The 57,671-nt window shown below is 55.8% G+C and carries 51 protein-coding genes and 1 other RNA gene (2 of these 52 running past the window's edge); 43 read left to right on the top strand and 9 right to left on the bottom strand.

Annotated elements, in window-relative coordinates; translation table 11 throughout:
* The 4 genes from FC18_RS03345 to FC18_RS03330 all read left to right on the top strand — a co-directional run.
* Window positions 1–117, top strand: partial view of an N-acetylmuramoyl-L-alanine amidase family protein gene (locus FC18_RS03345; RefSeq protein WP_054676311.1) — the end only. 1,200 nt of this gene lie to the left of the window's left edge; the window shows 117 of its 1,317 coding nt (coding positions 1,201–1,317); its start codon lies beyond the left edge, outside the window; the stop codon is at window positions 115–117.
* Between the two features lie 296 nt (window positions 118–413).
* Window positions 414–1,691, top strand: a complete 1,278-nt coding sequence (gene hisS, locus FC18_RS03340) for a histidine--tRNA ligase (protein ID WP_054676306.1) — start codon at window positions 414–416, stop codon at window positions 1,689–1,691.
* A 63-nt stretch (window positions 1,692–1,754) separates the two neighbouring features.
* A complete protein-coding gene (gene aspS / locus FC18_RS03335; protein ID WP_056975452.1) occupies window positions 1,755–3,560 on the top strand; it encodes an aspartate--tRNA ligase in 1,806 nt (601 codons plus the stop codon).
* A gap of 254 nt (window positions 3,561–3,814) precedes the next feature.
* The gene (locus tag FC18_RS03330; protein WP_054676303.1) at window positions 3,815–4,732 is read left to right on the top strand and encodes a YitT family protein; all 918 of its coding nucleotides are present in this window, start codon (window positions 3,815–3,817) and stop codon (window positions 4,730–4,732) included.
* Between the two features lie 56 nt (window positions 4,733–4,788).
* Here the strand turns inward: FC18_RS03330 and FC18_RS03325 are convergent, their stop codons facing one another.
* Window positions 4,789–5,604: a pyruvate, water dikinase regulatory protein gene (locus FC18_RS03325; RefSeq protein ID WP_056975451.1), complete on the bottom strand. Its 816-nt coding sequence runs from the start codon at window positions 5,602–5,604 to the stop codon at window positions 4,789–4,791.
* Window positions 5,605–5,857: 253 nt separating this feature from the next.
* Here FC18_RS03325 and rpsU point away from each other — a divergent pair, with 253 nt between their 5' ends.
* The 14 genes from rpsU to FC18_RS03255 all read left to right on the top strand — a co-directional run bounded on the left by rpsU (window position 5,858) and on the right by FC18_RS03255 (window position 18,916).
* A complete protein-coding gene (gene rpsU, locus FC18_RS03320) occupies window positions 5,858–6,034 on the top strand; it encodes a 30S ribosomal protein S21 (protein WP_054676300.1) in 177 nt (58 codons plus the stop codon).
* 18 nt (window positions 6,035–6,052) lie between these two features.
* Complete coding sequence (locus FC18_RS03315) at window positions 6,053–6,499, top strand: GatB/YqeY domain-containing protein (RefSeq protein ID WP_054676298.1); 447 nt, start codon at window positions 6,053–6,055, stop codon at window positions 6,497–6,499.
* 139 nt (window positions 6,500–6,638) lie between these two features.
* Window positions 6,639–7,661 (top strand): PhoH family protein, encoded by a 1,023-nt coding sequence (locus FC18_RS03310; RefSeq protein ID WP_054676294.1) that lies wholly within the window; start codon window positions 6,639–6,641, stop codon window positions 7,659–7,661.
* 2 nt (window positions 7,662–7,663) lie between these two features.
* Window positions 7,664–8,131 (top strand): rRNA maturation RNase YbeY, encoded by a 468-nt coding sequence (ybeY, locus tag FC18_RS03305; RefSeq protein WP_056975450.1) that lies wholly within the window; start codon window positions 7,664–7,666, stop codon window positions 8,129–8,131.
* Between the two features lie 13 nt (window positions 8,132–8,144).
* Entirely contained in the window at window positions 8,145–8,546 is a 402-nt protein-coding gene (locus tag FC18_RS03300; RefSeq protein WP_056975449.1) for a cytidine deaminase, read from the top strand.
* Entirely contained in the window at window positions 8,539–9,441 is a 903-nt protein-coding gene (gene era, locus FC18_RS03295; RefSeq protein ID WP_056975448.1) for a GTPase Era, read from the top strand. Before FC18_RS03300 ends, era begins: the two co-directional genes overlap by 8 nt.
* Window positions 9,441–10,232, top strand: a complete 792-nt coding sequence (gene recO, locus FC18_RS03290) for a DNA repair protein RecO (protein WP_054676291.1) — start codon at window positions 9,441–9,443, stop codon at window positions 10,230–10,232. The genes era and recO overlap by 1 nt, the downstream gene beginning before the upstream one ends.
* 314 nt (window positions 10,233–10,546) lie before the next feature.
* Window positions 10,547–11,449 carry a glycine--tRNA ligase subunit alpha gene (glyQ, locus tag FC18_RS03285; protein ID WP_056975447.1) on the top strand — a complete coding sequence of 301 codons (903 nt, stop codon included), beginning with the start codon at window positions 10,547–10,549 and terminating at the stop codon, window positions 11,447–11,449.
* A 1-nt stretch (window position 11,450) separates the two neighbouring features.
* Window positions 11,451–13,505 (top strand): glycine--tRNA ligase subunit beta, encoded by a 2,055-nt coding sequence (glyS, locus tag FC18_RS03280; RefSeq protein WP_056975446.1) that lies wholly within the window; start codon window positions 11,451–11,453, stop codon window positions 13,503–13,505.
* A 161-nt stretch (window positions 13,506–13,666) separates the two neighbouring features.
* A complete protein-coding gene (gene dnaG, locus FC18_RS03275) occupies window positions 13,667–15,574 on the top strand; it encodes a DNA primase (protein WP_056975445.1) in 1,908 nt (635 codons plus the stop codon).
* A 31-nt stretch (window positions 15,575–15,605) separates the two neighbouring features.
* Entirely contained in the window at window positions 15,606–16,712 is a 1,107-nt protein-coding gene (gene rpoD, locus FC18_RS03270) for an RNA polymerase sigma factor RpoD (protein ID WP_056975444.1), read from the top strand.
* A 164-nt stretch (window positions 16,713–16,876) separates the two neighbouring features.
* On the top strand, window positions 16,877–17,413 hold the full coding sequence (locus FC18_RS03265; protein WP_054676271.1) for a GNAT family N-acetyltransferase: 537 nt from the start codon (window positions 16,877–16,879) through the stop codon (window positions 17,411–17,413).
* A gap of 14 nt (window positions 17,414–17,427) precedes the next feature.
* Entirely contained in the window at window positions 17,428–18,129 is a 702-nt protein-coding gene (locus tag FC18_RS03260; RefSeq protein WP_056975443.1) for a tRNA (adenine(22)-N(1))-methyltransferase, read from the top strand.
* The gene (locus FC18_RS03255; RefSeq protein WP_054676270.1) at window positions 18,122–18,916 is read left to right on the top strand and encodes a Nif3-like dinuclear metal center hexameric protein; all 795 of its coding nucleotides are present in this window, start codon (window positions 18,122–18,124) and stop codon (window positions 18,914–18,916) included. The genes FC18_RS03260 and FC18_RS03255 overlap by 8 nt, the downstream gene beginning before the upstream one ends.
* A gap of 41 nt (window positions 18,917–18,957) precedes the next feature.
* On the opposite strand, the gene FC18_RS03250 is transcribed toward FC18_RS03255, so the two are convergent.
* The gene (locus FC18_RS03250) at window positions 18,958–19,686 is read right to left on the bottom strand and encodes a DUF554 domain-containing protein (RefSeq protein WP_054676267.1); all 729 of its coding nucleotides are present in this window, start codon (window positions 19,684–19,686) and stop codon (window positions 18,958–18,960) included.
* A gap of 166 nt (window positions 19,687–19,852) precedes the next feature.
* Between FC18_RS03250 and FC18_RS03245 the strand changes: the two genes are divergently transcribed.
* The 4 genes from FC18_RS03245 (at window position 19,853) to lpdD (ending at window position 23,417) form a co-directional block, all read left to right on the top strand.
* Window positions 19,853–20,731: a LysR family transcriptional regulator gene (locus FC18_RS03245; protein ID WP_054676265.1), complete on the top strand. Its 879-nt coding sequence runs from the start codon at window positions 19,853–19,855 to the stop codon at window positions 20,729–20,731.
* 126 nt (window positions 20,732–20,857) lie between these two features.
* Window positions 20,858–22,333, top strand: a complete 1,476-nt coding sequence (locus FC18_RS03240; RefSeq protein WP_054676262.1) for a UbiD family decarboxylase — start codon at window positions 20,858–20,860, stop codon at window positions 22,331–22,333.
* Window positions 22,334–22,408: 75 nt separating this feature from the next.
* Window positions 22,409–23,005 (top strand): UbiX family flavin prenyltransferase, encoded by a 597-nt coding sequence (locus tag FC18_RS03235; RefSeq protein WP_054676257.1) that lies wholly within the window; start codon window positions 22,409–22,411, stop codon window positions 23,003–23,005.
* Window positions 22,998–23,417 (top strand): prenylated flavin chaperone LpdD, encoded by a 420-nt coding sequence (lpdD, locus tag FC18_RS03230; protein ID WP_054676246.1) that lies wholly within the window; start codon window positions 22,998–23,000, stop codon window positions 23,415–23,417. Before FC18_RS03235 ends, lpdD begins: the two co-directional genes overlap by 8 nt.
* 54 nt (window positions 23,418–23,471) lie before the next feature.
* Here lpdD and FC18_RS03225 read toward each other — a convergent pair whose 3' ends face one another.
* Window positions 23,472–24,902, bottom strand: coding sequence for a C69 family dipeptidase (locus tag FC18_RS03225; protein WP_054676243.1), 1,431 nt, complete (start codon window positions 24,900–24,902; stop codon window positions 23,472–23,474).
* A gap of 273 nt (window positions 24,903–25,175) precedes the next feature.
* Here FC18_RS03225 and FC18_RS03220 point away from each other — a divergent pair, with 273 nt between their 5' ends.
* The 4 genes from FC18_RS03220 to FC18_RS03205 all read left to right on the top strand — a co-directional run bounded on the left by FC18_RS03220 (window position 25,176) and on the right by FC18_RS03205 (window position 28,612).
* Window positions 25,176–25,364: a 2-hydroxymuconate tautomerase gene (locus tag FC18_RS03220; protein WP_054676239.1), complete on the top strand. Its 189-nt coding sequence runs from the start codon at window positions 25,176–25,178 to the stop codon at window positions 25,362–25,364.
* Between the two features lie 150 nt (window positions 25,365–25,514).
* Entirely contained in the window at window positions 25,515–26,258 is a 744-nt protein-coding gene (locus FC18_RS03215; protein WP_054676236.1) for a hypothetical protein, read from the top strand.
* A 36-nt stretch (window positions 26,259–26,294) separates the two neighbouring features.
* On the top strand, window positions 26,295–27,251 hold the full coding sequence (locus FC18_RS03210) for an ABC transporter permease (RefSeq protein WP_056975442.1): 957 nt from the start codon (window positions 26,295–26,297) through the stop codon (window positions 27,249–27,251).
* Window positions 27,251–28,612 carry an RsmB/NOP family class I SAM-dependent RNA methyltransferase gene (locus FC18_RS03205; RefSeq protein ID WP_056975441.1) on the top strand — a complete coding sequence of 454 codons (1,362 nt, stop codon included), beginning with the start codon at window positions 27,251–27,253 and terminating at the stop codon, window positions 28,610–28,612. Before FC18_RS03210 ends, FC18_RS03205 begins: the two co-directional genes overlap by 1 nt.
* Before the next feature lie 42 nt (window positions 28,613–28,654).
* Here FC18_RS03205 and fni read toward each other — a convergent pair whose 3' ends face one another.
* From fni to mvk, 3 genes are read right to left on the bottom strand one after another with little or no spacing between them, the layout of a single operon-like run.
* Entirely contained in the window at window positions 28,655–29,686 is a 1,032-nt protein-coding gene (gene fni, locus FC18_RS03200) for a type 2 isopentenyl-diphosphate Delta-isomerase (RefSeq protein WP_054676228.1), read from the bottom strand.
* The gene (mvaD, locus tag FC18_RS03195) at window positions 29,679–30,668 is read right to left on the bottom strand and encodes a diphosphomevalonate decarboxylase (protein ID WP_056975440.1); all 990 of its coding nucleotides are present in this window, start codon (window positions 30,666–30,668) and stop codon (window positions 29,679–29,681) included. The genes fni and mvaD overlap by 8 nt, the downstream gene beginning before the upstream one ends.
* Before the next feature lie 33 nt (window positions 30,669–30,701).
* The gene (gene mvk, locus FC18_RS03190; protein WP_056975439.1) at window positions 30,702–31,646 is read right to left on the bottom strand and encodes a mevalonate kinase; all 945 of its coding nucleotides are present in this window, start codon (window positions 31,644–31,646) and stop codon (window positions 30,702–30,704) included.
* Between the two features lie 131 nt (window positions 31,647–31,777).
* On the opposite strand from mvk, the gene FC18_RS03185 reads away from it, so the two are divergent.
* The 7 genes from FC18_RS03185 (at window position 31,778) to FC18_RS03155 (ending at window position 45,846) form a co-directional block, all read left to right on the top strand.
* Entirely contained in the window at window positions 31,778–35,431 is a 3,654-nt protein-coding gene (locus FC18_RS03185; protein ID WP_056975438.1) for a PD-(D/E)XK nuclease family protein, read from the top strand.
* A gap of 14 nt (window positions 35,432–35,445) precedes the next feature.
* Complete coding sequence (gene addA / locus FC18_RS03180) at window positions 35,446–39,150, top strand: helicase-exonuclease AddAB subunit AddA (RefSeq protein ID WP_056975437.1); 3,705 nt, start codon at window positions 35,446–35,448, stop codon at window positions 39,148–39,150.
* 89 nt (window positions 39,151–39,239) lie between these two features.
* A complete protein-coding gene (locus FC18_RS03175; RefSeq protein WP_056975436.1) occupies window positions 39,240–42,071 on the top strand; it encodes a helicase C-terminal domain-containing protein in 2,832 nt (943 codons plus the stop codon).
* Window positions 42,064–42,549, top strand: coding sequence for a cell wall elongation regulator TseB-like domain-containing protein (locus FC18_RS03170; protein WP_054676208.1), 486 nt, complete (start codon window positions 42,064–42,066; stop codon window positions 42,547–42,549). Before FC18_RS03175 ends, FC18_RS03170 begins: the two co-directional genes overlap by 8 nt.
* A gap of 31 nt (window positions 42,550–42,580) precedes the next feature.
* The gene (locus tag FC18_RS03165) at window positions 42,581–43,762 is read left to right on the top strand and encodes a pyridoxal phosphate-dependent aminotransferase (RefSeq protein WP_056975435.1); all 1,182 of its coding nucleotides are present in this window, start codon (window positions 42,581–42,583) and stop codon (window positions 43,760–43,762) included.
* 146 nt (window positions 43,763–43,908) lie between these two features.
* On the top strand, window positions 43,909–45,207 hold the full coding sequence (gene asnS / locus FC18_RS03160; protein ID WP_056975434.1) for an asparagine--tRNA ligase: 1,299 nt from the start codon (window positions 43,909–43,911) through the stop codon (window positions 45,205–45,207).
* 18 nt (window positions 45,208–45,225) lie between these two features.
* Complete coding sequence (locus FC18_RS03155; protein WP_054676205.1) at window positions 45,226–45,846, top strand: DnaD domain-containing protein; 621 nt, start codon at window positions 45,226–45,228, stop codon at window positions 45,844–45,846.
* Window positions 45,847–45,939: 93 nt separating this feature from the next.
* Here the strand turns inward: FC18_RS03155 and FC18_RS03150 are convergent, their stop codons facing one another.
* Both FC18_RS03150 and recU read right to left on the bottom strand, forming a co-directional pair.
* A complete protein-coding gene (locus tag FC18_RS03150; protein ID WP_056975465.1) occupies window positions 45,940–48,204 on the bottom strand; it encodes a transglycosylase domain-containing protein in 2,265 nt (754 codons plus the stop codon).
* 7 nt (window positions 48,205–48,211) lie between these two features.
* Window positions 48,212–48,853 carry a Holliday junction resolvase RecU gene (recU, locus tag FC18_RS03145; RefSeq protein WP_054676350.1) on the bottom strand — a complete coding sequence of 214 codons (642 nt, stop codon included), beginning with the start codon at window positions 48,851–48,853 and terminating at the stop codon, window positions 48,212–48,214.
* Window positions 48,854–48,958: 105 nt separating this feature from the next.
* Between recU and FC18_RS03140 the strand changes: the two genes are divergently transcribed.
* The 8 genes from FC18_RS03140 (at window position 48,959) to FC18_RS03110 (ending at window position 56,187) form a co-directional block, all read left to right on the top strand.
* On the top strand, window positions 48,959–49,537 hold the full coding sequence (locus FC18_RS03140; RefSeq protein ID WP_054676202.1) for an SLOG family protein: 579 nt from the start codon (window positions 48,959–48,961) through the stop codon (window positions 49,535–49,537).
* A 54-nt stretch (window positions 49,538–49,591) separates the two neighbouring features.
* Complete coding sequence (gene gpsB, locus FC18_RS03135) at window positions 49,592–49,978, top strand: cell division regulator GpsB (protein WP_054676199.1); 387 nt, start codon at window positions 49,592–49,594, stop codon at window positions 49,976–49,978.
* Between the two features lie 18 nt (window positions 49,979–49,996).
* Window positions 49,997–50,362: RNase P RNA component class B (rnpB, locus tag FC18_RS11905), an RNA gene on the top strand.
* 123 nt (window positions 50,363–50,485) lie between these two features.
* Complete coding sequence (locus FC18_RS03130) at window positions 50,486–51,616, top strand: THUMP domain-containing class I SAM-dependent RNA methyltransferase (protein ID WP_054676196.1); 1,131 nt, start codon at window positions 50,486–50,488, stop codon at window positions 51,614–51,616.
* A 104-nt stretch (window positions 51,617–51,720) separates the two neighbouring features.
* A complete protein-coding gene (locus FC18_RS03125) occupies window positions 51,721–51,948 on the top strand; it encodes a hypothetical protein (protein ID WP_054676193.1) in 228 nt (75 codons plus the stop codon).
* A 182-nt stretch (window positions 51,949–52,130) separates the two neighbouring features.
* Window positions 52,131–54,035 (top strand): M13 family metallopeptidase, encoded by a 1,905-nt coding sequence (locus tag FC18_RS03120; RefSeq protein ID WP_054676190.1) that lies wholly within the window; start codon window positions 52,131–52,133, stop codon window positions 54,033–54,035.
* Between the two features lie 277 nt (window positions 54,036–54,312).
* Entirely contained in the window at window positions 54,313–55,818 is a 1,506-nt protein-coding gene (locus FC18_RS03115) for a helix-turn-helix domain-containing protein (RefSeq protein ID WP_056975433.1), read from the top strand.
* A gap of 51 nt (window positions 55,819–55,869) precedes the next feature.
* Window positions 55,870–56,187: a hypothetical protein gene (locus FC18_RS03110; protein WP_054676180.1), complete on the top strand. Its 318-nt coding sequence runs from the start codon at window positions 55,870–55,872 to the stop codon at window positions 56,185–56,187.
* Between the two features lie 48 nt (window positions 56,188–56,235).
* Here the strand turns inward: FC18_RS03110 and FC18_RS03105 are convergent, their stop codons facing one another.
* A complete protein-coding gene (locus tag FC18_RS03105; RefSeq protein WP_054676177.1) occupies window positions 56,236–56,631 on the bottom strand; it encodes a ribonuclease HI family protein in 396 nt (131 codons plus the stop codon).
* 30 nt (window positions 56,632–56,661) lie between these two features.
* On the opposite strand from FC18_RS03105, the gene FC18_RS03100 reads away from it, so the two are divergent.
* Window positions 56,662–57,042 (top strand): EbsA family protein, encoded by a 381-nt coding sequence (locus tag FC18_RS03100; protein ID WP_054676174.1) that lies wholly within the window; start codon window positions 56,662–56,664, stop codon window positions 57,040–57,042.
* Window positions 57,043–57,051: 9 nt separating this feature from the next.
* On the top strand, window positions 57,052–57,671 hold the start of the coding sequence (locus FC18_RS03095; RefSeq protein ID WP_054676169.1) for a formate--tetrahydrofolate ligase. 1,054 nt of this gene lie beyond the right edge of the window; 620 of the gene's 1,674 nt are visible here — the first part of the coding sequence; the start codon lies at window positions 57,052–57,054; the stop codon falls past the right edge of the window.

The following is a 57,671-nucleotide window of genomic DNA, read 5'->3' as shown; positions in this document are numbered from 1 at the left end:
TACATCAACGATGACGATGACTTCCAGAAGCTTTCCTCGTCGACGTACCAGCACCAAGCCGCCATCGACATCGTCAACGGGCTCACCAAGTACTTCGCGGCGGGGAACCACCGTTAGGATTTTCAGTAAATATCCCGCTAATACTTGACCTACACGAAAATTGCAAGTAGTATTGGGTTAAATAATTCCAGTGCCAATGATGAAGCAGAAGAGATCAACTTAAGCGACCCGGGACGGTGTAAGCCGGGAACGATTGACAAGACACTTCAGAGGCAGACGTGCTCCGGTAACCACCGTTATGGTTTGAGTTAAACAGTAAGGTGGTACCGTGTGCTTGCACCCTTCGCAATTGTCGCGAGGGGTGTTTTTTTATGCCCCGCGTCTAGTTACGTCTGGAAGAAAGGATGATCAAAATGAGTAGTTACCAACGTCCAAAGGGGACCGCAGATATTCTGCCCGGCACCACTGAAATCTGGCAGTACGTTGAAGATACCGCCCGCTCCGTGTTCAAGCGGTACCAGTACCACGAAATTCGCACGCCAATCTTTGAAAGCGCCGATGTGTTCGCCCGCACTAGCGGTGAAACCTCCGATGTCGTGTCCAAGGAAATGTACGCATTCGAGGACAAGGGGGGCCGCATGATGGCCCTGCGTCCAGAAGGAACTGCCGGCGTTGTCCGCGCCTACATCGAAAACAAGCTGTACGGACCAGAATTCAGCAAGCCCTACAAGGTTTACTACGCTGGACCAATGTTCCGTTACGAGCGGCCACAATCCGGCCGGCAGCGGCAGTTCACCCAACTCGGGGTTGAAGCATTCGGCAGTGATTCACCGGCACTTGATGCTGAAACCATCGCGCTGGCCCGCGAACTCATCGCCTCCTTTGGGGCTAAGGGTCTGAAGATTGTCATCAACACACTTGGTGATCCAGAAACCCGGAAGGCATACCACGAAGCGCTGGTTAACTACCTCAAGTCCTTCGAATCCGAACTCTCAAATGATTCCAAGATTCGTCTAGAGAAGAACCCGCTCCGTGTGCTCGATAGTAAGGATAAGCACGACCAAGAAATCGTAGCGAACGCACCATCAATCCTCGACTACCTGACGCCCGCTGCTCAAGATCACTTCAATCAAGTGCAGGGCTTCCTGACCGCCCTTGGCATTGACTTCGAAATCGACGCCACCATGGTGCGTGGACTTGATTACTACAACCACACCATTTTCGAAGTCATGACGAACGACCCCGCATTTGGCGGCGGCTACACAACCGTCATTGGTGGGGGCCGCTACAACGGCCTCGCCGAAGAACTTGGCGGACCCGAAACACCTGGGGTTGGCTTCGGTCTCGGTCTCGAACGGCTGATGATGCTTGTCGCTGATAAGAAGTTCGACACGCCACTGCCACTGTACATCGTAGCGATTGACGCGGCCGCACAGAAGACCGCTTTGTCCCTGGCAACCGCTATTCGCCACCAGGGCACCGCGGTGAACCTCGACTTCATGAACCGCAAAGCTAAGGCCCAGTTCAAGACGGCCAACAAGGAAGATGCGCAGTTCGTGGCAACCATCGGCGACAACGAACTCGCTGACGGCACCGTCCAGGTCAAGAAGATGGCCACCGGCGAGCAAAAGACGTTCAAGCAGGCGGACCTGCTGAACGACTTTGACGCCGTGAAGGCCAACTTCGACTAATTCTAAGGTCACAATACATCTGGGTTAGCGGCAACACGCTACCCGGTAAAGGAGATTTGCAACATGAAAAAACGTACCATGTACGCTGGCGACGTCACTGCCGCCAATGTTAACCAGACCGTCACGTTGATGGGCTGGGTCAAGAAGCGTCGCAGCCTCGGGAACCTGATTTTCGTTGACCTGCGCGACCGGGCCGGCATCGTTCAGCTCGTGTTCTCCGCTGACTTCGACCAGGCCGCACTCGACCAGGCGAACAGTCTGCGCAGCGAATACGTCATTGAAGCAACCGGGGTGGTTAAGGCTCGTAAGCCTGAAGCCATCAACAAGAACATGAAGACTGGTGAAATCGAAGTTGAAGTCACCGAACTGAACGTCTTGAACAAGGCGAAGACCCCAGTCTTTGACATCGACGACAACATCACCGCTTCTGAAGACACCAAGTTGAAGTACCGCTTCCTCGACCTGCGCCGGCCAGAGATGCAAAAGGCACTGATGCTCCGGTCTAAGATTACGATGGCCGCCAACCGCTACTTTGATGAACAGGGCTTCATCTACATCGAAACCCCAGATTTGACCAAGAGCACGCCTGAAGGGGCCCGCGACTACCTGGTACCTTCCCGTGTTTACCCCGGCTCATTTTACGCACTGCCTCAGTCCCCACAGTTGTTCAAGCAGCTGCTGATGGGCGCTGGCTACGACCGCTACTTCCAGATTGCCAAGTGTTTCCGTGACGAAGACCTGCGTGGTGACCGGCAGCCAGAATTCACCCAGATTGACATGGAAACCAGTTTCCTGTCTGCGGAAGAGATTCAGGACCTCACTGAAGGCCTCATCGTCCGCGTAATGAAAGATGTTTTGAACATTGACGTTCCGCGCCCATTCAAGCGGATTGAATGGCAGGACGCCATGGACCGCTTCGGCTCCGACAAGCCTGACCTGCGCTTCGGGATGGAACTGCAGGACGCAGCGCCATTCGTTAAGGACGCCGGCTTCAAGGTGTTCGACAACGCGCTGGCAAACGGCGGCCAGGTCAAGGCCATCGTGCTGCCAGGTGCGGCGCAGAAGTACTCCCGCAAGATGATCGATAAGCAAGCCGAATACATCAAGCGGTTCGGTGCGCACGGTTTGGCATGGCTCAAGGTTGAGGACGACAAGGTTGCCGGCCCAATTGCGAAGTTCTTCGCCGACAGCAAGGAATTGACTGACGGCCTTGGCGCCAAGTCCGGTGACATGATTATGTTCATCGCTGACCGGGCCAAGGTAGTGGCGGACACGCTCGGCTACCTGCGCACTTACTACGGGAAAGACCTGGACCTCATCGACCAGTCCCAGTACAAGTTCGCTTGGGTCGTTAACTGGCCTCTGTTTGAATACGATGAAGGGGACGAACGCTGGGTACCAGCGCACCACCCATTCACGATGCCAAACGAAGAAGACGTCCACTTGCTGGACACCGACCCACACAAGGCACACGCGCAGTCTTACGACATCATCCTGAACGGTTACGAACTCGGTGGGGGCTCCATCCGTATCCACACCCGCGAGATTCAGGAGAAGATGCTGAAGGCCCTGGACTTCACGCCAGAGCGGGCCGAAGAACAGTTCGGCTTCCTGCTGAACGCGCTGGAATTCGGCTTCCCACCTCATGGCGGCCTGGCAATCGGTCTTGACCGGTTCGCTATGCTGCTGGCAGGCAAGGACAACATCCGCGACGTGATTGCGTTCCCGAAGAACTCCAATGCCACCGAGCCAATGACGCACGCGCCACAGCCGGTTGAAGCAAGCCAGCTGCTCCCACTGGGCATCGAAGTCACCCCTGAAGCCGAGGCTGAACAAGAAGCTGAAGCAGACGCGCAGACTGAAGAATAACAACTGTTCCAAACGCAAAAACGGTAATTCCTGGTCGGGAATTACCGTTTTTTGCGTACACATCACCAATGCAGTGCGGATGATAAATATATTTCTTACCGGACATCGAGCTGACACAGGGGCATGAGGAACCGATTAGTTGGCAGTCAAGGCCGCAAACGTGAAGTGAGTTCATTATTAGATTAATAGTTTTTCCGGTCCGCCCAATCATTGCACCGTGTTATACTGTTTGTACCATAGTGGGAGGGAATATTTTGCAGGAACTTGATAAACTCATCCGGCGGCACCAGAATATGAGCCGGTTATCGGCCGCGTTCCTTTACGGGATTTGCGTGACCCTCGCGTTGAACCTGTTTTGGGAACCAGGTGGAATCTACGCGTCCGGGATCACGGGGGCGGCGCAACTGGTTTCGACCATTGTCGGCCGCTGGTTTAACGTGGTCGTGAACACGCCATTTGGCAAAGTCTCCACGGCTAACATCCTATCGACTGGGACCATGCTGTTCGTGCTGAACGTACCCCTGTTCGTATTGGCCTGGCGCCGCATCGGGCACCGCTTCACGATTTTCACGTTCCTTGCCGTTGCATTCTCCACGATTATGCTGCGCTTGCTGTCATTTCCACCTCTGACCAAGGACCCCATCATCTGCGGGATTTTCGGGGCGGTCATCAACGGATTCGGGACCGGGTTTGCCCTGCGCAACAACATTTCGACTGGGGGGCTGGACATCCTTGGCATCGTCATCCGCAAAAAGACGGGGAAGTCGATTGGCCAGATTAACATTTTCTTCAACGCCTTCATCATTTTGCTCGCCGGCTTCATCTACAGCTGGCCACACGCGCTGATTTCCGCTTTGTCCATCTTCATCAACGGGAAAATGATTGATTCGATGTACACCCGGCAGCAGCGGATGCAGGTCATGATTGTGACCGCGCACCCGAAGGAAGTCACGGCCGCAATTCAAAATGGATTACGCCGCGGGATTACCATTGTCCACGACGTTGAAGGGGCATTCCGACACGAGGAAATGACCATTTTGTTCACGGTCATCAGCCGCGCCGAGATGTACGACCTCGAAGTTGCCATGAAGAACTCAGATCCGTACGCGTTCGTTTCGATTACCGACTCGGTTAAAATCCTGGGCCGCTTCTATGAACCGAAGATTGGCTGACAATTAGCCACCAAAAAAGCTCGGCCAAAGTTGGCCGAGCTTTTGCTTACTGCTATTTAGTCCGAAACATCCAGTCCCATGTGTTCCAAAATGAGGGCGGCGGTTTCTTCGATGGAGCGGTGCGCGGTGTTGATCACCATGCAGCCGAGCTGCGCGTACAGTTTGTTGGCGTATTCCAACTCGTCCATGACCTGAGCACGGGCGGAGTAGTTGTTGTCCGGATTGAGGCCGTACGCAATCATGCGCTGGCGCCGGAACTCCATTAGTACTTGCGGGTCAGTAGTCAAGCCGATAATCTTCTTCGGGTCCACCTTGAAGATTTCAGCAGGCACTTTGGCGGCGGGTACGAGCGGCAGGTTGGCCACTTTGAGGTTGCGGTTGGCCAAGAAGAGGGATAGCGGGGTCTTGCTGGTGCGGGAAACCCCGAGAAGCACGATGTCCGCCTCGAGGAAGCCCTTAGGATCTTTGCCGTCGTCGTAGGTCACGGCGAACTCAATGGCCCCGATGCGGTCGAAGTACTTCTCGTTCAAGTCGTGGACGGAGCCGGCAATACCAGTTGGTTCTTCGTCATACTGCTTGCTAATGGCCCGCACGACGGGGGTGAAGACATCGACACACGGCACGCCAATTTGCTTCGAATACTCGTCGGCGATGTCGGCTAAGTCAGCGATGGCAAGCGTGTTAATCACGATACCGTTATCCTTCTTAGCGGCATCCAGCGCTTCGATTAATTTTTCCTTCGTTTGAATGAAGGGGTACCGGCGGTAACGCGCGACCAGCCGCGGGAACTGGGCCGCAACCGCACGTGCCAGCTGCAGGGCCGTGTCGCCAACGGCATCAGACACGATGAATAGATTAAGTTCATTCGCCATAACTTTTTCCTCACTTAATTACGTATTGTTAGCGTTCTCACAATTTATAATAACACGAAAGCGCAGTTGAGGCGAGACCCGTTAACGGAATTGCAGCCGGATAAATTTGCGGCAAACGTTGAAAAGTTTCACAAAATCTGTGGTTTTTTGCCGCTGGTGCATTGACGATTAGTTTCAGCTTAGATATAATGTTAAAGAATTGCTGGCAGGATACTGTTCAGCGGTTACATCGTTTCGGAGGGAGGGATAACACATGGCAAAGACACTTGTTAAGAAAAACGAATCTCTCGACGATGCACTCCGCCGTTTCAAGCGGACCGTATCCAAGGCAGGCACACTGGCTGAATACCGTAAGCGTGAGTTCTACGAAAAGCCTAGCGTAAAGCGCAAGCTCAAGTCTGAGGCAGCTCGTAAGCGTAAGAAGTACTAATCAAAGGACTGATTTTTAATGGCATTAGCCACAGAACTGAATCAGGATTTGAAGAGTGCAATGAAGGAACACGACAAAGTTGCACTGAACACGATCCGCGCAATCAAGACGGCGATAACCAACGCTCAGATTGCTTCTGGTAAGGACCTCAGTGAGGACGAAGAGCGTTCCGTTCTTGCCACACAGCTTAAGCAGCGGAAGGATTCGCTCGAACAGTTCAAGGCGGGGAATCGGGAAGACTTGGCGGAAGAAACCAAGGCCGAGATTGCCATCGTTGAGAAATATCTGCCATCCCAACTGGATGAAGCAGAAATCGGCAAGCTGGTCGATGAAGCAATTGCTACTAGCGGTGCCACTAACGTTAAGCAGTTTGGCCTCGTAATGAAGTCACTCATGCCTAAGGTTAAGGGTCGCGCTGACGGCGCAGTTGTTAGTCAGATCGTTAAATCAAAATTAAATGCTTAACCGAATGGAGCCCGTGTTCATGCACGGGCTCTTTTTTTGCCAAAAATTCATTCATAAACCCGCGTTTAACCGCCCGAAATAACGGTTTTTGCCGCAACCTGTGCTAAAATAAAGTGCAGAATACTCGGGAGGGCTTTTTTTGACTGAAGAAACAGTAACTAAGCGTTTGCTCATCAGCGACGTGGATGAAATGCTCAATCTAATCGGCGTGGAGAACGCCAATCTCGACATTGTCGGGGAGGCGCTGAACGTCACTGTCACCGCGGTGGGGCAGGAAATTCGGATTACCGGTGCCCGCGAGGCTGGCAGCTTGGCGTACGCCATTTTGCAAAAACTCGACATATTACTCAAGCAAGGCATCAAAATTGCCGGTGCCGACGTGGTTTCTGCGGTCAAGATGGCGCAGAAGGGCACGCTGGATTATTTCACCGACATGTATAACGAAACGCTGATTAAGGACATGAAGGGGCAGCCCATTCGGGTCAAGAACTTCGGCCAGCGGCAGTACGTGAACTCAATCAAGCACAACACCATCACGTTCGGTGTCGGGCCAGCCGGGACGGGGAAGACGTTCCTCGCGGTGGTCATGGCCGTCGCTGCCCTCAAGGCTGGGGAAGTGGAGCGGATCATCGTGACCCGGCCGGCCGTGGAAGCCGGGGAGAACCTCGGCTTTCTGCCCGGGGACCTCAAGGACAAGGTCGACCCGTACCTGCGCCCAATTTACGACGCCCTGCACGCGGTCATCGGGACCGAGCACACGAACCGGTTGCTGGAACGCGGCGTGATTGAAATCGCGCCGCTGGCCTACATGCGCGGGCGGACGCTCGATGGGGCCTTCGCCATCCTGGATGAAGCACAAAACACGACACAGGCTCAGATGAAGATGTTCCTGACCCGTCTCGGATTTAACTCCCGGATGATTGTGAACGGTGACATCTCCCAAATCGACCTACCAAGTAAGGGCAAAAGCGGGCTGGTCCAAGCCGAACGGATTCTGCAGAAGGTGCCCCACATCAACTTTGTGTACTTCGATTCCGGCGACGTAGTGCGTAACCCCGTTGTTGCCGCCATTATCGACGCCTACGAACACGGCACGAATTCGCCCCAGCTGCACAACCAGTCAGTAACTGCTAAGCCAAACGAAATCAAGAAAGAGGACTAATCATGGACCTAACTCTGTACGACGACGACAACCTGCTCAGTCAGGAGCACCAAGAGCTCGCAACCAAGCTTGTGGACTTTGCGGCGAACGAGCTTAAATCCGCACCAGACACCGAGATGTCCATCACGATTGTTGACGACGCTGAAATTCAGCGGATTAACCGGGAATACCGGAACACGGACCGCGTCACGGACGTCATTAGTTTTGCCATCGAGGACGGCGAGTCGGACGACGATGAATTCGCCGTCTTTGAGGGCATTCCCGAAAACATCGGCGATTTGTTCATCGACCCATTCAAGGTGGCGGACCAAGCGAAGGACTATGGGCACAGCTTCGAACGCGAGCTGGGTTACACCGTCGTGCACGGATTCTTGCACCTGAACGGTTACGATCACATCAAGCCTGAAGACGAAGCCGTCATGATTCCGCTCCAGGAGAAGATTCTGTCCGCATTTGGTTTGGAACGCTAATAAGGGGATTACAATGAACAAAGAAGATTTGATGGCAGAAGCTATTTCTGCGCGCGAAAATGCCTACGTACCATACTCCCACTTCAAGGTGGGCGCGGCCGCAATCGCTGCAAGTGGCGAACACTTCCACGGGGCCAACATTGAGAACGCCTCGTTTGGAATCACCATGTGTGCCGAACGCAACGCCATTTTTGCGGCGGCCTGCGCGGGCGAACGCAAGATTACGGCGCTGGCCGTGGTCGCCGACACTGACGGCGGGGTTTCACCATGTGGGGCCTGCCGCCAAGCGATGACCGAATTCATGAGCGCGAACACACCCGTATTCTTGGGCAACCTGCACGGCGTGATTGAAGAAACAACTGTCGGCGCATTGTTGCCCGGCGCATTTAACAAGGAGGACATGCACAATGCCTAACCACCGTTCCGGATTCGTTGCCATTATCGGCCGGCCCAATGTCGGTAAGTCTACCTTCATGAACCGGATTCTGGGGGAAAAGGTGGCCATCATGTCGCCCAAGGCTCAGACCACGCGGAACAAGATTAACGGGATTTACACCACCGACGACGCCCAGATTGTCTTCGTTGACACACCTGGGATTCACAAGCCCCAAAACGAGCTGGATGAATACATGGACCAGGCCGCACTGTCCACGCTGAACCAGGTCGACGCCGTGATGTTCATGGTTGCCGCCGACGAACAGCCTGGCCGCGGCGATAAGTGGATTTTGCAGGAACTGGAGAAGGTTACCAAGCCCGTCTTCCTGCTCGTCAACAAGATTGACCTGGTCCACCCCGACGACTTGCTGCCGCTCATCGATCAGTACAGCCGGATGCGTAATTTCGACCAGATTTTCCCCATTTCTGCAACGGAAGGGAACAACGTCGAAGAACTGCTCCACTCGCTGACTGAAACCCTGCCAGAGGGACCCCAGTACTACCCTGACGACGAACTGACTGACCACCCCGAATACTTCGTGGTGGGTGAGTTGATTCGCGAGAAGATTCTGGAACTTAGTCATGACGAGGTTCCGCACGCGGTCGCCGTCGTGGTTGAGCGCATGAAGGACTACCAGGGCGGCAAGTTGCAGATTGAGGCCAACATCTTCGTCGAACGGGACGGACAGAAGGCCATCATTATCGGCAAGGGCGGCTCGATGCTCAAGCAGATTGGGATTCGCGCCCGTCGCGACATCGAAAACTTGCTGGGCGAGAAGGTCAACTTGAAGCTCTGGGTTAAGGTGCAGAAGAACTGGCGTGACAACAACGCCTACCTGCGCACCCTGGGCTACAACAAGAAGGACTTGCGCTAATGGCCGGCGCGCAAGTCGAGTTCTCCGGGCTGGTACTTGTGCGCAAAAACTACCGTGAAGCGGACATGATTGTCAAAATCCTGACCGATAAATTCGGCAAACGATCCTTCCTGTTCCACCGGGCCCGCAAACCGGGATTCCAGTTTTCAGGGGGGATTTTGCCGTTTACGCAGTCCAAATACACGGGGACGCTGCGTGATCCCGGCTTTTCGTACATCACCACCGTCCGGGGCACCACCAACTACCAGCACATTGCCGAAGACCTAATGAAGAACGCCTACGCAACGTATATTCTCGGCCTCATTGATTTAGCCTTCCCCGACAACGAGCCGATTCCCGACTGGTTTCAGTTTGCCGCCGAAGCGTTGACCAAAATCGATGCGGGCGTGGATGCGCAAATCGTCGGTCACATTGCGGAAATCCAGCTGCTCGGCGCGTATGGGGTAGCCCCGCACTGGGCCAATTGCGTCGTTTGTGGCCGCGACGATTTACCGCTCGATTTTTCCGAAGAGTACGGCGGCCTGCTTTGCAGCAACCACTGGGACCTAGACGTGCACCGGTACCATGCGTCCCGGCGCAGCATTTACTACTTGCGGCTATTTTCCACCGTGAACCTCAGCCAGCTCGGAACCGTTAAGGTGGCGCCCGCGACCAAAATCGAATTACGCACCATCATTGACCGGCTGTACGAAGACATGGTCGGCGTCACGCCGCGAGCCAAGCGGTTCCTTGACCAAATGCTGGGGGGCACGCGCAAATTGAAGCCGTTGAAGCCCCGCACGCGCGATTAGGCCCCGTTTGCCGCGGCTGTGTTTGCACAATTGCGCTTAACAAATACGACTAGCTGTGTTAGAATTCAAAACAGTTGAACAGGCGATGAGAAAAAGAGTTGTTAGGTAAGCCCTCAGCGAGTTCGGGACCGTGGAAGCCGAATGGGTGCACTGACAACTGGCGTTTTTGAGCCATTACTGAAAGAGCGTGGGGTCACACCCGCGAAGTAGGGTGGAACCGCGCGCGAGCGTCCCTATGCCATGATTTGGCATAGAGGCGCTTTTTTCGTTCGTCTAGTTGATTCAATATCAAGATATCTAAAGGAGAGTACATCGTGGTCAAGAAAATGAATGTTCAAACCATGATCCAAACGCTGCAGAACTTCTGGGCAAGCAAGGGCTGCATGCTCATGCAAGCTTACGACACCGAAAAGGGTGCGGGGACGATGAGCCCATACACCTTCCTGCGTGCAATCGGACCAGAACCGTGGAACGCTGCCTACGTAGAACCATCACGGCGGCCAGCTGACGGCCGTTATGGGGACAACCCTAACCGGCTGTACCAGCACCACCAGTTCCAGGTTGTGATGAAGCCATCACCAAAGAACATCCAGGAATACTACCTGGATTCTCTGCGTGCACTCGGCATTGACCCCCTCGAACACGATATTCGGTTCGTTGAAGACAACTGGGAGAACCCATCCATGGGTTGCGCCGGTGTTGGTTGGGAAGTCTGGCTCGACGGCATGGAAGTTAGTCAATTCACGTACTTCCAGGTGGTCGGTGGTCTAGAAGTTTCCCCAGTCACCAGTGAAATCACGTACGGGGTTGAACGGCTGGCTAGCTACATTCAGGATGTGAACTCGGTTTACGACCTCGAATGGGGCGATGGCGTCTACTACGGCGATATTTTCAAGGAACCAGAATACGAACACTCCAAGTACTCCTTTGAAGAAAGCGACCAGGACATGCTGCTGCGGTTCTTCAACGACTACGAGAAGGAAGCATGGCGCCTGATGGATCTCGGTTTGGTCCACCCAGCCTACGACTACATTCTGAAGTGCAGCCACACCTTCAACCTGCTGGATGCCCGCGGTGCCGTGTCCGTGACCGAACGTGCCGGCTACCTCAGCCGCATCCGCAAGATGGCGCACAAGGTCGCGCGCTCCTTCGTTGAGGAACGCAAGAAGCTTGGTTTCCCACTGTTGCACGACGACCAAGTAACGGAGGACAAATAACATGCAGTATTTACTCGAAATTGGCCTAGAAGACATGCCTGCCCACGTGGTAACGCCTAGCTTGAACCAGCTGGCGGACAAGACCGCTAAGTACCTCAAGGATGCTAAGCTTGGTTTTGGCACCATCAGCAAGTACGCAACGCCCCGGCGTCTGGCGCTCATCATTGATGATGTGGCCGCTAAGCAAGATGATATTTCTGAAGACGTTAAGGGTCCCGCTAAGAAAATCGCCCTCGATAAGGAAGGCAATTGGTCCAAGGCCGCAATGGGGTTCACCCGCGGCCAGGGCATGACCGTCGATGACATCACCTTTAAGGACATTAAGGGCACCGAATACGTCTACCTGCACAAGGAAATCGCCGGCAAGCCTGCCGCCGAAATCCTGAGCGGTCTGATTGACGTCGTTAAGAGTTTGACCTTCCCAACCTGGATGCACTGGGGCAAGTACGACTTCGAATTCATTCGGCCCGTGCACTGGATTGTGAGCCTGCTTGATGACCAAGTTGTCCCAATGCAGCTGCTGGACGTAAAGGCCGGCAACAAGACGGCGGGACACCGCTTCTTGGGTCAGGACACAACCATTAGCACCCCCGCAGACTACGTTGAAGCTCTGCGCGCCCAGAAAGTCATCGTTGACCCCGCTGAACGCAAGGACCTGATTCGCAACCAGATTGCGGCCATTGCTGACGCCAACAACTGGCAGGTTGATCCTGATGCCGACTTGCTGGAAGAAGTGAACAACCTGGTTGAATGGCCAACTGCCTTCACCGGTAAGTTTGACGCTAAGTACCTGCAGATTCCGGAAGAAGTCCTGATTACCTCCATGAAGGATAACCAGCGTTACTTCTATGCCCGCGACAACGCCGGCAAGCTGGTGAACGTCTTTATCGGGGTGCGCAATGGTAACTCCGAGCACATGGACAACGTTATTCGCGGGAACGAAAAGGTACTTACCGCTCGTCTCGAAGACGCCGCATTCTTCTACGCTGAAGACCAGAAGAAGAGCATCGAAGAATACGTGGCTAAGCTCCAGAACGTTTCCTTCCACGAAAAGCTCGGCTCATTGGCGGCCAAGATGTCCCGCGTCCAGACCATCAGTGCCATCCTCGCGCCTAGTTTTGACCTCACCGAAGCCGAGAAGAAGGATCTGCAGCGCGCTGCTTCCATCTACAAGTTCGACCTGGTAACCGGCATGGTCGGCGAATTCGCCGAATTGCAGGGGACCATGGCTGCACACTACGCAACCATCAAGGGTGAAGATGCCACCGTCGCTCAGGCGCTCGGCGAACAGTACATGCCAATCTCCGCAGAAGGTGACCTGCCAGCAAGCAAGGTGGGGACCGTCCTCGCCATGGCCGACAAGCTGGACACTTTGCTGTCATTCTTTGCCGTCGACATGATTCCTAGTGGGAGCAACGACCCATACGCACTGCGGCGCCAGGCTTACGGGATTGTGCGCATGCTCGACCACGCGCACGTTTCCTTGCCACTGGACCTCCTCCAGATGCTCATTGCCACCCAGCTCAAGGCCGCTCAGCAAGACGCTGGCCTCGATTACACGAAGAACGCAGCGCAAGTGACCGCCTTCATTCAGGACCGGGTCCGGCAGCTCCTGCAGCTGCGCCACGTGCGGCACGACATTATTGACGCGGTCACCACAATGGGTGCCGCTGACGTGACGGCTGAAGTTGCCGCAGCCGCAACGCTCACCGCAAATGCGGACAAGGCAGACTTCAAGGACCACATGGAAGCCCTCACGCGGGTTGTGCGGATTGCCGCCAAGAACCCAGTTGACGCAACCGTTAACCCCGACCTGTTCGACAACGACAGCGAAGGCGCCTTGCACGCAGCAATCGACGCGGTAGACGCGCAGGCCGACCTGGACAGTCTCTTCGGTCAGCTCAGCAACTTGACCGGCACCATCAACGCCTACTTTGACGCCACGATGGTCATGGCTGATGACGAAGCTGTGCGCACGAACCGTTTGGCTGAGTTGAACCGGCTGGCCAACATTACCCGCCGCTTCGGTGATCTGACCGTGGTTATTGCTAAGTAAACTGCGCATATAAAAAGTTTTGTCAATATGTGCGTGAAAATTTGAAAAGAACCAGCTGTGGCGCTATAATATAAGTTGCGCTTTTACGCAGTTTGGTGTGCAAAAGTGTATCCAGAAATGGGTACACTTTTTGCTTACCGTCCGGATTGGAGGTGTGTTTCGTGGCGAGAGTATCAGAGGAGAAAATTGACGAGATTCGTAATGCCGTCAACATTGCCGATTACATCGGGCAATACGTGGCGCTGGAAAAACGTGGTCAAAACTTATTCGGTCTGTGTCCATTTGTCCCCGAAAACACGCCGTCGTTCACCGTGACGGAATCAAAACAGCTGTTCAAGTGCTTTTCTTGTTCCCGCGGTGGGGACGTGTTCGGGTTCGTCATGGAGTATGATCACCTCGACTTCATCCACGCGGTGAAAAAAGTCGCTGATTACGCCGGCATTCCGGTTGCAATCGATGACAATAACGCACCACGGGAGAATCCGGCAGCGCGCAAGCAGAAGCAAATCTTGGCGCAGGTGACCGAATTTTGCCACCACTTGCTGGTAAACACCGATAGTGGCCAAGAAGCACTGGCCTACCTGCACAAGCGGGGGCTGACGGATGACACGATTAACGCCTACAATCTCGGCTTTGCCCCAGATGACGGTGCTGTGCTCGTGAACTTCCTGACTGGCCAAGATGTTTCGCGGGAAGACCAGCGGCTAACTGGCCTCTTCACGGATCACAGCCGGGGGCAGCTGTACGCGCGCTTCACCAACCGCGTGATGTTTCCGTTAACCAATGAACGCGGGGAGACGATTGGCTTTTCGGGCCGCACAATGAGTGCCGACAAAACGACGGCAAAATACCTAAACAGTCCCGAAACCATCATTTTCAACAAGAGCAACGTCCTGTTCAACCTGGACAAGGCGCTGACTGCACCAGAGGTTAACGATAAGTCCCTGATTCTCTTTGAAGGCTACATGGACGTTATCGCAGCCTACCAAGCTGGCGTCCATAACGGGATTGCCTCGATGGGTACGTCGCTGACGGCCAAGCAGGTTGCTAGTATCGCGCGTCATGCCGACAAGGTCACCATCTGTTACGATGGGGATGCGCCTGGGCAAAAGGCGATTGAGCGGGCACTCGGCATGTTTGCCGGCACCAAGCTCGACGTCGGCGTGACGTTCTTACCCGACAATCTGGACCCGGACGAGTTTATCCAGGCCCGGGGCGCCGACGCTTTCAGCAAGCAGCTCAAAGTAGTGCTCACGCCAACGGCTTTCCGCCTGCACCATCTGGCTTCCGGGGTGGACATGAACAATGACCACGCGAAGTTGCAGTACGTCAGTGATGCACTGCAGGTGGTCAACGGGGAACAAGACGCGGTCGCCCGGACGGTGTACTTACAGCAAATCGCGGAGCAAACCGCAATTCCGCTAGACGCGTTGAACCAGCAGCTGGCTAACCTCCCGGCACCGGCGCATGACCGGATTGATTACACCGCAGATTACGGCGGCGCACCAGTTAATCCGGCAGACGCCAATTGGCCAGGGGACGCGGATATTCCGCCCGCCAGTGCCGAAGAGCCGCCAGTCGGTGATAATGGCCTCTGGAACGCGCCAGAAACCGCCGCGCCGGCCCGACTGTCCCGTTATGACCGTGCTGAACGGGCGCTGCTCCATTACGCGTTCACGGACGCGGAAACCGCGCTGCAGTTGCAGGATGCCTCAGTCACGTTCCTGAGCACTGGGTGCCAGCAACTTGCTGATGCTTGGCGCACATACCTGCAGGCAAACCCCGTAACCGTGGGGATGATGCCCGACTACCAAGGGTTTGTCAGTGGCCTAACCGCCGACATGGCAGATTTGGCCACCACCATCATCGCGCTGGCGTTGCCGCCGCTGAACGACTTCACGGTTAATGAGTTAATCCAGGTGATTAACCTCGGCGACGTGTCCGTGCGGCTGGAAGCAGTAAAGGCCCAGATGAACCAAGCTAAACGGCTCGGAGATAAAGCGAAACAAACCGCACTGGCAACACAGTACATTGTGCTGATGCGCCAGAAGCAGGATGAAAACAATTAATTCAGTCCCACTAGAAATCGGAGGAATTAAAATGGCAGCAAAAGATCAAGAAAAAGAATTTACGTCTGCACTCAAGGCATTGATTAAGGAATACAAGCCCGCAAAGCAGATTTCCACCGATGACCTGGCGAACAAAATGGTTAAGCCATTTGAACTAAAGAGTGAAGCGGTCGATTCTCTGATGCAGCACCTTGAAGACCAGGGCATCAGTATTGTCGACGAGAAGGGTGAACCAGCCGAAGCCGCAATCGCCAAGACGAAGAAGGTTTCCAAGAAGGAACTCAGCGACATGTCCGCCCCAAGCGGCGTGAAGATTAACGACCCCGTGCGCATGTACCTGAAGGAAATCGGACGGGTTTCCCTGCTGACCGCGGACGAAGAAGTTGCCCTCGCCCTCAAGATTGAGCAGGGTGACCAAGAAGCCAAGCAGCGCCTCGCCGAAGCCAACCTCCGTCTGGTTGTGTCCATCGCCAAGCGTTACGTTGGTCGCGGGATGCAGTTCCTGGACCTGATTCAGGAAGGGAACATGGGGCTGATGAAGGCCGTCGAGAAGTTCGACTACCGGAAAGGGTTCAAGTTCTCCACGTACGCAACCTGGTGGATTCGTCAGGCGATTACGCGTGCCATCGCGGACCAGGCTCGGACAATCCGGATTCCCGTCCACATGGTTGAAACCATCAACAAGTTGATTCGCATTCAGCGGCAGCTCCTCCAAGATCTCGGGCGTGAACCTACACCTGAAGAAATTGGGGCCGAAATGGACATCCCAACCGAAAAGGTCCGGGAAATCCTGAAGATTGCTCAAGAACCAGTTTCCCTGGAAACGCCTATCGGGGAAGAGGATGACTCGCACCTCGGTGACTTCATTGAAGACGCCGACGCTACGAGCCCCGAAGACCACGCCAGCTACCAGTTGCTCAAGGAACAGCTCGAATCTGTGCTCGATACGCTGACCGAACGTGAAGAAAACGTTCTGCGGCTGCGCTTCGGCCTGGATGACGGCCGGACCCGGACCCTGGAAGAAGTGGGGAAGGTCTTCGGTGTGACCCGTGAACGGATTCGCCAGATTGAAGCCAAGGCGCTGCGGAAGTTGCGCCACCCAAGTCGCTCCAAGCAGCTTAAGGACTTCTTGGAATAACTAAGTCCAGATAGCAACACAAAATCCGCGCAGCGAGCATGCTGCGCGGATTTTTTTGCGGCAAAAAAGTGAAATCATCGCGAGTGTGTGACACTTGATTCAAGCAGAAAATTGCATTTCCATGTATAATTGGCCCTAGGTGCAACATTTCAAGGAGGACAAACATGGAAATCACTTTAAAGCCGCTCACACACGACGAGCTACCCGAATTTTGGCAGCTCGCTTTCAGTAACCCCAAGGCTGAGTGGGCCCAATGGAATGGTCCGTACTTCCACGACCAAATGCCCACCAGACGTGAATTTCTAACGGAACTCGGCGTGGATAAGTACCAAGATAACCCCAATCGGCAGGTCATCTGGGTAGACGACCACATGGTGGGAATGGTTTCCGCCTACTTCGACGACGGGGCGCTGCTGCGGTGGCTCGACGTCGGTATCACCGTGTACGACGAAAACTACTGGGGCCAGGGTATCGGCCGTGCCGCACTCAAGCTCTGGATTACCCACCTCTTCAACCACATTAACCTGCCCCACATCGGGCTCACAACCTGGTCCGGCAACAAGCGCATGATTGGTCTGGCGGAACACCTCGGCTTGCAGCAAGAAGCCCGGGTGCGCCAGGTGCGCTACTGGCAGGGCAAGTACTGGGATTCAGTGAAGTACGGTGTTTTGCGCGACGAATGGTTCGCGCAGAACAACTAGAAACGGAGATCATCATGGCATCTATTCATTTAAGCAAACGGCTGCAAGCAATCGCGGACTACGTTGATGCGGGCGAACGCGTTGCGGACATCGGGACCGACCACGCCTTTTTGCCCATGGCTTTAGCCCAAGCAGGCAAAATCGACTTCGCGCTGGCCGCGGACGTCGGCGTTGGCCCCCTGAACATCGCCAAGCAGAACATTGCGGAAAATGGCCTGAGTGACAAAATTACAACGCGCCTGGCAGATGGACTCGAAGGCATCAAGCCGGAAGACAGCATCAGCACGGTCGTGATTGCCGGCATGGGTGGTGAGCTCATCGCCAAGATTCTGGAACGGGGGAGTGACCATCTGGATGGCACCGAAACGCTAGTCTTAAGCCCCCACCGCGACGTGCCCATGGTGCGTCAGTGGCTGAGCACCAACGACTACGGGATTGTGGCGGAAACCATGCTTGAAGATGAAGGGCATGTATATACCGTCATGGTTGCGGGCCGCACCAAACCCGATGTGCCGTACACCAAGGCTGACATCGAATTTGGTCCCATCTTGCGTAAGCAGCGGTCAGCGATTTTCATCAGTGAACTGCACCGCCAGCAGCAAGCCCTCACGCGGACATTAGCTGGCTTGCAATCAGCCCAGAGTAACCAGGACAGCAAAATGGCGGCGGTTAAGGCTGAACTCAAATTAGTGGAAGAAGAACTGGCCCATGACTAACGCATTAACGATTGTGTCTGCCGTGACCGATTACGCGCCGGCCGCACTGGCAGTGCCCGGCGATCCAATCGGCTGGCAGCTGGGCAACCCGGACAACCCGGTTCACCGCGTTCTGGTCACCCTCGACGTGCGCCCAGCCGTGGTCGAGGAAGCAATTGCGGGCAACTACGATCTGATTGTTGCCCACCATCCACTGGTCTTTCGCCCGGCGAAGAACCTCGACGAACGCAACCCGCAAAACGCCATGTACGCCCAACTGCTGCGGCACAACATTGGCGTTTTTGGCGCGCACACGAACCTGGACAACGCCAATCCGGGCATGAACGATTGGCTCGCCGCAGATTTGCACCTGCAAAACGTCGTCCCCTTTATTGATGCCGGCGAACTGCAGGGGATGGGCCGCATCGGCAATTTGCCGGCGCCAATGACCATTCGCGAATTGGCCGCAGCGTGCAAGGCCACCTGGAATCTCCACGGAGTGCGGGCGATTACCAAGGACCCCGATCAAAGCGTCAGCACCATCGCAATTCTGGGGGGCTCTGGCGCCGACGCGTATGTCGATGCGCAAAAGGCGGGCGCGGATGTCTACATCACCGGCGATGTTAGCTACCACACCGGCCACGACATCCTGGAGAGTAACGTGGCTGTCCTTGATGTGGGCCACCACGTCGAACACGTGATGAAGACTCACCTCGCCGCCATCCTGGAGGCCCGCAACCGTACTGATAACTGGCAGGTTGAAATCGATGTTTCCCAATTAGACACCGATCCATTCACTTATTTATAAACCAAACAGGGCCAGACGCGTAAACGTCTGACCCTGTTTAGTTACTTTAGTAGTGGGGCAATCCAGTTCGTCCACGCCCACGAAAGCGGCATGACGAGCACCATCGCCGGAATCATGTCGGCAGTGGGGAACATCTTAACCTTAATCATCCGGAACCCGGTGGCGAGCATCAGGAATCCGCCAGCAGCCTTGAAATCGAAAATCATTGTTGGTGTGGTGAGGGGGAAGATGACCCCGGCCAGCAAGAACAAGATGTACAAAATAATGAACTGCGGCACGGCAATCAGTGCCACCACGTACCCCAAGTTGATGGCAAAGATGGCTGCGGTGAAGAAATCAAGAATGGACTTAGAAATCAAAATCGTCGCATCCCCGGTCATCCCGTTGGTCAGCGCGCCGTAAATCCCGGTGCCGCTAGCACAAAATAGCACGATGATGGTGACCAGCGTTGCCGTGAATTCCTTTTCCGGCATGTCCGGCTTCGTCTTGATGATGTGGCCAATTCCTTTTTGCATCAGGCGCGCACCGTCGTCAATCCGGTCGCCGAGGTGAATCAGCAGGCCGAATGCCGTCCCGATGATGACGGCGAAGATGACCACCGGCATGTTCTTCATCGGGGCGATAGCGTAAATCCCCATCCCCATAGAACAGGCACCGAAGATCATGTTGATTTTGTCCTTAAAATCCTCTGAAAAAAGGTGACCCCCGAGCGCGCCGAAGATTCCTCCGAGCAGGGTGGCAAGTGCGTTAACAATCACACCAGTTGGCATTATAATTTCCTCCGTCTTCAGTCACACGCTTGTACGTGTTCAACATGTTGGTAGTTTACGGGAAACAAACCCGGGTCGCAATTCACATGCCTCATTTTGATATTCCAAATAGGCATAAATGGTATATAATAACAGCAATCATTCCCGCAAATACTGGAGGCACCCAATGGATACTAGTAAAATCACCACGTTCGTCGACCTGGCCGCAACGCTCAGTTTCACGACCACCGCGGAAAATCTGTACCTGACCCAGGCAACCGTCTCAAAGCACATCCAGTCCCTGGAAAAAGAACTCGGGGTCAAGTTGTTCGCCCGCACCCAGCACAGCGTGGAGCTGACCGCGGCGGGGCAGGCAATGCTGAATCCGGCGCGCAACCTGGTGGCCGACGACCGGGGCATTCGCAACGCAATTGAGGTTGCCCAGAACCAAGATGAGCGTAAATTGCGGGTCAGCACGATTCCAACAATTGCCAACTACCACGCACTGGCGGCCCTGACCAGTTTCCACCAGCTGCACCCGGAATTGCAGCTGCAGATTCAGGACGAGGAGAGCAACAATCTGCGCGGCAAACTTGACCGCGGCGCCACCGACATCATCTTCACGCGCACGTTTAGTGGGGAAGATAGCGACCTCGAACAGATTCCCACCGAAACCGACGCCTTCGTGGCAATTATGCCGCGCGACCACCCGCTGGCCAAAGCAAAGGCCATCGATTTCGGCCAACTTGCCAGCGACAACCTCCTGGTACTCGGCGAAACTTCCAATATGTACCGCCCGTTTTTAGCCCTCACCCAGCTTGCCGGCTTTCGGCCAGAGATTACGTACAACGGCGAACGCATTGACCTGATCCTTGACCTGGTGAATTCCGGTATGGGTATCGGTGTCCTAATGGCTAAAAGTGCGAGTCTGCAAAATCACCCTGCACTGGTGAAGGTGCCGCTGCGGCAACAAGTCACCAGCCAGCTAGTCTTTGCCCGCAAGCCGGGCCACCACGCTCCCGCCAGCGAGCAGCTGTGGCAGTTCCTCGCGCACAAATTTGCCTAAACCTTCACCTGACCGCACGCACCCATTATTCCAACTCCGAATAATAGGCGCGTGTTTTTGAATTTCCGCCCAAATCTTGGCGCTGCATAATGAATTCGTAAGTTAATTTTGAACGGAGGAATTCACATGGTTGAAACGAAATACGACCTGCGCAGTGTTATTGAAGAACTCAAAGCAATGCCCGGGCAATACCACGAAACCGACCTGGAAATCGACCCGGAAGCCGACCTGTCCGGTGTTTACCGCTACATCGGTGCTGGAGGCACGGTCAAGCGGCCAACCCAGGAAGGGCCCGCAATGATGTTCAACAACGTTAAGGGGTTCAAGGGCTCCCGCGTGCTCATTGGCGCACTGGCCAGCCGGCAGCGCGTCGGGGCCATCATGCACCACGACTGGCACACACTGGGGCAATACCTGAACGAAGCGGTGCAGACACCAATCAAGCCGGTCATCGTGGACCGGAAAGATGCGCCCGCACAGGAAGTTGTGCACCTGGCGACCGACGCCGACTTTGACATCCGCAAGCTGCTCGCGGCGCCAACCAACACGCCCGATGATGCTGGTCCCTACATCACGATGGGGGTCGTCCGCGGTTCCAGCCCCGACAACAAGATGCACGACGTCACCATTCACCGCATGGTCCTGGAAGATGCGGACACCATTGGCATGTACATCATGCCTGGTGGTCGCCACATCGGTGCGTTCTTGAAGGAATACGAATCCATCGACAAGCCAATGCCAATTACTATCAACATCGGCATGGACCCCGTCATTCCGGTCGCCGTCACCTTCGAGCCACCGACGACACCACTTGGCTACGACGAACTCGACATTGCCGGCTCAATCCGCAACACGCCCGTTGAACTGGTTAAGGGTGTCGCCGTGAACGAGACCGGGATTGCCCGCGCCGAATGGATTATCGAAGCGGAAATCATGCCGAACACGTCCATGCAGGAAGACATTAACACGAACTCCGGTTTTGCCATGCCCGAATTTCCTGGCTACAACGGGACGGCGAACCCCGCAGTCCACGTGGTTAAGATTAAGGCGGTGACCCACCGTCAGGACAACCCGATTGTCCAAACGACGATTGGCCCCTCTGAAGAACACGTCTCCATGGCCGGAATTCCCACTGAAGCTTCAATTATGAGCCTGGTGGAACGCGCCATCCCCGGGAAGGTCAAGAACGTTTACAACCCACCAGCTGGTGGCGGTAAGCTCATGACCATCATGCAGATTCACAAGGACGATATCAACGACGAGGGGATTCAGCGCCAAGCAGCCCTGCTGGCGTTCTCCGCGTTCAAGGAACTCAAGACCGTCATCCTGGTTGATGAAGACGTCGATATTTTCGACATGAACGACGTGATGTGGACCCTGAACACGCGGTTCCAGGCCGACAAGGACATCATGGTGCTTGAAGGTTTGCGGAACCACCCCTTGGATCCGTCCGAACGGCCAGAATACGACCCGGCACGGATTCGCCAACGCGGGATGAGTTCCAAGCTCGTTCTGGACGGCACCTTCCCGTACGACATGAAGGACCAGTTCGTGCGGGCGCCATTTAAGGAAATGCCTAACTGGCGCGACTACTTGAAGTAATCCGCGCCCTGAGCAAAAGCGGCCCGCTGCATGCGGTGCGCTTTTGCCATACATAGTGAAGATTAGGAGGCAACGATGAAAAAAATTGTGATTGGGATTACCGGCGCGTCCGGCACGATTTACGCACTAGCACTACTCAAAGCTTTGGCGGATAATCCGGAAGTGGAGACCCACCTGGTGATGAGCAAGTGGGCGAAGGAAAACTTGGCGCTCGAGGCCACCGGCTACACATTAGCGGATGTGCGGGCCCTGGCCGACTACACGTACGATGAACGCGATATGGGTGCGCGCATCGCCAGTGGTTCGTTCCGGCACGACGGCATGGTTGTCGTGCCCGCCAGCATGAAGTCCATTGCGAGCATCGCCACGGGGATGGGTGACACCTTAGTCGGCCGCGCCGCCGACGTAACGCTCAAAGAACGGCGACCGCTCATCGTGGTTCCGCGGGAGTCACCGTTTAACCAGATCCATCTCCGCAACATGTTGACGCTCGCGGAGATGGGCGTGGAAATCATTCCGCCGATTCCCGCGTTCTACAACCGGCCCAAGACGATTGCGGACATCGTGAACCACACCACCGAAAAACTGCTCGACCACCTCGGTATCGACAACGAACTCAGCCCCCGCTGGGACGGCATGGCCAGTGCAAAGGTGGCTGCCCGTAATGACTGAAAATGCTGAATTTGCGGTGACGCAGGCAGGCTACACGATTACCGCCCGCGTCACCAGGGAAAGCCGCGACCTGCTAATTGAAATCATTGGTGGGGACGTGCCGCACTATGGCGTCGTGACCACGGTGCAGGCTAATGGGGATGAGCAGACCATCGCGCTGCCGAGCCGGCCAGGACACCACCACGAAGAAGGCGCCTTGACGCGCAGTATCGCCAAAATCATCAAACCGGTGCTGGAAAACAACGCCATCATCGTCAGCGGCATGCACGTGAACGCAATCACGCCGGTGCAGATGCGGGCGGCGGGTAAGATGACCCGGCAGCTCGGCGAACAGATTCGGGCCTGGATTACTGCGCACCCGACCGCCGAAATTACGGAACGGTTTGCACCCGGGAAAAACCACAATCACTAATACAAAAAAATGGCCGCGACTCTGTTCGCGACCATTTTTTGCATTCAACTTGAGTTACAGGTTCGGATCCATCTTAAACGTTAATTTGCCCAGTGCGGTGGACTGCTCCAGGATCTTCATGCGCAGCTTGTTCCAGGCCTCATCTGCCGTTTTAGCCGCGCTGAAAGTAGCTTTCGTTGCTAGTTGCGCCAGGTCGTCTGCAGCCGTCAACGTCCGCGCCTTGGCATCCGTTGCTGCCACCAGCGCCACGAGCTTAGCGTGCACATCGTCTTGGGTGTTCCCCAGCAGATTATCGAAGCGCAGGGGGTGCGCGTCAACCAAAACGGAGGTCAACTTGTACTGCCAGTATGCCGAATCCAGACTGGCTGGCAGCGCGCCCACCTTGTAGTTCGCCGGGGTATCGGTGAGGCCGGCGAAGAACGGCACGTACTGACTCTGGGACGGCACGCCCATTGCCAGCCAGTGAATGTTGGCAATTGCGGCCGGCAAGTTCGGACGCAGCTGCAGCACGTGGCTTTCCTGGGTCGCGGTCACGCTGATGGGACGGAAACTGTGGCTGAGCTTCGCGTCTGGCATCCGCCCAGCTGGATCATACGGTGTGTCCTGGTAGTGCCGGGACAAAAAGCGCATCGCGTCTTCCACCTGCAGTGGGCGATCGGGCCGCATGATAAATGGCAGGTCAGAATCAATGGGCGTTTCCGCCGCTGCCGTTTGCTTGGACAGCAGCTGGTGCCCATCCCAAACCCGAGGCGTGTTGTAAATCCGGTCGGAAGGGTCATCCGTACCGAAAATGCGGCGAATGGAGAACGGGGTGCCGGGGCGCCAGAGGTGGTTTTCCTCCGCAAAGGTGCGCAACCCCGCGTCAACGATGAAGTCGGGGCTGTCGAAGTCCACGGCTTCAATGCTGAGCTGGTTGGCCACCACGGCGTATCCGTCGTCTGGAATCCGCTGGGCCAACCAGTGGTGCCCAGAAACGACTTCCATGTACCACGCTTCATCATGGTCCGCAAATAAAATCCCGTTAGCTTCACCAGTCCCGTGGGTTTCAATCAACTGGCCGAGCCTCCGCACGCCTTCGCGCGCAGACTTGACGTAGGGGAGCACCACCGTAATCATGCATTCTTCGATGATACCGTGCTCCACGAACGGGTCAAAACCCTGCACGCGCGCATTCGCATAGGCACTTTCGGTCGCGCTCATCGCCACACCGGCGCTATTAATCCCGTCCTCTTCGAACAAGCCGTACTTGTCCGTCCATTCAGGGGTCGCGGTGTACTGCAAACTGTCCTTAGGCAGCGCGAATTCGACCTCGGTGTCCTTCGACTTAAACATTGGCGCTTCGTCGTGGTGCGCAGCAGGGTGCACCACCGCCGTTTTCGGCCAGGACGAGCGGGAATCTTCATTGCGGCCAATAATGACGGAGCCGTCTGCACTGGCGGCCTTACCAATCAGGATGCTGGTACATGATGAGCGAAAGTGTTCCATAATTAATCCTCCATAACTTCCCGGGCGGTTTGCATGCCCAAGATAGCGGTATGTAAAATGCTTAAGCCAATTATACCGTGAATGGGGCCAAATGGGCGGGGCGGACTGCATGTTTGGACAGTTTTACGATTGTGTTCAGGGTCAATTTAATTCACGACCAATGATTTACGGCCGCCTAAGCCTACCGAACCCGCTGTTTTTATGCGATAATAAAACCACTTGTCCCGGCGCGTGTGCCGGAAACAACCAACTTACATCAAGGGAGATATTATTATGCCACTTGTCCACATCGAACTAATCGCCGGCCGCAGCCAGGAACAGCTCAGCCAGCTCTGCAAGGACGTCACTGCTGCCATCGTGAAGAACACCGGTGCCCCTGCAGAACACGTGCACGTTATCTTGAGCGAAATGGCTAAGGATCGCTACGCAGTTGGTGGTACCCTGAAGTCCGAAGAAAAGTAATCAATTAGCAAGCCTTCAACCGCCAACCAGGCGCTTGGGGGCTTGATTTTTTGTGCTTTCTTTAATCACGTGCGTAAATTCGAGTGTCTAGAGCATCTCGTGGTATAATTTTATTCAGGATACATGTAAACGAAAGGCGGCGACAACACGATGCACTATTGGGAACGCATAACCAGCTTAGGCGACAAGTACCACGCACTACCGGCAGTCAGTGCCCAGATGACGGCGGTGACGGCTGCCCGTGCTGCAATTGTCGCTAAGCACTTGCCCAAACAGCAGCTGCCACGGCTTGGACTTGATCTAACCACCATCGCCATGGCCGGCACCGTCCCGGACGGCAAAATTGAAGAGCTCATCGCCCTGGACCACATGCTCGGCAACTTCCGCTGGTACGTTGCTTATCACTACGGCGTCTGGGCCTACATCACGGAAGAACTCATCGCTAAGTGGGTGACGCTTTACCCTAATCGCCGCTACTTAGAGGTCGCCGCGGGCAACGGGCTGCTTAGCTATGGCTTGCGGGCGGCCGGCCAACAGGTGATTTGTACCGACGCGCTGACCTGGGTGGACGAAAACGGGACCGGCAAAACGCCGTGGACCCAGGTAACTGCTAGCACCGCCACGAGTGCGCTGTGGACGTATGGTGACCAGGTTGACGCCGTCATCATGGCTTGGAGTCCCGACCGCGACCTAAGTGACGCGCACCTGCTGAACACCATGCGCACCCACTTCCCGCACCTCGAACTGTTCGTCATCGGTGATCGTTTCGGCATCACCAACAGCAACTTATTCTGGCGGGAAGCGCGCCTTGTACCCGACAAGAAGTTATTACAATTAAACCAAGCGTTTCGCAAGTTCGACGCGGTGGGCGACCATATTTACCTAATGCACTAACCTGCCCGTGCACCATCGTCGATTAAGGAGGAACCCGTGCTTAAACACACATTTGTCAGTATCTTGGGGCTCATCATCGCCATCTTGGCTGGGTTAGCCCTAAGCAAAGCTGACCAGACGCAATACGCAAACGTTTTGAACCACGCCGGCATTGCCGATGATGCCTTCGTGTACCACACCAAAAGCACCAAGAAGGTCAATCAGGCGGTAACCCAGCTTGAACAAACGGGGCTGAAGGATTACCAGGTGCAGTTCGCGCTGGATAAAACCACGTCCATGGTCTTCGCGGAGGGGGAGTACACCTCACTGCCGATTGACAGTGGGCACTTCTTCACCTCGGCCGACTTCAAATCGAGCCTCCCCGTAGCCGTCGTCGGGGCCAATGCCGCGGCCAATTTGTACCAAGCAGGCGACCAATCCTACTTGCCCCTCAAAGGCCATTACGTGGCGGTCGTAGGCACGGTCAAAACCAACCAGGGCAGCCGCCTCAATGACCATATTTTCCTCAACGCCTCAACTGACAGCAAATTAGTGAACCCGCAACTGAAGGACGTCGAAATCTTTGTGGACGGCATCGATGAAAGTGACGTGCACACCTTCACGCGCATCTTCGGAGCCAAACCGCACCACATGACGGTCGCAACTACGCAGAGCCACCGGTCCTGGACGGCGCTCTATGGCGTTTGGGTACTCGCAATCGTCGGCACCGCCATCTTGATGGTCGCCGTGGCGCTGCTGGCCACGCTGGTCAGTCCCCACGCACAGGTGGGTGGGCTGGATTCACCATTGCGTAACCGCTACGTCTGGGGCATGGGCACCAGTTTCCTGCCCGGCATGGGCATCGCCATCGTGCTCGGGGCGGTGATTGCTTGGTGGCAGTTCTACATCAATAACTACTTCCGTCTGATTCTGGTAGAGGCGGGCTTACTGGGTGTCTTCATCCTTGCCACCCAAATCTTCATGCACCTGCGTTTAAGAAAAGAGGAACAATAGTGGCACTACCTGCAGCATTCGTTGAAAAATACACCAAACTATTAGGCGCCGAGGCCCCGGCATTCTTCGCCAGCTACAACGAGGCGGCCGGCGCGGGGTTTCGCGTTAACCCATTGCGCCCCGCAGTCGCCCTCAACCTGGACTTAACCGACCCCATCAGCTACTCCAAATGGGGCTACCGCGGCCAGGTGAACGGTAACGCCATCGACCACGTCAGCGGCTACGTCTACAGTCAGGAACCTAGCGCCCAGGTCGTTGGCGCCGTCGCAGATGCCAAGCCAAACACTAAGGTCCTAGATTTGTGCGCCGCACCGGGCGGAAAGTCGACCCATCTGGCTAGTTCCATGGGCAACACCGGCCTGCTGGTCGCCAACGAAATTCACCCGACGCGCGTGAAGGTACTCGCTAGCAACCTTGAACGTTTCGGCACCACAAACACCATCGTCACCAACTCCGATCCCGACAGTCTAGCCGCAGTGCTGCCCGAATTTTTCGACCTCGTTTTAGTTGACGCGCCCTGCTCGGGTGAGGGGATGTTCCGCAAAGACCCCGATGCCACGCAGTACTGGCACGAAGGCTACGCACAGGAGTGTGCCCAGCGCCAACGCGAAATCCTGGATGCCGCGCTGCTGATGCTGCGGCCCGGCGGCAAACTGGTGTATTCCACTTGCACCTTCGCGCCCGAAGAAGACGAACAGATTGTTTCGTGGCTCGTCAGTGAACACGGGATGCAGATTGATCCCATCGTGAAAACAGATGACATGCGTTCGGGTCGCCCCGAGTGGAGTGATGGCAACCCCGATTTGGCCGGCACCGTCCGCATGTGGCCCCACGTGCAAATGGGAGAGGGTCATTTTTGCGCCCGCCTGATTAAACCGGGTACGCCCGATGCGCCGGTCACGACCAAGAAGGGGAAAAAGGGGAAGAAGCAGCACCAAAACAACAGCATCACCAGCGCCCAAAAGCAGCTCTGGGCTGACTGGCAGCAAGCTAACTTGCAGGTGACACTGCCTGGCTTCCCCGTTGTCTACGGTGACCAGCTGTACATGCAACCGGCTGGAGCGCCGAAGTTCGGCAAGGTGCGCGTATTGCGCCCCGGGCTACACCTTGGCACCTTCAAGAAGAACCGCTTTGCCCCCAGCCACAGTTTGGCCACCGCGCTCAAACCAGCAGACTTCAAGTGCACCGTCGACGTATCCGCTGCGGAGTACCAGGACGTGCGCCACGGCTTAACCATTAGCCGGCCAGAACTAACGGGCAAGTGCCACGTACTCCTGACCAACCACGGCATGGGCTTTGCCATCGGCCATTTGGTCGGCGGCACCATCAAGAATCTGTATCCTAAAGGTTTACGTGTTTAAAAAAAGTGCCAGTACCGCGACAATTGCGGTACTGGCACTTTTTTACTTTGGCACCCGCAAGCCGCGCGCGCGGGCGTAATCTGCGAGGTGGGTGGTCACAATGGGCACGGTACGTAATTCAGCGATGGAGGTGCAACCCAAAAGCGCCATAATCACGCGCATCTCTTCAATGAACGCCGCTAGTTTGGCCTGTGCAGTTGCCTCGTCAGTTTTCAGCAACCAGTGCAAAACCAGTCCGGCTAAACCCACGGCGCTGGCCCCGAGCCGCAGAGCAGCAACCGCGGCCAGCGGCGTCCGGATGCCACCGGTCGCAATCAGCGGAACGGTACTATCCTGACCCTCGATGAGTGATTCGGCCGTGGTCTGGCCAAAGTCGAAGAGGTCGGAATAGTCAGCATCGTGGCGCCGGGCGTTTTCAATCTTGGCAAAATTCGTCCCGCCGCGACCACCAACATCGATTGCGCTGGCGCCCACCGCAGCAATTGCCGCAAAGTCATCGTGACGCATGCCGAAGCCGACTTCCTTGACCAGCACGGGGACAGAGCTTGCGGCAATAATTGCCGCCAGGTTAGCTCGCCAGTGGTAGTCCCGACCACCCTCGGGCATCACGGCTTCTTGAACCGCGTTCAGGTGCACCTGCAGCATGTCGGCTTGCAGCATTGCCACCACGCTCGCTGCCTGCTTAGGGGATTTATCCGCCCCAATGTTCACCAAGACAAAGCCGTCCGGATTTTCGGCCCGAATGACGGTAAACGTCGGCGCAAGTTCTGGTTCACTCAGCACCACCGACGCTGAGCCGCTCGCCATTGGCAGGTGCAAGTTGCGGGCAATCCGTGCGAGCTGGGCGTTAATCTTGCCCGTGCTGGGGGAACCACCCGTCATGGCGTTAATCATGACTGGAACCTGCCAACCAAAGATGCCGGGCGTCAAATCCACATCCGCCACCGCCGTTTCGGGCAGCGCGCTGCGAATGAAGCGCACGTCATCGAGCCCCGAGTCCGCTTCCGTGTAGAACTTTTCGGCGAGGAAAAAATGTTCGTCTTTGCGGTGCGACGCGATTGATTGTTTAGGCATCGACTTCTTCCTCCTTGATAATCTGGGCATCCGGTCCGGGGGCGCAGACGGTGATGGGCGCGTTCAGCGCTGCCGCCAATTGGTCCTGCACCTGCAAGACGGCATCGGCAGTGGTCAACACCTTGACGTTCGGGCCCGCATCCATGGTGGCGTATACGGGGAGCCCCTTTGCCCGCATATCCTGCACTAGCTGCAAGGTCGCGAGCGTTTCGGGCTGAAAATACGTGAAGGGCGGGTTGGCGGCCAGTGTCGTCGCGTGCATCATCAGGGCAGAACGCTCAACCATCGCGCCGATTTCGGCAAAATCGCTGCCGGTTAGGGCGCGCACCATCGCGTGACTAGCTGCTTCTGCGGCATCCGCCCAAGCGGGGAAGTAAGGGGAGGTGGCGACTGTTTCAGCCATGCCTTGCCGGGAAGAAACCCGCTTTTGCCGGTGATCCAAAACCACCGCCAGCATCCGCAAGTTGAGGTTCGGGTTCACCTGCACCGGTTCGGCGAAGCTACTGGCATCATCGTGGCCGCGGTGCCAAATTACGAACCCGCCGTTGATTGACCGGCTCGCTGAACCGGAACCGCGCCGGGCCAGTCGGGTCAGCTCTTGCTGGGTTAAGTTGAGCCCCGCTGCGGTACTGGCCGCCAGCGCGAGGGCCGCGAAGGCGGAGGCCGAGCTTGCCAGACCGGCCGCCGTTGGCACGTGGTTCACCGATTCAACGTGCGCAAAACTGGCAGTGTTCGCCAAAGCACGGACAATGTCCAAGAAGCGCGTAATCTTGGTCGTTGCCAGGAAATCTTGGCGCACACCGTCAAGCACAAAACTGTCCGCGGTCGCGTCCGCATCGAAGGTGACCGTCGTCTCCGTGTAAAACTGGTCGAGCGTCATCGAGACACTGCTGTTTGCTGGCAACATTAGCTCAGAATCAGCTTTCCCCCAATATTTAATTAACGCAATATTCGTGTGCGCACGTGCTGTGACTGCTAACATATTTTCTCCGTCCGTTCCTCATTAATTCTGCGGTTAATCTGCTTCTGCGGTGCTAAAATCGTGCTGCCAAATCTGAATCGCACCGGCGCGGGCCATGGCGGCTGCCACTTTCTGGGCCGTCGCACCATCAGGCGTTAGGGCAATAACGCAGCCGCCCATGCCAGAACCCGTGAGCTTCACGCCGAGGGCATCGGCTTTGAGCCCGGCCTGGACCATCGCGTCAATCTGGGGCGTGCTAACCCCGAGGGCCACCAAGTTTTGCTGGTCACTGTTCATACACCGACCGAGGGTCACCAAATCATTCTCGGCCATTGCGACTGCTGCTTGGCGGGTGACCACACCAATCCGGGCGATTTCTTGCCGTGCCTGCACATCGGCGTGGTAGCGTGCCGCCACCGCCTGGACGGCCAGCTTGGTCTGCCCCTGAACGCCGGTATCAGCAATGACGAGCACCCCGTTTTTGGGCATCGCGAGGTTTTGCGGCTGGTTGCCCCGAATGAGCCACTGCGGCCGCGTCGCACTCACGGTTGCCGCGTCGATGCCACTGGGGTTGCCGTGAATCTGGCGTTCAGATACGTCCGCCCAGCGGAGCAGGACGGCGTGGGGTAAGTCGGTGGCAAACGCATTGTAGAAGGCGCGCACAATGGCCACCGCGGTGGCAGCACTGGAGCCCATCCCGCGTTCTGGCGGGAGGTCACTAATGATGTTCAAGTTGAAGCCTTGGTCCTGGGCATCGAAGGTTACAAGCAGCTGGCGAATGAGCGTGGCCACGCCCGCGAAGTTCGTGTGCGCCGCCGCGGCGAGGGCGCCGTTGTAGAAGGCGGAGGTCACGGTCTGCTGCCCACCTGGTTGCGGCGTAATTTCGGCGCGCAGGCGAATTGTGGAGATGGGAATCGCGATTGCGGGTTCACCATAAACCACGGCGTGTTCGCCGAGCAAAATTGTTTTGGCGTGACTAGTGCCAATTGCTGCCAACATGGCTAATCCTTCTTTCAAATTAGAAATTCTTCAACCATTATACCAAAACCACTATGGTAGAATTGACGCTAGAGTAATATTGTCTAAAAACAAAGGATTGTCAACGGGCAGAACTTCACGGAGGCGGCATAATGGGACTCAACTTCATTCTTGGCGACGCAGCAAAAGATCACGAACAGGTACTCACGCGCAAGATGGTGCAAACCCTGCAGCAGGACCCGGCGGCCCAAATTCTCTACTTGGTGCCCAACCACCTGAAATTCGAATCTGAAATTGACGTACTGGGCAACTTAAAGCAGGCGCTAGCCCCTGAGGCCAAGTATTTTGCCGCCGCAAACGTCCAAATCATGAGTTTTACGCGTCTAGCCTGGTACTTCCTGAACGGGACGGCCCTGTTCCAACAGCCCCGCTTAACGCCCGCCGCCAGTGCGATGCAACTGGCCAAAATCATGGCCGACCACCACGATGAACTGCGGATTTTTGCCGGTCAAGTCGACAATCCGGGCTTCACGGCCAAGCTGCAGCGGCAGCTCGACCAGCTGACCCTTGGGGGCGTGACCGCCGCTGACCTGCGGGGGGCCATTGCCGCCCTGGTGCAGGTGGACGCCCCCGATGCGGACACCGACATGACCGCGTGGCGCCAGCAAATTCTGCGCAGTGCCGATGGCGACCGGCACTTACCCAAGCTGCTTGATTTGGCCACGATTTTGGCGGCGTACGAACGCGACACCAGCAGTCTGCTCAGTACGCCGGAATTGCTACTGGCCCTCGATGAATTCCTGCAGCGCCAAGACTTAAGCCACACCTACATCTTCATCAACCATTTCAACGTCTTCGCGGCGCGGGAACAAAACATCGTGAGCACGCTGTTGCACCGGGCCGCCGAGTGCTACGTCGCGCTGGTCACCGATCAGCCCAGTCGTGAAGCGCCGTCGATTCCGGATTTGTTCTACCCAGCCAAACGCCTGTACCACCGGCTATATAGCTTAGCCAAAATGCCCGAAAATGAACTGCCACCCGTGCCGATTCGCCCAGATAGTTATGCGCCCGCCCGCAAGCAGGCACCCGCACTGGTTAATTTTGGCCGGCAGTTCAAAGCGGCTACGGCACTGCGGGACAGTCTATTCCCCGGCGACCAGTACCTGCTTGATGCCCGCACGGGGTTACCAAACTGGCAGGGGATTCGGCTCGCCAAGGCCAGCACCACCTACACCGAACTGCGCACCGTGGCTCGCGACATCCGCCAGCACGTGCAAAAAGATGGCGCCCGCCTGCGTGACTTTCTCGTGCTCACGCGCCACCTTAATCCGTACAGCACCAAGATTCAGGCGGTCTTCAATGAATTCGACCTGCCCATTTTTGTGGACCGCGAGCGGCAGATGAACAGTCACCCGCTCGTTGCCTTCCTGGATAACCTGTTTGCGACCGTCAGTCACAACTTCGATTACCGCAGCGTCTTTGGCTTGCTGCGCACCGAGCTACTCGTGCCGCTTGGCATGCCTATCGCGGACTTCCGCAGCGCGGTCGACGCCACCGAAAACTTCGTGCTCGCCACGGGCGTGCGGGGCAAGAATCGCTGGTTGGAAGCAGACGACTGGGTTGATTTTCGCCTGCAACAGCAGCAGGCAAATGACCAGCTGACGGCCACGGACGATCAAACCGGCACCACGCAAATCAACCAGATTCACGGTCTAATCCGTAATGTGTTCACGCCATTTCTGCCGGCCCTCAAGGCAGCTACTAGTGGCCAGGAGCTGGCCACCGTTTTGTACAACCTGCTCATCAATGCGGGGGTCAAGGACCAGCTTGCTGCCTGGCGCGACCGGGCAAGTGACCGCGGAGATTTGAACACGGCCCAAGGGGAGGAACAGGCATGGCAGACACTGTGCACCCTCCTGGACGATTTCGTCAGTGTCTGGGGTGATCGCGAAATCAGCTCGGAACAGTTTTTGAGCCTGCTAGATGCCGGTTTTGCCAGTGCCACGTACACCCAGATTCCCTCGACTCTGGACCAGGTGGTGGTGTCCGAAACCGGCTTAACCCGCATTGCGCGGGCCAAGTACGTTTACATCATCGGCGCAACCAGCACCGTGATGCCCGACGCGACGGATGACACCGACATTCTCACTAGTGACGACCGCCACGTGCTCACCCCCGTGCTGCCGGAGGGGTGCTTTTTGCCCGATGCCGGCGCCGACGCCGCCTTAACCGAGCCGTTTTTGAACTACCTAGCGTTCCTGAGCCCAAGTCAGCAGCTGACGGTGAGCTTCCCGGCACGCACAGATGGGGAAAACGAACCATCCCCGTACATTGATAACCTGCGCCAAACCATCGGCTGTGACTGGGAAATCTGGAATGACCCAACGCCCGCGGATGCAATTAGTAGCGTAATTGGGACGGCGCGCAGCTTACTGAGCGACCGCCTGAACATTTTGCGCACCCTCAAGGACACGACCACGCCGATTGGGCCCGCTTGGCAAACCGTCGCCACCAGTTTGCGGCAAACCACCTTGGCGCCGCTCATGCGCACACTGGATGCGAGTCTGGATTACACCAATACCGCGGGCCACTTGCAGAAGGTGCTCGCAGAGGAACTCTACGGCCGTCACTTAGCCGTCTCGATTTCCCGGCTTGAGACCTTCTTCCGCAATCCGTTTGAATACTTCGTTAAATATGGGCTGGCCCTCACGCCCCGGCGCGAGTTCACCTTGACCCCCGCAGATACCGGCACGCTGTACCACGCGGTGATGCAGCAGCTGCTCAGCCAGGCCGCCGCACGTGGCGGCATTGGCGCCATGAGCAAGGATGAGGTGACCGCAGCCATCAACACCATCGTGGACGCCTTAACCAAGCAGCCCGAATTTGCCGTACTCGAAAGCTCGGCGCGCATGCAGTTCATCACGCAGCTGTTAAAGGACGTATTGCACCAGTCCGCGTGGGCGGTGCGCCGGGAGCAACAGCAATCTGGCTTCAAGGTCGCGGCCCAGGAACTGGACTTCGGGATGGGCAAGAACGGCTTGCCCGCCCTGGACGTGCCGATTGACCCCCAGGGCAACCAGCACGTGCTCGTGCGGGGGCGGATTGATCGGCTCGACGAATTGCAGCTGCCCGGCCAAACCGAATATATGGTCGTGGACTACAAATCAAGTGCCAAGAGCTTTTCGCCCCAGGACGCTTATTTTGGCCTGGGTATGCAAATGCTCACCTACATCGCCGCGGTCCAAAATGCCGGCGTGACCCAAAATCGCAGCCTCGTACCCGCGGGGGGCGTGTTCATGCACCTGTTCAACCCGCGCCTGCCGTACCAGCTGGGCATCACCCCAGATAACAAAGACGAGGCCATCTTGCCGATGCTGCAAATGCAGGGCATCATCGTCGCGACGCCGAACTTCACGACCCTTGATCAGACCATCACCGATGATGACGGTGAACCTAAGGGCAGCACCAGCTCGCCATTTTTCCCCATCAAGCTTAAAAAGGACGCCACGCCGACTAGCAGTACCCCAATTGTGACGCCGCAGCAAATCGACCTGCTACTGGACAATAATGAGGAGCTCATTCGCCTGGCTGCCGACCGCATTCTGGCGGGGGTCATCGAACTGGCGCCCGCGCGTTACGACCAGTCAGCAAGTACCATCACCATGTCTGATTACACGGCCATCATGCAGTTTGACCCAGCACTATCCGGCAACCGGTACCGCGATTTGCCCAAACTGGCGCTCAAGGAAGTACTGGCGCGGCTGCAGGCCGGTACCAGCGCGTACACCAATTCTGACTTCAAATAAGGAGGAGTCCCAACATGACAGACGAACCAAATTACACCAAGGCCCAAGAGCAGGCCATCATGGACGGCACTCCCGACTTTACTCAGGAACCGGCCACCGGCAGCCACAACGTGCTGGTTTCCGCATCCGCGGGGTCCGGCAAGACGGCGGTGCTGGTCGAACGCATCCGCCGGCAGATTCTGGCGGGTGGGGATGTCACGCGCATGCTGGTGGTGACCTTCACTAACGCCGCCGCGGCAGAAATGAAAGCCAAAATCGACACGGCACTCAAGCAATACCTCACCGAGAAGCGCAACGTGATGTCGCCGGCGCAGCGCCAGCACCTGACGCAGCAGATCGGACTGGTGGCCAGTGCGCCAATCAGTACCCTCGACGCATTTGCCCTACAAGTGGTCCAGCAGTACTACTATGTGGCGAACCTCGACCCGAACTTCCGCATCCTTGCCGACCAAACCGAAGCGCTGATGATTGAGGAGCAGGTCTGGGACGACTTGCGGGAAGAGTTTTACACCACCGACGCCACTGAATTCAACCGGCTGACCCGCAACTTCGCCACTGGTTGGCACGACGACATTCTGGGCGACCTCATCATGCGCCTATACACGTACGCCATGACGACCACCGACCCTAAGTCTTGGGTTGACCACCTGCCTGATACCTATACGGCGGACCTCAACGCGGGGTCGCCGTTTGTAAACCAGCTGGCCATGGCCATTGAGCCCGCGTTGCGGGAAATCACGACGCTATTGCACAAAGCGCGCACTAACACTGCAGGTGACGAGCTGGCAAAGTGGGACGGCATTTTGGCCGCGGACGAGCAGCGCATCGACGCCATCGTGGATCAGTTGGGCAATGATTATCACTATCTGTTTACTGCCACAAACGACAACCAGAAGTGGCCGAGCTGGTCCACTGCCCGCGTCAAGGATGAGGTGCTGAAGGAACAGAAGGATACCGCGAAGAACCTGCGTGATAATGCGCACAAAATTTTCACTAAGCACGTCTTACCCCTGTTGCAACTGCCCGCAACTGACCTAACGCAGACGCTGACGGGTGCCGGCGCGGTTGTGCGCGAACTCAGCAAGGTTGCGGGGGCGTTCCTTACCGCGTACGCGAGTGAAAAGCGTCGCCGTCACACCATGGACTTTGGCGACATTGAGCAGGCCGCACTGACAATTCTGACGACCAAGGACCCCGACACCGGCGTGCGGGTGGGGGATGCGTACCGTGACAGCTTCGACGTGGTGCTGGTCGACGAGTACCAGGACACCAATCCGCTGCAGGAAGCACTGCTGAATGCGGTCAGTCAGCCTAAACCCGGCAACCGGTTTATGGTGGGGGACGTCAAGCAGAGCATTTACGGTTTCCGTTTAGCTGACCCGTCAATGTTCATGGATAAGTATGATGCCTACGCGGAAGTGGACACGGGCGTTCAAGAAGCATTTAAGCAACGCGGCGAGCACATCACCCTGGCCGATAACTTCCGCTCCAGCCAGAATATTCTGGAGTTCACCAACCTGATTTTCACCCAAATCATGGATCAGCAGGTGGGCGCAATCAGCTATACTGGCGCCGAAAAACTGCAGTACGGTGCGACCGACTACGGCACTTACCGGCCCGCAACGGAAGTCTTGCTGTACGCACCGGACAAGGACGCAGAAGACGACGGCCCTGCAGTGGATAAGGATGAGGCCCAAGTGCGCATCGTTGCCGAACGCATTAACCAGCTGGTTGGCAGCGCCAGCCAGATTTTCGACCGCAAAACGGGGACCATGCGCCCAATTGAATACCGGGACATTACGTTACTGGAACCAACCCGTAGCCAAAACCTCGTCTTGCAGCAAGTCTTCGCGGACGCGGGCATCCCGATTGTCATCACCAATGCGCAGAATTACTTCAAGACAACCGAGCTGCAGGTAATGCTGTCCTTGCTGCGCGTCATCGACAACCCGCAACAGGAAATCCCGCTGGTCGCGGTTTTGCGTTCACCCATCGTCGACATGAACGCCGACGAACTGGCCGTGATTCGGCTCAAGGACAAGTCCGCACCTTACTATACCGCCTTCACGGAATTTTGCCGGGACTTCGATGCGAACACCGCCACTCCGCTGGCAAGTCGCACGTACGCCAAGGCCGCACGCTTTGCCAGTCAGCTCAACTCTTGGCGTGATTTGGCCCAGACCAACCAACTGGTAGATTTAATCTGGGCGATTTACCACGACACCGGCTACCTCGATTTTGTCGGCGGCCTGCCGGGGGGCAAACAGCGCCAGGCCAACCTGCACGCCTTGTACGAACGGGCGCACACGTACGAAGAGGGGGGCTTTCGCGGTGTGTTCGCGTTTGTCCACTTCATCGAGCTCATGATGAATCGTGACCAAGACCTCGCAACGCCCGTCGTCCTCGACCCGAATACCAACGCCGTCAACCTCATGACCATTCACGGGAGCAAGGGCCTGCAGTTCCCGATTGTCTTCTTAATGAACACCAGCCGCCATTTTCGTGGGGGCCACGGAGACAATGGGGTGGTTCTAAGCAAAAACGGGATTGGCATCAACTGGTTTGACGAAGACCGGCAGCTGACCATCCCCACGCCGCAGCTCACTTTGGAGCAAGCCGCCAAGCAACAGAGTGAACAGGCCGAGAACATGCGGGTGCTGTACGTGGCGTTAACCCGCGCTGAGCAACGGCTCTTTGTGGTGGGCAATACCGGCGCAGCTGCCGAAACCGTGGCCAAGTGGAATGCCTTGGCCGCCACGGACGAGCTCGTTTTGCCACTTGCCAGCCGCCTCGACGCCACCTCCGAACTGGACCTGATTGGCGCCAGTCTGGTGCGCCACCCAAGTTTTCCAGAGGCGGTGAACATCAATGCGGCCCTAACCACCGACCAAACCGAATTTAGCGTGCAGTTCTTCACGGAGGCGCCCGACGTGCGCGGCAAGCACACTGGGTCCCAGATTGCCCAGCCAGCTCTCGACGTCGACGTTGACCAGTGGCTGCAGTACAAGTACCCATTCGCAGCAGCAACGACCACCACTGGTTTCCAGTCGGTGTCTGAAATCAAGAGTGCCTTCAGCAGCGACCCGTCGCTGCAGGAACTCGCCGACCGGAATGGGGCCAAGAACCTGTGGCGTAACCGGGTCAACGCCGAATTGGCGACCCCGCAGTTCATGCAGGACAAAACGGCCGCTGATGGCGCCGCAATCGGGACCGCCACCCACGCACTGCTGCACGAACTGGATCTAAGGCAGCCGGTGACGAGTCAAGTAATGGAAGCCAAACTAGCCGACCTGGTTGCGCGGGGCGTGACGACCGCAGACGCCGCTAGTCACGTCAACTTAGCCAACGTTGCCCGTTTTTACGCAACGGACTTGGGGCAAGCGCTGCAGGCCAATGCGGCAGCAGTCAAGCGGGAAGTACCATTTGCCATGCTCGTACCGGCGGACCGCTTGTTCCCGGAGATGGCGGGGGATGCGGCGCAAATTCTCATTCACGGGATTATCGACGGTTATTTACCCGCGGCAGACGGCATCGTTTTGTTTGATTACAAGACTGACCACGTTAAAAACGGCAACGTCCAGGCAGTTGCGGACCGCTATTCGGGCCAACTGGCACTGTACGCCCGCGCGCTGCATTCCATCACCGGCCAAACCATCCATCCCCGGTTAGTTTTGCTCGAAACCGGCGATGTATTGGCGCTGAACGACTATCCAGAGTAAAATGATTTAAGTATGTTTATTGCGGGGGCCAAAACTCCCGCTCAATTCGGAGACCACAGGTGTTTCCACTATTTAAGGGTGAGTATTAAATGAATCAAGACACCGTTTATGCGGTAATTGACCTCGAAACAACCGGACCAGACTTAAAAAACGGCGGTCGCATCATCCAATTCGGGTGTGCACTAGTTCGGCGCGGGCATATTATTCAAACCGTGTCCCAGCTCATCAATCCAGACACTGAAGTTCCCCAGGCCATTCAGGACCTCACCGGCATCACACCAGACATGCTCGTCAGTGCGCCGTACTTCGACGAGGTCGCTGGCGCGCTAGCGGGGCTCATCGGGGACAGCGTGATTGTGGCCCACAACGTCAACTTCGATTATCCCTTCCTGAGTGCCGAGCTGCAGCGGGTGGGGCAGCCGCCACTAACGAATGAGGCCATCGACACGGTGCAGCTGGCGCAAATTTTATTACCCAACGAAGCTAGCTACCGGCTGTCGGATTTGACGAAGGTGCTCGAAATCAAACACGATAATCCGCACCAAGCCGACAGTGACGCCATCAGTACTGCAACCATGCTCACCAAGCTGACCCGCAAGTTCACGAAGCTGCCCGGACCGACGCAGCGCCTCATTGCCGAGCGCAGTGACTTTCTGGTCCGTGAAACGGGGGCTTACATTAAATTCCTCGCCCGCAACGCACCCGCGGTCTCAAAACGCTACACGCAGGTGCAGGGGCTGACCGTCGTTAATCCGACTGCGCCCGTAACGACCACGATCCAGCCAGATTACCCCGCAACCGACAAGGCTAAGCGGCACGCGATGAAAAGCGCCAAGTTGCGGTTCCGGTTCGGCCAAGCGAAGATGATGGACATGATTTACGCCAACGCTAAGGGCCAGCAGCTGCCATTGCTGATTGAGGCCGGCACGGGGCTGGGGAAGTCGCTGGGCTACCTGACGCCACTAGCGGCCATCGCGACGCCGGAACACAAGGTCGTAGTCGCGACCTCAACCACGGTTTTGCAGGAGCAGCTGGCAACCACCACGTTCCGTGAGTTGGGCCTCCTGTACGGCGCCAAATTCGACGCGGTCGTCCTGAAGAGTGCACGCCACTTCATCGACCTGAACAAGTTTGCGACGACACTCCAAACCACCGACGACTTCAACCGGGCCGACCAGCTTTTGCAGCTCCGGCTAATCGTGTGGCTCACCCAAACGCAAACGGGGGACCTCGACAATCTGCACCTGACCGGCGACCAGTCGCTACTCATGCGGCGGATTCGACACACGGGTGATTTCGGTTCCAGTCATAGCAATCCGTTCTATCAACTGGACTTCTACCGCCGCCTCCTGGAACGGGCGGATAACGCCACCTTCGTGATTACCAACCACGCATTCCTCGCGCGCCATTACGAAGACTCACCATTCGCGCACAAACCGTACCTCGTCGTGGATGAGGCCCACCGCTTTGCCGATAACGTCGCACCGGGCCTCGGGGTGCACTTCAACCTCACCCAACTGCGGCGCCTGCTGAGTAGTTTGAACAGTATCGTGAACTATCCGGAGCACACCAGCCTCAGCACCATCTACGCGGACAACGAAATGGTGACGTACCAAATTAGTCAGATGCAGCAAAACGAAGCGGCAGCGCTCAAGACGGTGGCCACCATTCAAACGCAGCTGTTCCACCATTACTTCAGCCACCGCGAGCGGCCCCACACCGGGTCGATTAACCAGGTGCTGACGCCCGTTGAGGTGCGCGCCTTCTTCGACCGGTTCGCCGATGCGGCCCGCGGCCTCGAACGCAACCTGCAGCAAATCATCCAGATTGCGACCAGCATGCGGACCGATTACCTGCGCTCCCGTTCCCGTTTTCTGACCAGTGACGTGCAGGTTTTCCAGCGTCTCGATGAAGTCAGCAGCGCACTGGCCAATCAGTTGCAGGCCGTTCACGATGTCGCCACGGCCTCGCCGCGGTTGCAGACGGCCGAACTGACCATCCCGCTGGTGCAGCTGAAACACCCAGATGACCTCACCAGCCTCACGTTGCGCTGGCGGTCCGTCGATACCGGGGCCCGCATTCAGGAGCTCCTCAGCAATTTCACCGCGCCCGTCTTCACCGGCGCCACGCTGACCGTCCGGCGGCGGTCGAACTTCCTGGCCCACGAACTTGGCTACGGTTCGTTTAAACCCGAACAGGTGCTAGTGACCCGCAGTCCGTTCAAATTCCGCGACCAGGCACACATCTTGCTGGCCACCGACGCGCCGGAAGCGCCAGCCACGCTCACGCCGGAATACGTGCGCTACCTGGCCGACAGCATCGCCCAATTAGCCGACAATGAACACCAAACGCTGGTGTTGTTCACGTCTTTGAATACCATCAAGGCGGTATATAATGAACTGTGCACCCGGCACTTGTCGGTGAACAAAGAAATTCTGGCGCAGGGCGTCACGGGGACGGCCGCCAAAATCGCGCGCCGGTTTGCCGTTTCGACCAACGCCGTGCTACTGGGAGCAGCCAGCTTCTTTGAAGGGGTCGATTACCCCAGCAAGCAGCTGGAATCAGTCATCGTGACCCGCTTGCCCTTTGCCAATCCGAATGATCCGGTGGTAGAGGCGCGCGGCAAGGCCATCACGGAAAAGGGGCTGGACCCATTCAAGGTGGACGCGCTGCCGCGGGCCACGCTCCAATTACGGCAAGCCTTCGGCCGGTTAATCCGGCGGGAAGATGACCGCGGAGTATTCATCGTTTTGGATCCGCGCTTCACCAAGACCCAGTTCGGCCGCGGGATGCAAAAGGCCCTGCCGCACGTGGACACGGACATCATGCCGACCGCAGAGATTCCGGCCGCCATCGAGCAGTGGTTAGCGCCACTTTCAGAACATGTCGCAAAGAATAAGAAGGGAACCAAGCATGCGTAGTAAAACAATTTCCTGGCAACGCTGGGCCATTTCCGGTGTGATTCTAGTCGTAATCTTCGCGATTGGTTTCGTCCTCTGGTCAGCAATGCACCCGTATTCGAAGGTGCGGAGCGAGGCCGAGAATATCGCGCGCACCTCCGCGAAAACCACGAACATCAATGGTTTCTGGTGGGACACGCGCGACAAGAGTTACCTCACTGTGAGCGGCGAACGCGGCGGTGCGCCGGTTTACGTCGTGATTGCGAAGAAGACGGGAAAGGTCAACGTTCTGCACAAGAACAACGGCACGACGCGGAACAAAATCCTGCGTAAAGTGTGGGCAGATTTCACCCCCAAGCGTGTTTTGAACGCTTCTTTGCGAAAAACCGGAAAAGATTTCGTTTGGGATGTTGGATTCATGGGTAAAAATGGTACGCTAGGTTATGTAACCTATGATTTCGCAACTGGACAACAGCTCAAGGTTATTCGTGATTTATAAAAACTGACAACACCGAAAGAGAGGCAGTATTATGCATATTGCAAAAAGACTTGCACAGGTTAACCCCAGTGCAACCCTCGCCGTTAGTCAAAAAACCGCACAAATGAAAGCTGCGGGCGCGGATGTCATCGACCTGTCCGTTGGTCAACCCGACTTCACCACGCCTAAGGACATTGCAGACGCCGCAATCGCGTCCATTAATAGTGGCGCGGCCAGCTTCTACACCGCAGCAGCAGGGTTGCCGGCACTGCGCCAGGCAATCGCGGATCATGTCGCCACCAAAACCGGCTACAAGTACGACCCGAAACAAATTGTGGTGACTGACGGTGCGAAGTTTGCTCTCTACGGCATTTTTAGTGCCATCCTTGATCCCGGTGACGGGGTGCTGATTCCAATCCCCGGCTGGGTGTCCTATGTTGAACAAGTTCGCCTTGCTGGTGGGGTACCCCAGGCAGTTAAGGCCGCAAACGGGTTCAAGGTCACCGTCGACGATTTGGACGCGGTCGCTAATGCGAAGACCCGTGCCATCGTCATCAATAGTCCGCAGAACCCAAGCGGGGCGATCTACACCAAACAGGAACTAACATTAATTGGTAACTGGGCGGTGCGGCATGATATTCTTATTGTCGCGGATGAAATCTACAGTGACCTCGTATATAATGGGGCAGAATGCACATCGATGCTGGAACTCGACCACTCGATTGCGGAAAACACGGTTCTTGTCGGCGGGGTATCTAAGTCCTACGCCATGACTGGCTGGCGGATTGGTTTCATTGCCGGGCCGAAGAAGCTCGCGCAGGCCATGTCCACCATCGTGAGTCACGCGACCGGTAACCCGGCTGCGGCCAGCCAGTACGCAGCGATTGCCGCGTACACCGGCGACCAGAAGTCCGTGGAATCCATGCGCCAAGCCTTCGAGGAGCGCCTCAACACAATCTATCCACTGCTCCAGGCAATTCCTGGCTTCGAGTTTGACAGCAAGCCAGCCGGTGCCTTCTACCTGTTCCCGAAGGTTTCTGGAGCGGTGCGCGCGCTGGGCTATGACTCAACCGACACGTTTGTCTCCGCACTGCTTGAAGACACGGGCGTTGCTGTAGTTGCCGGCCGTGCATTCGGGATGCCAGACCACATCCGGCTCAGCTATGCCAAGAGCCTTGAGGATTTGGTTGAAGCTGTTGCGCGCATCAATGCATTCGTCACATCCAGTATTTAAATTATAATTGCTAAGGCATGAAGCCAGTGCATAACACACGGAGCGGTCCGGATTATCCGGGCGCTCATTTGTGTTCTTAATAGGCCGGGGCCAGTCCCCGGACCTACATATTTCCCCGGATGACGGGATAGAAGGAGTAGTATTCAATGGCACAACGTATCAGCATTATCGATGCCAAAGACCACGTTGGCGAAGAAGTCAAGATTGGTGTTTGGCTCACCGACAAGCGGAGCAGCGGTAAAATCGCGTTCCTCCAGTTGCGTGACGGTTCCGCATTTTTCCAGGGGGTTGTCCGGAAAAATGATGTGAGCGAAGAAGTTTTCGAAACGGCAAAGGGCCTGCGTCAGGAAACCAGTTTCTGGGTAACCGGGGTCATCAATGAAGATACCCGGAGCCACTTTGGTTACGAAATTCAGGTAAGCGATATTGAGGTTGTCGGCGAAAGTGAAGACTTCCCAATCACGCCTAAGGAACACGGGATTGAATTCCTGCTTGACCACCGCCACCTGTGGCTGCGCAGTCGGCGGCCATACGCCATCATGCACGTGCGTAACGAAATTATCCGGGCCACCTACGAATTCTTCAACAACGAAGGCTTCATTAAGATGGATTCCCCAATTCTGACCGGTTCCGCACCTGAAGGGACGACGGAATTGTTCCAGACGGACTACTTCGACCACGATGCTTACCTGAGCCAGAGTGGCCAGCTGTACGCCGAAGCAGGCGCCATGGCTTACGGCAAGGTCTTCACGTTCGGCCCAACTTTCCGTGCCGAAAAGAGTAAGACGCGCCGGCACCTGACCGAATTCTGGATGATTGAACCAGAAATGGCCTTCACCAACCAGGATGAAAGCCTCAAGGTCCAGGAACGCTACATTGCTTACCTCGTGCAGAACGTCATTGACCACTGTGAATACGACCTCAAGCTGCTGGACCGCGATGTCGACCAGCTGCGGAAGTACACCCAGTTGCCTTACCCACGTATTAGTTACGACGAAGCAATCGAAATGCTGCAAAAGGGCGGTTTCGATTCCAAGTGGGGCGATGATTTCGGTGCGCCAGAAGAAACCTACATCTCTGACCAGTTCGAACAGCCCGTCTTCATCATGAACTACCCGAAGACCATCAAGCCATTCTACATGAAGCCACACCCAGACCGCGACGATGTCTACCTCTGTGCTGACCTGCTGGCACCAGAAGGCTACGGGGAAATCATCGGTGGTTCCGAACGTGAAACCGACTACGATGCCCTCAAGGAAGCCGTTTTGGCCAAGGGTCTCGACCTCAGCGAATACGAATGGTACTTGGATCTGCGCAAGTACGGCAGTGTGCCGCACTCTGGTTTCGGTCTCGGTCTCGAACGCGCTATCACGTGGATCTGCAAGCTGGATCACCTGCGTGAGGCCATTCCGTTCCCACGGATGATCAACCGCATCAAGCCTTAATGAAGAGGGGGCACCGATATGCGTAATTTTGGTGCTTACATCAATGCCGGCAGCAGTTCCTTCTCCAACCTGCTGTTCACGCACTTCACGAACACGGATTTAACCGCATCAGAACTACTGGTTTACCTGTTTCTCAGTCAATACGTGCAGACCCACGCGGACGCACCAGATTTAGAGCAGCTCGCCAGCAACGCCAAGATGCAGCAGACCACGTTCATGAACGCCCTGAACAGTTTGTGTGCGAAGGGGGCCGTACTGCTCCAAACCAGCACGGATGCTTCCGGTAAGCTCGTTGACCACTACGACGTTTCGCCACTGCTGGAGCGGCTGACGACTGCGCCAGCGGAAGACGAAAGCGCGCCGAGTGCGCGCACCCAGTCGCCGTTTCGCACGGTTGCTGGACAGGTCGAAACCGAATTCGGCCGGCTGCTGACGCCAATTGAGCAGCAGACAATTCGTGACTGGCTCAACGTTGACCATTACTCAGTCGAGCTCATTACGCTCGCACTGCGCGAGGCCGTGCTAAACCAGGCGTACTCGCTCAAGTATATCGACCGCGTCCTCATTCGGTGGGAGAAGCAAAAGCTGACCACTCCTGAGGCCGTCCGCCGGCACCAGCAAAAATACGAATCACTTTAAACCAAGAAGAGGAAGTAGCCACTGGCTGCTTCCTCTTCTTGTGAATTGGGCGTAAAAAAACACCTCCGCATCATTTGCGAAGGTGTTTTGTCCTTACTGCCGCGCGGACGAGGACGCTGCGGAATGTGTCGATGCAGATTCCGAGCTGGTCGAAGTCGACTTGCTGGAGGCAGTGCTTTGCTCATCTGCATTATCGTCGCTGCTGAGTGAACTTGAGTAATCCGAACTGTTGTCGGCAGCGGAAGATTCCGAATTTGACGAAGATTCGCTGGATTCAGAACTGCTGTCCGAACTGGAGTCACTGGACGAACTGCTCGAGTCATCGGCAATGTTAGCGGCCGCACTGCCCTTGACGAACAATTCACGCTGGCCGTTAACCTGCTTAGCAATCACGGTGCTTGGCATTACCCAGTCTTCGTTGGTTTCGTTTTCCGAGACGTAAGACATCAGGTTGCGGTAAATGAGGAGCGCAATCTTCTGGCTCACTGCGCCCAGCCCGTTCTCGAGCGGCTTATCGTACCCGGTCCAGACGGAAATGACGTTCTTACGGGTATAACCGGTGAACCACTCGTCCTTGTTCAGGCCCTTGAGGCTCGGGTTCTTCTTGATTTCGGCATCCCCGTAGTTAACACTCCCGGTCTTCCCGGCTTCGTACAGGTTACCGGACTTGGCGGACGTCCCAGTCCCGCTGAGCATGACGTCCTTGAGCATATCCGTAATCATGTAGGCGGTGCTGCTCTTCATCGCGCGAGTTGGGGAAGAGGAGTAACTGGTGCTGACGCCATCAGCCGTCGTGATCTTGCGGACGTAATATGGCTTGTAGTACTGCCCGCCGTTGGCAAATGCCCCGTACGCTGCAGCTTCCTGTTCGGTTGAAACGCCGGCACCAATCCCAGAAGAATAGGCCGTACGTTCCGCCTTGGTGAGCTTAAGGCCCAAACCTTTCACGAAGGAGTTGGCGCGGGACAAGCCCGTTGCCGCCAGCATCTTGATGGCGGGAATATTCCGCGACAGCTTGAGGGCGGTGCGCATACTGATATCGCCCATGTACTTGTTATCCCAGTCGTGCAATTCAACGTCAGAGTCGGGGTAGTAGTACTTCTCATCAGCTATCGTCAGGCCCGTATTGGCACTAAGGTACTCAATCGCGGGCGCGTAGTCCATCATCGGCTTCATGGTCGACCCGTTCGAACGACTGGTTTGGGTCGCACGGTTCAGAGAGCGCTGGACATCACCCGTCTTGCGGCCCCCAATCTGCGCAGTGACCTGACCCGTTTCCGGATTAGTCATCGTGACCGCTGTCTGGAAGGTGTCGCCGGGGAACTGCACGTACTTGTCGGAATTAACAATCTTGTACAGCCGTTTTTGAGCGCTGAGATCCAGGTTGGTGTAAATCTTCATCCCCGCGGTGTACGGGTTAAGCCCGGTCCGCTTCTTCACTTCCTTAATGACAGAGGTGAGGTAACTATCCGTGACCTTCGCCTCGTCGGCGTTGTTCTTAGCGGTCTTTTGCTTGACGAGCCCACTCGTAATCGGGGTGGCCTTGGCCTCCGCCGCCTGGGTCGCCGTAATCTTCTTGTTCTTGAGCATCGCGTTAATCACGGTGTCACGACGCTTAGTCGCCGCTTCCGGGTGGGTGTACGGGTTATAGCCCACTGGTGATTGGCCGAGGCCGGCAATGAAGGCGGTCTGGGCGAGGGTCAGCTTGCTGAGGGACTTACCATAGTAATACTTGGCCCCCGTCTGCATCCCGTACTGGCCGAAGTTCATGTAGACCTTGTTGATGTAGAATTCGAGAATCTGTTCCTTGCTGTACTTCTGTTCCACCTTGAAGGCGAGGACCGCTTCTTGGGCCTTACGCTTTAGGGTCTGGTCAGACGCCTTGGTGGAGAACACGGACAGCTTCACGACCTGCTGGGTGAGGGTACTTGCCCCTTGCAGTCCGCCGCGGTGCAGCACGTTACTGATGGTGGCCGTCACAATCCGAATCGGGTTAATCCCGAACGGTTCGTTGTAGAAATGACTGTCTTCAACGGAAACCACCGCATCCTTGAGCTGCTGGGGAATCTTCTGGGCCGTGATGTACTCCCGGTTTTCCAGCCCCAACTGCGTAATCTGCTTGTTGTTCATCGCGTAGATAGTCGAACTACCGTCTTTTTGTAAATCTGATTGCGTAATTTCGGGCGCGTCCTTGGCGTAGTAAGCAAATAGCGCGACCCCGAACAAAAACGCCGCCAGGATGACAATGCCCACCCACTTAAAGAATTTGCGGATTGGGTGGTGCTGAACATTGCCACCGTTGCCGCCACGCTGCTTGCGTTTAGCTGGTTGCCGTTTTGCTTGCCGCTTCTTGGCCATCCGGGAATCAGTTGCGTTCGAACTTGTTGCCACTTGAGGCACCTACTTTCTTCTTAATCAACCAGTCCACACCATCGAGGTAGGGGACAGTTGGTTCCAGTTGCGGAGTTAGTTCAAAACCCGCATCAATAATCGTTGCTAAAGTGATGGACTTGCGGCTGTTTTGCTGGTTGTCCCACGCCACAATCACCATGCTGGCGGGAACGACGAACAAACGGTGGAGCACCGCAAAGCGCATCACCACAAAGCACAAGCCATCCTGCACCAAGCACGCCCGCATGTGGTCGATTTGGTGTTGGTGGAAGTTCTTGAGCGGGAAGCTGGCCTTGTTCTTGGTTTCCTTGGCTTCAAAATCTAGGTACCAGCCGCGGTAGACCCCATTGTAGTCGGTCGTCGACGGCGTCTTAAAATAGCCCTCGCGGATGACCGCCTTGCTCCGGGCGGGGTAGTCAACCTTCACAATCTGGATTGGCGTCGGTTTCTTGTGGACAACCGCACGCCCAATTTGTAAATAATACGCGTTGGCCGCGTTCAGTTCATCTTCTAGCGTCATCCCGCGACCACCGTAAATCGTTTCGTGGTGCTGTTTTGCGGTCGTGGATTGCTTTGATGCTGTGTATGAACTACCATTTGGGTAGTGGAATACCATCTTCATCACGCTCCTGTGTTTTATTATAACAACAATAGTGAGCAAGCGCATAAAAACAGCTTAACAACCGCCTTAAATTGCGGATGGTTAATAGGGGGAGTTTCAGTGCTAAAACGCCTTTGGGTAACGGGATACCGCGCATACGAGCTGAACGTGCACGGCCAGAAAGACCCGCACATCCCGGTAATTAAAGATTCACTAAAAAATATTCTTGGTGACTATCTGGACGACGGGCTCGAATGGCTGATCACCGGGGGCCAGCAGGGGACAGAGCAATGGGCCGCCGAAGTTGCGCTCGAACTCAAAAAAGACTACCCCGATTTGCAGGTGGCGATAATGTTGCCGTACCAGAACTTTGGCGAGCGGTGGCAAGAAAGTAGTCAAGAAGCGCTGGCCCAACTGCGCACGCGCGTCGATTTTTCTGCCAGCATTAGCAACGACCCTTATAAGGGCGGGTACCAGCTGGCACAATACGGTCAGTTCATGACGGACCATACGGATGGGGCGCTGTTTGTTTACGACCCAGACTTCCCCGGCAAACCCGACTACGACTACCGCCGCGTGCAGAACTTGCCGGCCCGCCGTGAGTATGATTTTCGCAATATTTCGATGGATGATCTAGAAGAAACGGCGCGGGCACTGGCAGAAGCCGAAGCCGAACGAAATAATGATTTTCAAAACTAATAATTTATGCTAAAATATATTTATCCCCGCGTGGGAATTTCCGAGGTGTTTAATATGGATTCAGAAAACGAACAGCAATTCAGTGTCCAATACGGACCAAAAGATATTCTCAATAAACAGTTTAAGACCAAAATGCGGGGCTACGATCCTGATGAAGTCGACGAGTATCTCGACTCAATCATCAAGGACTACGAAGCCTACACCGCAGAGATTGACCGTCTCAATGAGGAACACGCACGGCTGGTTAGCCGCGTCGACGAACTCAACAAGCAACTCACTGTTGCTAAGGGCACGGCCAGCACAGCAGCACCTACCAGTACTGCTGCAACAAATTACGACATTCTGAAACGTCTGTCGAATCTTGAGCGGCACGTGTTTGGCAGCAAGCTCGCCGGAGACAACTCCGCCGCTAGCGACCCACGTGAACGTGGCCAATATTAATTTGTTACTAAACCTGTAAACCACGAGTAATTGCGCCCTATGTATGTAGGGTGAGGAAGGTCCATGCCCGCACAGGCTGCGATGCCTGTAGTGATTGCGCCAGGCCCAATAAGCCTGGGTACCGAGTTATCGGTAACGGCGACCAAACGCGCTAAGGCTTATGCTATGCGCCAGTAGGTCTGAACAGTGCCACAGAGACGATGCGCATCGGAAACGGTGCGCCTGGAACGGGTAAACCCCGCAAGCGAGTAACCCAAACTTTGGTAGGGGCGTTTCGCCATGGTAACTGAACTAACGGCGAAATAGTGCATTGCACTAAGATAGATGATTACTAATGGTCGGTTGTGCCTGACTTCCGACCGGAACAAAACATGGCCTATAGAGGTTTACAGGCAGGCACAGCTTGGGGCAACCCAAGCTGTTTTAGTATACAATGGTAAATGCAAAACCAGTTAATTCGTAATTGCTTAAACGCACACACCAGCACCAACCACAGAGAGGAATAATATGAAATATCAACTAGTCGCAACGATGGCTGCGGGCTTCGAGTCCGTTACTGCCCGCGAACTGCAGGATATGGGCTACAAGACCCGCACCGAAAACGGGAAGGTTTATTTTGAGGGCGACGAACGTGACATCGCGTACACGAACGTCTGGCTCCGTTCCGCCGACCGGATTAAGATCATCGTCACCCAGTTCAAGGCCCTATCTTTCGAGGAACTGTTCGAAGGAGTCCGCGCAATTGCCTGGGCCGATTACCTGCCACTTGACGCGCAGTTCCCCGTTGCGGGCCGCGCCGTCCGCAGCAAGCTGCACTCCGAGCCTGACGTCCAGGCCATCACCAAGAAGGCCATCGTTGACAGTCTGAGTGCCACTTACCACCGTCACTCCCGACTGCCGGAAACAGGGGACAAGTACCCGCTGGAAGTGTCCATCCTGAAGGACATCGCCACCATCACCATTGATTCGACGGGGAGCTCACTGTTCAAGCGCGGTTACCGCGTTGCCAAGGGCCCTGCACCACTGAAGGAAAACTTCGCGGCGGCACTGGTCATGCTGACGAACTGGCACCCGAACATGCCGTTCTACGACCCCACGACTGGTTCCGGGACGATTGCCATTGAAGCTGCCCTGATCGGCCGCAACATTGCCCCCGGCATCAAGCGTGACTTCGCATTCAGCAACTTCCACTTCATGAAGCCCAGCATTCTCGCTGACGTGCGCGAAGAAGCAGACAGCCTGATTAACAACAATGAGTTGACCATCATCGGTGGTGATATCAACCAAGAAATGATTGAAATCGCGAACGTCAACGCCCAAAACGCCGGCGTCTTGCACAATATTCGTTTCCGTCAGGTCGCCGTCAAGGACTTCCACACTGACCTTGAGGACGGGGTCATCATCGCCAACCCACCATACGGGAAGCGGATGAACGACGTCGAAGCTGCCCGCCGCGTTGCCACCGAAATGGGGGACGTCTACCGCACCATGCCAACCTGGAGCAAATACATTCTGACCGGGGACCTCGAGTTCGAACGGTTCTACGGCCAGAAGGCAACTAAGCGCCGCAAGCTATATAACGGGGCCATTCGCACGGACCTTTTCCAGTACTGGGGAAAGCGACCAGCCAAGCACTAACATTAAGAAATTAATAGAAAATCTAAACCGCTTCATTATCTGCGCCGCACGCGTTATAATGTAGTTGTAACCGATTTCAAGCTACTGGAAGAGGAGGACAACGCATGAGCGAAAGCATGATTGACATTCTTAAGCGGTTAAGCGAGGCCAGAATTAAGGGGCAGCAGGTGACCGTTGCCACGATGGACAAGCAAAAGTGCAAGGGGACGGTGAAGGAGATTATTCCCGGCCAGGTGAAGCCGTTCGCCGACCGTTCCGTGATTCTGGTGCAAACCAAAAAGGGGATTAAACGCATCCCCGGCTATGCAATCACTCGTGTTGCGTACAACTAAAAATTGAATAAACCGAAAAATAGCCCGCAAATTGAGGGCTATTTTTCGTCTGCGGACACAAATTGACGCTTGTACGGGCCAAAATGGGATTCTTAGCTTTAACTTTCATCATTTTTTGAGTACAATGAACGAGGTATTAGAAGAAGATTAACTACATATTTTTACTGAGGAGGAATTATTGCATGGCAGATACACAACCACGTGTGCAAGATGATTTGTACGCAGCAGTCAACGGTGAATGGGCCGCAACTGCTGTTATTCCCGACGATAAGGTCGCAACTGGGGGCTTCCAAGACCTAGCTGACGACGTTGAAAAGACACTGATGGCCGACTTCGAGGCGTTCGCGGCTGGCACCAAGCAGTCCGATAGCGATGACCTCAATGAAGCAATCACGTTATACAAGCAGGCCACCGATTTCGCTAAGCGTGACGCCGATGGCATTCAGCCCGCCCTTGACCGCCTGCAGGAATTGCAAGCAATCACCACTATCGATGAATTCAACGCACACGCTGGCCAGCTGGCCACAAACGGTTTCCCAATGCCCGTTAGTGTCGACGTTGACGCCGACATGAAAGACACGAGCCATAACTCCGTAGTCATCTCGGGTCCAAGCACCATCTTGCCTGACACAACTTACTACGCAAAGGACAATGAGCAGGGGCCAAAGCTGCTCGCTAAGTGGCGGGAAACGGCGGCAGTAGTACTAGCCAAGACGGATTTGTCCGCCGCTGACCAGAATGCCTACTTGGATGGCGCACTGGCATTTGATGCTGCCGTTGCTAAGCGGGTCAAGAGCTCTGAAGAATGGGCCGACTACCCAGCATGCTACAACCCAATCTCCGTCACGGAAGCAGCCAAGAAGACTGACAGTTTCGACCTCATCAACTTCCTGAACGAAACCATGCCGGCTTTGCCAGAACAGGTCATCGCCTACGATCCCCGGTTCCTGGATGAGGCTGCAACCTTGTTCAACGCGGATACATTCGCAGATTACAAGGCTTGGGCGTACGTCAAGGATTTGCTCAGCGACACCCCATTCCTCAGCGACGAACTGCGGATTGCCGGTGGCGCCTTCAACCGGGCCCTGCGTGGTCTGCCAGCAGCACCAGCAAAGGAAAAGGGTGCTTACCGTTTGACCAACACCTTCTTCTCCGAACCAATCGGGGTCTACTATGGCCGCACATACTTCGGTGAGGCAGCCAAGACGGACGTCATCAAGATGGTTGAACGCATGATTGCGACCTACAAGGACCGGCTGCAAAAGAACGCTTGGCTGTCAAAGGAAACAAGTGAAAAGGCCATCGTCAAGTTGGACAAGATGGTTCTGAAGATGGGCTACCCCGACAAGGTGGACGCAATGTATGCGGCCTTCAAGGTTGACCCAAGTGCCACCTTGCTCGCCAATGCTGCCGGCATCGCGGCAGCCCGCAAGAAGTGGCAGTTCGCTAAGCTGACCAAGCCGGTTGACCGTTCCGAATGGGCAATGCCTGGCCACTTGGTCAACGCTTGCTACGACCCATCCCGTAACGACATCACGTTCCCAGCCGCAATCTTGCAGGCACCATTCTACTCACTGAAGCAGACGCCATCCGAGAACTTCGGGGGCATCGGGGCCGTTATCGCCCACGAAATCTCCCACGGCTTCGACAACAACGGGGCCCAGTTCGACGAGTACGGGAACCTCAAGAAGTGGTGGCAGGACGCCGACTACAAGAAGTTCAACGAGTTGACCCAGGACATGATTGCCGAGTTCGACGGCATTGACTACGCGGGCGGCAAGGTGAACGGGAAGCTCATCGTCAGTGAAAACATCGCCGATGCCGGCGGGATTTCCGCCGCTTTGACCACGGCAAAGCAGGAAGACGACGTTGATTTGCACGCCTTCTTCACTAACTGGGCCCGGATCTGGCGCATGAAGGAACGCCCAGAATACGCCCAGCTGCTTCTGGCAACTGACGTCCACGCGCCAGGTTACCTGCGTGCTAACATCCAGCCACGCAACCTGGACGACTGGTACAGCACCTTCGATGTTCAGGAGGGCGACGGCATGTACTTGGCACCTGACAAGCGCATCACTATTTGGTAAGAACCACCAACAGACACACGCACGTTTTTAACGGGCCGTGTGTCTGTTTTTTTGTTGGCGGCCCAGAATCATAATGGCCAGCTTTTAAATAACGAATATAGTGCTTATTTACAAGTGCATATATGCAATTTATGCAGATATTTGTTAAGTGATTTGTAACGTTACACGTGAAATGGCAAAAAAGTTACCCCCCTTTTCCCAAACAGGTCTTGTCACCCTGTATAATCTAAAGTATGGGAATTGTCGCTAAGCAAACCGGGATGAGGGTGACAGAATTATGTATACGTATCAATTGTTTTTAGGCCATAACGACCAAAGCCGACTGGAATTCTACCAACAGTACATTGATCTACCACGCGAGTACCAAAATGCGGAAACCGTTGCTAAATTACGCGGCGTGAGCACAACTAGCGTCTACCGCATGATTCAAATCATCGGGGACGAGCTGAATGAACTGCGCGTGAGCAAGGGCGCAGCGCCCGTCGCCCACACCGAACCCATTAGTCGCCGCTTCAACATCCCCGCACCATGTTACGCGGTCTATTTAATGCGGCAATCGATTGTCGGCGAATTCCTCTGTGCCGTCATGCAACACCCCGACTGGACCGTCAAAGAATTCGCGGACGCACAGGGCACCAGCACGGCAACTGTTTTTCGGCGCACCAAGGCGCTCAGCGAGATGCTGAAGCAATATGATCTCCGCCTGAACTACAATCCGATCAGCATCAACGGTAACGAGATGGTCGTCCGGATTACCCTCAGCGAGATACTCTGGCAGATTTGCCAGGATGGGGTCGACCTGTTTCCCGAACTGGGGGACTTGCCCGAACAAACGGCGCTCCGGCTGGAAAAAGCCCAGCTGGTGATGCCAAACTTCAACCATCGCCGCCTCCGCCTGATTTGTGCGGTCAACATTATTCGGGCTAATTCGAAGCACCCACTCAATTCGTTGCGGCCACTAGATGAAATAATCACCATCACGGGGTTCAAACCGGCGCTGAACCACATGCCGGACTTTGTCAGTGATTTCCCGAACACCATTGCACTCATTCACCTGGAGACGATGCTCTGTGCCGGCTTCCACACCCACGATGACGAACTACTGTCGCGCTTCATCGGCTACCACGCCCGGCTGAACACTGCGGATTGGCAGCTCGTTTCACTGATTCAGCGACGGATGCACACGGTGGCGGGCGTTAATGCACACATGCTGGACAACCAGGTGTTAGTCGGGAATATCCTCTCGGTCACCGTGGCCATGAAAATTCTCGGGGTAGGCGTACCCGTATTAGAACCGGTCGTCGTTCCCGTGGGTTCGGCCAGTCCGAGCTCGCTGGAGAACATGCTCAAGCAAATCTTCGCGACCCTGCCTGGCCACCTGCAGGGTTTCCGTAAGATCCAAACGCCACTGACCCGGCGCATCACGCCGCTGCTCGCGACCGCCCTGCCTGACGCCAAGCGCCACGTGCGCATCTACATCGACGAGACAATGGACCATCAAGAATACGCGGCGATTGAGGCCTCACTCACCCAAATGCCCGCCGTGCAGCTGGTGCACTCTGAATCGGTAGCGCGGCTGATTATCACCGCGGACATGACCAAGGTATCCGACCCGCGGGTGGACAAGTCCAAGTATTTCTACTTCAGCATCAGTAGCTACAGTTCATGGTTATCACTGGAACACTACATTCACTACCTGGCCGTCCACGAGAAGGGAATTAAGACTGGTTCGGGGATTGATTACACCTACATCGATGAGGATCTAGCTGTCGCCGAAGATTAACGCCGCAGCAACATGAATTAGCGGTAAAATATAGTTGAGGTGACGGAAATAATGAAACGCAATCGTAAAAAGGACGAAGCGGCTGCAATTGACATGAACGACACGCTGGTCGCCACGGCTGAACGCCGGCTGAAGGACCACCACGTTGCCAGCAAGCTTGCCGCAGCAATCGACAACTGGCCAGATGCCATTGACGAAATGCTCCATGATGGGGGAGCCGCCACAAGTGACTACCGGGCCATCGCGGAAGGCTATTTACGGGATGCTTATTCGCTAACGGACGCCGAACTGGATACCGCTGTTGATCAGCTAGTAGCCGCGGCACACAGTGAACTCAAGGCCAACCAGAAGCGTTTTGATGATATTTAACCTAAAAACGAACCATTACCAACGCAGGTAATGGCTCGTTTTTTTGCTTTAATCCGCGCGCTTTGCGTGCAGACCCCGCAGCGCTAACTGGTGGGCGCGGTGATTCTGCTTTTCATTTTGCCACGTCGGAATTACAAGCGGGAAGGGGGCGGCGGCTTGCACCAATTCGGCATAAAGCGCACCATAATGCTTAGTGTAACCCTTGTTCAGCGCGTCAATGACTAGTTCGCTGTCCGAAATCAGCTGCACGTTTTGGCCAGCCAGGCCCGCATGCACCAATTCGTTGAACCCGTGAATCGCCGCGACGAACTCAGCTTCGTGGTTGGTCATGGGCGCAATGGGCGCTGATTTTTCGATGGGAGTATTTAATCCAACAATAAGAATGCCAATTCCCGCTGGCCCTGGGTTGCCTTTTACGGCCGCGTCTGTGTACAATTTGAGCATGTTCTAAATTTTCCTAGGATGGTGATAGATTTGCGCCAAAGATTTTCGTACCAGCCCGCAATTATGGACGCAGTTATTTTTTGGGGCCTCATTATTGCCGGTTACGGACTAGCGGTGACACTGCAGATGGAAACTAGCAATGTATCGCTGCTTGCAATCATTGTAGCATTAGTCACTAGCCTAGTGGTGATTTTACAAGTAGTTCGCTATCATGGCACCATCAGCGCGCAGCACCTCACGCTTAGGCGGGTGCTGCCCAGTAACACCCTGACCATTCCGGTTAAGGACCTAAACATCAGCGTCATTGGTAAACACCGGCTGCTATTGCAGGGCACCCCATACGGCGACCTGCAAATTGGCACCTGGCGTAAGGCATCGTTAATTGCACAGTTATTGAACAACCATAATTAGGGGGCAACCATGTCAGACATTGATATCGCACAAGCAAACGAGAAAAATGAAATGCAGCCAATCGCCCAGGTAGCAAGCGCTGCGGGACTGCAGGCCGACGAAATTGAGCAGTACGGCCCGTACAAGGCGAAAATCACCTTTGCGGCCCAAAAGCGCTTGGCGCAAAAACCGCAGGGCAAGCTGGTCCTGGTGACCGCCATTAACCCAACACCAGCGGGGGAGGGGAAGTCCACCATCGTGGTCGGCCTCGGGGACGCACTGCGTAAAATTGGCAAAAAAGCCGTGCTCGCACTCCGCGAACCGTCACTTGGTCCCGTCATGGGGATGAAGGGTGGGGCCACAGGTGGTGGTTACGCCCAAGTGGTGCCAATGGAAGACATCAACTTGCATTTCACCGGTGACATGCACGCATTAACCTGTGCGGTGGACACGCTGGCAGCCCTGATTGACAACCACATGCAACAGGGGAACCAGCTGAACCTGGACCCCCGGCGCATTAGCTGGAAGCGCGGGCTGGACATCAACGACCGCGCACTACGCAACATCGTGATCGGCATGGGTGGGCCGTACCAAGGGGTGCCGCGCGAAGATGGCTTTGACATCACCGTCGCCAGTGAACTCATGGCGGT

The organism is Lacticaseibacillus sharpeae JCM 1186 = DSM 20505, from assembly GCF_001436225.1.
GTDB lineage: Bacteria > Bacillota > Bacilli > Lactobacillales > Lactobacillaceae > Lacticaseibacillus > Lacticaseibacillus sharpeae.
This window is presented reverse-complemented; position numbering and strand designations above follow the sequence as displayed.

Coding starts and splice junctions, on each gene's coding strand:
- FC18_RS03245 (WP_054676265.1), top strand. CDS start 19,853: ATGGATACTAGTAAAATCACCACGTTCGTCGACCTGGCCGCAACGCTC.
- FC18_RS03165 (WP_056975435.1), top strand. CDS start 42,581: ATGCATATTGCAAAAAGACTTGCACAGGTTAACCCCAGTGCAACCCTC.
- recU (WP_054676350.1), bottom strand. CDS start 48,853: ATGGTATTCCACTACCCAAATGGTAGTTCATACACAGCATCAAAGCAA.
- FC18_RS03130 (WP_054676196.1), top strand. CDS start 50,486: ATGAAATATCAACTAGTCGCAACGATGGCTGCGGGCTTCGAGTCCGTT.
- addA (WP_056975437.1), top strand. CDS start 35,446: ATGACAGACGAACCAAATTACACCAAGGCCCAAGAGCAGGCCATCATG.
- FC18_RS03125 (WP_054676193.1), top strand. CDS start 51,721: ATGAGCGAAAGCATGATTGACATTCTTAAGCGGTTAAGCGAGGCCAGA.
- recO (WP_054676291.1), top strand. CDS start 9,441: ATGGCCGGCGCGCAAGTCGAGTTCTCCGGGCTGGTACTTGTGCGCAAA.
- FC18_RS03315 (WP_054676298.1), top strand. CDS start 6,053: ATGGCATTAGCCACAGAACTGAATCAGGATTTGAAGAGTGCAATGAAG.
- FC18_RS03105 (WP_054676177.1), bottom strand. CDS start 56,631: ATGCTCAAATTGTACACAGACGCGGCCGTAAAAGGCAACCCAGGGCCA.
- lpdD (WP_054676246.1), top strand. CDS start 22,998: ATGACTGAAAATGCTGAATTTGCGGTGACGCAGGCAGGCTACACGATT.
- FC18_RS03155 (WP_054676205.1), top strand. CDS start 45,226: ATGCGTAATTTTGGTGCTTACATCAATGCCGGCAGCAGTTCCTTCTCC.
- FC18_RS03220 (WP_054676239.1), top strand. CDS start 25,176: ATGCCACTTGTCCACATCGAACTAATCGCCGGCCGCAGCCAGGAACAG.
- FC18_RS03235 (WP_054676257.1), top strand. CDS start 22,409: ATGAAAAAAATTGTGATTGGGATTACCGGCGCGTCCGGCACGATTTAC.
- FC18_RS03225 (WP_054676243.1), bottom strand. CDS start 24,902: ATGGAACACTTTCGCTCATCATGTACCAGCATCCTGATTGGTAAGGCC.
- gpsB (WP_054676199.1), top strand. CDS start 49,592: ATGGATTCAGAAAACGAACAGCAATTCAGTGTCCAATACGGACCAAAA.
- FC18_RS03300 (WP_056975449.1), top strand. CDS start 8,145: ATGAACAAAGAAGATTTGATGGCAGAAGCTATTTCTGCGCGCGAAAAT.
- rpsU (WP_054676300.1), top strand. CDS start 5,858: ATGGCAAAGACACTTGTTAAGAAAAACGAATCTCTCGACGATGCACTC.
- FC18_RS03110 (WP_054676180.1), top strand. CDS start 55,870: ATGAAACGCAATCGTAAAAAGGACGAAGCGGCTGCAATTGACATGAAC.
- glyS (WP_056975446.1), top strand. CDS start 11,451: ATGCAGTATTTACTCGAAATTGGCCTAGAAGACATGCCTGCCCACGTG.
- fni (WP_054676228.1), bottom strand. CDS start 29,686: ATGCCTAAACAATCAATCGCGTCGCACCGCAAAGACGAACATTTTTTC.
- asnS (WP_056975434.1), top strand. CDS start 43,909: ATGGCACAACGTATCAGCATTATCGATGCCAAAGACCACGTTGGCGAA.
- ybeY (WP_056975450.1), top strand. CDS start 7,664: ATGGACCTAACTCTGTACGACGACGACAACCTGCTCAGTCAGGAGCAC.
- mvaD (WP_056975440.1), bottom strand. CDS start 30,668: ATGTTAGCAGTCACAGCACGTGCGCACACGAATATTGCGTTAATTAAA.
- FC18_RS03260 (WP_056975443.1), top strand. CDS start 17,428: ATGGCATCTATTCATTTAAGCAAACGGCTGCAAGCAATCGCGGACTAC.
- rpoD (WP_056975444.1), top strand. CDS start 15,606: ATGGCAGCAAAAGATCAAGAAAAAGAATTTACGTCTGCACTCAAGGCA.
- FC18_RS03150 (WP_056975465.1), bottom strand. CDS start 48,204: ATGGCCAAGAAGCGGCAAGCAAAACGGCAACCAGCTAAACGCAAGCAG.
- FC18_RS03255 (WP_054676270.1), top strand. CDS start 18,122: ATGACTAACGCATTAACGATTGTGTCTGCCGTGACCGATTACGCGCCG.
- FC18_RS03215 (WP_054676236.1), top strand. CDS start 25,515: ATGCACTATTGGGAACGCATAACCAGCTTAGGCGACAAGTACCACGCA.
- era (WP_056975448.1), top strand. CDS start 8,539: ATGCCTAACCACCGTTCCGGATTCGTTGCCATTATCGGCCGGCCCAAT.
- FC18_RS03325 (WP_056975451.1), bottom strand. CDS start 5,604: ATGGCGAATGAACTTAATCTATTCATCGTGTCTGATGCCGTTGGCGAC.
- hisS (WP_054676306.1), top strand. CDS start 414: ATGAGTAGTTACCAACGTCCAAAGGGGACCGCAGATATTCTGCCCGGC.
- FC18_RS03120 (WP_054676190.1), top strand. CDS start 52,131: ATGGCAGATACACAACCACGTGTGCAAGATGATTTGTACGCAGCAGTC.
- FC18_RS03240 (WP_054676262.1), top strand. CDS start 20,858: ATGGTTGAAACGAAATACGACCTGCGCAGTGTTATTGAAGAACTCAAA.
- aspS (WP_056975452.1), top strand. CDS start 1,755: ATGAAAAAACGTACCATGTACGCTGGCGACGTCACTGCCGCCAATGTT.
- FC18_RS03115 (WP_056975433.1), top strand. CDS start 54,313: ATGTATACGTATCAATTGTTTTTAGGCCATAACGACCAAAGCCGACTG.
- FC18_RS03265 (WP_054676271.1), top strand. CDS start 16,877: ATGGAAATCACTTTAAAGCCGCTCACACACGACGAGCTACCCGAATTT.
- FC18_RS03170 (WP_054676208.1), top strand. CDS start 42,064: ATGCGTAGTAAAACAATTTCCTGGCAACGCTGGGCCATTTCCGGTGTG.
- FC18_RS03185 (WP_056975438.1), top strand. CDS start 31,778: ATGGGACTCAACTTCATTCTTGGCGACGCAGCAAAAGATCACGAACAG.
- mvk (WP_056975439.1), bottom strand. CDS start 31,646: ATGTTGGCAGCAATTGGCACTAGTCACGCCAAAACAATTTTGCTCGGC.
- FC18_RS03250 (WP_054676267.1), bottom strand. CDS start 19,686: ATGCCAACTGGTGTGATTGTTAACGCACTTGCCACCCTGCTCGGAGGA.
- FC18_RS03175 (WP_056975436.1), top strand. CDS start 39,240: ATGAATCAAGACACCGTTTATGCGGTAATTGACCTCGAAACAACCGGA.